Origin of the sequence: Nocardioides xinjiangensis (genome assembly GCF_017916455.1) — a bacterium.
Classification (GTDB): domain Bacteria; phylum Actinomycetota; class Actinomycetes; order Propionibacteriales; family Nocardioidaceae; genus Nocardioides; species Nocardioides xinjiangensis.
The window spans coordinates 1-56031 of sequence record NZ_JAFMSY010000005.1 but is presented as its reverse complement, the minus strand read 5'-3'; the positions used below and the strand labels follow the sequence as shown (position 1 = coordinate 56031).

54 protein-coding genes (1 of these 54 only partly in view) are annotated in these 56031 nt (G+C 72.0%); 26 read left to right on the top strand and 28 right to left on the bottom strand.

All coding sequences use genetic code 11. From position 1 onward, the window contains the following. From pcrA to J3P38_RS16565, 6 genes are all read right to left on the bottom strand, one after another. Positions 1–757, bottom strand: partial view of a DNA helicase PcrA gene (pcrA, locus tag J3P38_RS16590; RefSeq protein ID WP_210504421.1) — the 5' end (the start) only. Its footprint begins 1652 nt before the window's first position; only the first 757 of its 2409 coding nucleotides appear in the window; the start codon lies at positions 755–757; the stop codon falls past the left edge of the window. 37 nt (positions 758–794) lie between these two features. Then, the gene (locus J3P38_RS16585) at positions 795–1148 is read right to left on the bottom strand and encodes a hypothetical protein (protein ID WP_210504420.1); all 354 of its coding nucleotides are present in this window, start codon (positions 1146–1148) and stop codon (positions 795–797) included. A gap of 20 nt (positions 1149–1168) precedes the next feature. Next, complete coding sequence (locus J3P38_RS16580; RefSeq protein ID WP_210440074.1) at positions 1169–1618, bottom strand: universal stress protein; 450 nt, start codon at positions 1616–1618, stop codon at positions 1169–1171. Next, the gene (locus tag J3P38_RS16575) at positions 1618–3048 is read right to left on the bottom strand and encodes an APC family permease (protein ID WP_210504419.1); all 1431 of its coding nucleotides are present in this window, start codon (positions 3046–3048) and stop codon (positions 1618–1620) included. The genes J3P38_RS16580 and J3P38_RS16575 overlap by 1 nt, the downstream gene beginning before the upstream one ends. Before the next feature lie 67 nt (positions 3049–3115). Then, positions 3116–3781, bottom strand: coding sequence for a LuxR C-terminal-related transcriptional regulator (locus tag J3P38_RS16570; RefSeq protein WP_210440070.1), 666 nt, complete (start codon positions 3779–3781; stop codon positions 3116–3118). Continuing rightward, positions 3778–5157, bottom strand: a complete 1380-nt coding sequence (locus J3P38_RS16565; RefSeq protein WP_210504418.1) for an ATP-binding protein — start codon at positions 5155–5157, stop codon at positions 3778–3780. The genes J3P38_RS16570 and J3P38_RS16565 overlap by 4 nt, the downstream gene beginning before the upstream one ends. Before the next feature lie 143 nt (positions 5158–5300). Between J3P38_RS16565 and J3P38_RS16560 the strand changes: the two genes are divergently transcribed. After that, complete coding sequence (locus tag J3P38_RS16560; protein WP_210504417.1) at positions 5301–6560, top strand: PspC domain-containing protein; 1260 nt, start codon at positions 5301–5303, stop codon at positions 6558–6560. A gap of 11 nt (positions 6561–6571) precedes the next feature. After that, complete coding sequence (locus J3P38_RS16555; RefSeq protein ID WP_210440064.1) at positions 6572–6838, top strand: hypothetical protein; 267 nt, start codon at positions 6572–6574, stop codon at positions 6836–6838. Here J3P38_RS16555 and J3P38_RS16550 read toward each other — a convergent pair. Both J3P38_RS16550 and J3P38_RS16545 read right to left on the bottom strand, forming a co-directional pair. Beyond that, positions 6835–8523, bottom strand: coding sequence for an aminotransferase class V-fold PLP-dependent enzyme (locus J3P38_RS16550; RefSeq protein WP_307807968.1), 1689 nt, complete (start codon positions 8521–8523; stop codon positions 6835–6837). The two genes, J3P38_RS16555 and J3P38_RS16550, sit on opposite strands and share 4 nt — an antisense overlap. Beyond that, positions 8520–9611, bottom strand: a complete 1092-nt coding sequence (locus tag J3P38_RS16545) for a glycerophosphodiester phosphodiesterase family protein (protein WP_210504416.1) — start codon at positions 9609–9611, stop codon at positions 8520–8522. The genes J3P38_RS16550 and J3P38_RS16545 overlap by 4 nt, the downstream gene beginning before the upstream one ends. A gap of 66 nt (positions 9612–9677) precedes the next feature. Between J3P38_RS16545 and J3P38_RS16540 the strand changes: the two genes are divergently transcribed. From J3P38_RS16540 to J3P38_RS16520, 6 genes are all read left to right on the top strand, one after another. Continuing rightward, positions 9678–10229, top strand: coding sequence for a YbaK/EbsC family protein (locus J3P38_RS16540; protein ID WP_307807967.1), 552 nt, complete (start codon positions 9678–9680; stop codon positions 10227–10229). A gap of 91 nt (positions 10230–10320) precedes the next feature. Beyond that, positions 10321–10875: a hypothetical protein gene (locus J3P38_RS16535; protein ID WP_210440058.1), complete on the top strand. Its 555-nt coding sequence runs from the start codon at positions 10321–10323 to the stop codon at positions 10873–10875. A gap of 56 nt (positions 10876–10931) precedes the next feature. Further along, positions 10932–11807, top strand: coding sequence for an ABC transporter transmembrane domain-containing protein (locus J3P38_RS17955; RefSeq protein ID WP_307807966.1), 876 nt, complete (start codon positions 10932–10934; stop codon positions 11805–11807). Positions 11808–11894: 87 nt separating this feature from the next. Beyond that, positions 11895–12656 carry an ABC transporter ATP-binding protein gene (locus J3P38_RS17950; RefSeq protein ID WP_307807965.1) on the top strand — a complete coding sequence of 254 codons (762 nt, stop codon included), beginning with the start codon at positions 11895–11897 and terminating at the stop codon, positions 12654–12656. Then, positions 12653–14395: an ABC transporter ATP-binding protein gene (locus J3P38_RS16525; RefSeq protein ID WP_210440054.1), complete on the top strand. Its 1743-nt coding sequence runs from the start codon at positions 12653–12655 to the stop codon at positions 14393–14395. Before J3P38_RS17950 ends, J3P38_RS16525 begins: the two co-directional genes overlap by 4 nt. Before the next feature lie 73 nt (positions 14396–14468). Further along, positions 14469–15506 carry an LLM class F420-dependent oxidoreductase gene (locus J3P38_RS16520; RefSeq protein WP_210504414.1) on the top strand — a complete coding sequence of 346 codons (1038 nt, stop codon included), beginning with the start codon at positions 14469–14471 and terminating at the stop codon, positions 15504–15506. 29 nt (positions 15507–15535) lie between these two features. Here the strand turns inward: J3P38_RS16520 and J3P38_RS16515 are convergent, their stop codons facing one another. Then, positions 15536–16057, bottom strand: coding sequence for a hypothetical protein (locus J3P38_RS16515; protein WP_210504413.1), 522 nt, complete (start codon positions 16055–16057; stop codon positions 15536–15538). A 73-nt stretch (positions 16058–16130) separates the two neighbouring features. On the opposite strand from J3P38_RS16515, the gene J3P38_RS16510 reads away from it, so the two are divergent. After that, entirely contained in the window at positions 16131–17279 is a 1149-nt protein-coding gene (locus J3P38_RS16510; protein ID WP_210504412.1) for an acyl-CoA dehydrogenase family protein, read from the top strand. A gap of 20 nt (positions 17280–17299) precedes the next feature. Continuing rightward, complete coding sequence (locus J3P38_RS16505) at positions 17300–17515, top strand: amphi-Trp domain-containing protein (protein WP_210504411.1); 216 nt, start codon at positions 17300–17302, stop codon at positions 17513–17515. Positions 17516–17541: 26 nt separating this feature from the next. Here J3P38_RS16505 and J3P38_RS16500 read toward each other — a convergent pair whose 3' ends face one another. After that, positions 17542–18438 carry an alpha/beta fold hydrolase gene (locus J3P38_RS16500; RefSeq protein ID WP_210504410.1) on the bottom strand — a complete coding sequence of 299 codons (897 nt, stop codon included), beginning with the start codon at positions 18436–18438 and terminating at the stop codon, positions 17542–17544. A 55-nt stretch (positions 18439–18493) separates the two neighbouring features. Between J3P38_RS16500 and J3P38_RS16495 the strand changes: the two genes are divergently transcribed. From J3P38_RS16495 to J3P38_RS16475, 5 genes are all read left to right on the top strand, one after another. Beyond that, entirely contained in the window at positions 18494–19288 is a 795-nt protein-coding gene (locus J3P38_RS16495) for a DinB family protein (protein WP_210504409.1), read from the top strand. Between the two features lie 16 nt (positions 19289–19304). Further along, positions 19305–19559 carry a hypothetical protein gene (locus J3P38_RS16490; RefSeq protein WP_210440040.1) on the top strand — a complete coding sequence of 85 codons (255 nt, stop codon included), beginning with the start codon at positions 19305–19307 and terminating at the stop codon, positions 19557–19559. A gap of 41 nt (positions 19560–19600) precedes the next feature. Then, positions 19601–19966 carry a hypothetical protein gene (locus J3P38_RS16485; protein WP_210504408.1) on the top strand — a complete coding sequence of 122 codons (366 nt, stop codon included), beginning with the start codon at positions 19601–19603 and terminating at the stop codon, positions 19964–19966. An 88-nt stretch (positions 19967–20054) separates the two neighbouring features. Then, positions 20055–21671, top strand: a complete 1617-nt coding sequence (locus J3P38_RS18480) for a RecQ family ATP-dependent DNA helicase (protein WP_210504407.1) — start codon at positions 20055–20057, stop codon at positions 21669–21671. Between the two features lie 157 nt (positions 21672–21828). Then, positions 21829–22617, top strand: coding sequence for a trypsin-like serine protease (locus tag J3P38_RS16475; RefSeq protein ID WP_210504406.1), 789 nt, complete (start codon positions 21829–21831; stop codon positions 22615–22617). A 70-nt stretch (positions 22618–22687) separates the two neighbouring features. Here the strand turns inward: J3P38_RS16475 and J3P38_RS16470 are convergent, their stop codons facing one another. Further along, positions 22688–24025 carry an ATP-binding protein gene (locus tag J3P38_RS16470; protein ID WP_374222622.1) on the bottom strand — a complete coding sequence of 446 codons (1338 nt, stop codon included), beginning with the start codon at positions 24023–24025 and terminating at the stop codon, positions 22688–22690. Between the two features lie 125 nt (positions 24026–24150). Between J3P38_RS16470 and J3P38_RS16465 the strand changes: the two genes are divergently transcribed. Beyond that, positions 24151–24855 carry a hypothetical protein gene (locus tag J3P38_RS16465; protein WP_246856400.1) on the top strand — a complete coding sequence of 235 codons (705 nt, stop codon included), beginning with the start codon at positions 24151–24153 and terminating at the stop codon, positions 24853–24855. 223 nt (positions 24856–25078) lie between these two features. Here J3P38_RS16465 and J3P38_RS16460 read toward each other — a convergent pair whose 3' ends face one another. The 3 genes from J3P38_RS16460 to J3P38_RS16450 all read right to left on the bottom strand — a co-directional run bounded on the left by J3P38_RS16460 (position 25079) and on the right by J3P38_RS16450 (position 28952). After that, positions 25079–26542: a LamG-like jellyroll fold domain-containing protein gene (locus J3P38_RS16460; protein ID WP_210504404.1), complete on the bottom strand. Its 1464-nt coding sequence runs from the start codon at positions 26540–26542 to the stop codon at positions 25079–25081. 162 nt (positions 26543–26704) lie between these two features. Next, complete coding sequence (locus J3P38_RS16455; protein WP_210440032.1) at positions 26705–27316, bottom strand: hypothetical protein; 612 nt, start codon at positions 27314–27316, stop codon at positions 26705–26707. A gap of 1036 nt (positions 27317–28352) precedes the next feature. After that, on the bottom strand, positions 28353–28952 hold the full coding sequence (locus J3P38_RS16450; RefSeq protein ID WP_210504403.1) for a TetR/AcrR family transcriptional regulator: 600 nt from the start codon (positions 28950–28952) through the stop codon (positions 28353–28355). Positions 28953–29023: 71 nt separating this feature from the next. On the opposite strand from J3P38_RS16450, the gene J3P38_RS16445 reads away from it, so the two are divergent. Continuing rightward, on the top strand, positions 29024–29959 hold the full coding sequence (locus J3P38_RS16445) for a homocysteine S-methyltransferase family protein (protein ID WP_210504402.1): 936 nt from the start codon (positions 29024–29026) through the stop codon (positions 29957–29959). Between the two features lie 190 nt (positions 29960–30149). On the opposite strand, the gene J3P38_RS16440 is transcribed toward J3P38_RS16445, so the two are convergent. Continuing rightward, a complete protein-coding gene (locus J3P38_RS16440) occupies positions 30150–31244 on the bottom strand; it encodes a hypothetical protein (protein ID WP_210504401.1) in 1095 nt (364 codons plus the stop codon). Positions 31245–31604: 360 nt separating this feature from the next. On the opposite strand from J3P38_RS16440, the gene J3P38_RS16435 reads away from it, so the two are divergent. Both J3P38_RS16435 and J3P38_RS16430 read left to right on the top strand, forming a co-directional pair. Next, on the top strand, positions 31605–32936 hold the full coding sequence (locus J3P38_RS16435; protein WP_210504400.1) for a YjiH family protein: 1332 nt from the start codon (positions 31605–31607) through the stop codon (positions 32934–32936). 159 nt (positions 32937–33095) lie between these two features. Then, positions 33096–35042: a calcium-binding protein gene (locus J3P38_RS16430; RefSeq protein WP_210504399.1), complete on the top strand. Its 1947-nt coding sequence runs from the start codon at positions 33096–33098 to the stop codon at positions 35040–35042. A gap of 86 nt (positions 35043–35128) precedes the next feature. Here J3P38_RS16430 and J3P38_RS16425 read toward each other — a convergent pair whose 3' ends face one another. After that, entirely contained in the window at positions 35129–39214 is a 4086-nt protein-coding gene (locus tag J3P38_RS16425; protein WP_210504398.1) for a family 78 glycoside hydrolase catalytic domain, read from the bottom strand. Between the two features lie 135 nt (positions 39215–39349). On the opposite strand from J3P38_RS16425, the gene J3P38_RS16420 reads away from it, so the two are divergent. Beyond that, a complete protein-coding gene (locus tag J3P38_RS16420; protein WP_210504397.1) occupies positions 39350–40570 on the top strand; it encodes an MFS transporter in 1221 nt (406 codons plus the stop codon). Positions 40571–40590: 20 nt separating this feature from the next. On the opposite strand, the gene J3P38_RS16415 is transcribed toward J3P38_RS16420, so the two are convergent. Continuing rightward, the gene (locus J3P38_RS16415; protein WP_210440022.1) at positions 40591–40884 is read right to left on the bottom strand and encodes a hypothetical protein; all 294 of its coding nucleotides are present in this window, start codon (positions 40882–40884) and stop codon (positions 40591–40593) included. 121 nt (positions 40885–41005) lie between these two features. Here J3P38_RS16415 and J3P38_RS16410 point away from each other — a divergent pair, with 121 nt between their 5' ends. Further along, on the top strand, positions 41006–41257 hold the full coding sequence (locus tag J3P38_RS16410) for a hypothetical protein (protein WP_210440021.1): 252 nt from the start codon (positions 41006–41008) through the stop codon (positions 41255–41257). 23 nt (positions 41258–41280) lie between these two features. Further along, positions 41281–41790, top strand: coding sequence for a metallophosphoesterase family protein (locus tag J3P38_RS16405; protein ID WP_210440020.1), 510 nt, complete (start codon positions 41281–41283; stop codon positions 41788–41790). Here the strand turns inward: J3P38_RS16405 and J3P38_RS16400 are convergent. Together J3P38_RS16400 and J3P38_RS16395 are read right to left on the bottom strand one after the other, a co-directional pair. Continuing rightward, positions 41759–42286 (bottom strand): DUF2243 domain-containing protein, encoded by a 528-nt coding sequence (locus tag J3P38_RS16400; RefSeq protein ID WP_210440019.1) that lies wholly within the window; start codon positions 42284–42286, stop codon positions 41759–41761. The genes J3P38_RS16405 and J3P38_RS16400 overlap by 32 nt on opposite strands. 73 nt (positions 42287–42359) lie before the next feature. Continuing rightward, complete coding sequence (locus J3P38_RS16395) at positions 42360–42539, bottom strand: hypothetical protein (RefSeq protein ID WP_210440018.1); 180 nt, start codon at positions 42537–42539, stop codon at positions 42360–42362. A gap of 81 nt (positions 42540–42620) precedes the next feature. On the opposite strand from J3P38_RS16395, the gene J3P38_RS16390 reads away from it, so the two are divergent. Beyond that, positions 42621–44771 (top strand): MMPL family transporter, encoded by a 2151-nt coding sequence (locus J3P38_RS16390; RefSeq protein WP_210440017.1) that lies wholly within the window; start codon positions 42621–42623, stop codon positions 44769–44771. Here the strand turns inward: J3P38_RS16390 and map are convergent. Genes map through J3P38_RS16365 form a run of 5 tightly spaced genes read right to left on the bottom strand, consistent with a single transcriptional unit; the run spans position 44768 to position 49423 of the window. Continuing rightward, positions 44768–45538 (bottom strand): type I methionyl aminopeptidase, encoded by a 771-nt coding sequence (gene map, locus J3P38_RS16385; RefSeq protein WP_210440016.1) that lies wholly within the window; start codon positions 45536–45538, stop codon positions 44768–44770. The two genes, J3P38_RS16390 and map, sit on opposite strands and share 4 nt — an antisense overlap. A gap of 10 nt (positions 45539–45548) precedes the next feature. Then, entirely contained in the window at positions 45549–46241 is a 693-nt protein-coding gene (locus tag J3P38_RS16380) for a type 1 periplasmic-binding domain-containing protein (protein WP_210504396.1), read from the bottom strand. A gap of 17 nt (positions 46242–46258) precedes the next feature. Beyond that, entirely contained in the window at positions 46259–47506 is a 1248-nt protein-coding gene (locus J3P38_RS16375; RefSeq protein WP_210440014.1) for a sugar ABC transporter permease, read from the bottom strand. Continuing rightward, positions 47499–48320: an ATP-binding cassette domain-containing protein gene (locus J3P38_RS16370; protein WP_210504395.1), complete on the bottom strand. Its 822-nt coding sequence runs from the start codon at positions 48318–48320 to the stop codon at positions 47499–47501. Before J3P38_RS16370 ends, J3P38_RS16375 begins: the two co-directional genes overlap by 8 nt. Continuing rightward, positions 48320–49423: a substrate-binding domain-containing protein gene (locus J3P38_RS16365; RefSeq protein WP_210440012.1), complete on the bottom strand. Its 1104-nt coding sequence runs from the start codon at positions 49421–49423 to the stop codon at positions 48320–48322. The genes J3P38_RS16370 and J3P38_RS16365 overlap by 1 nt, the downstream gene beginning before the upstream one ends. Positions 49424–49592: 169 nt before the next feature. On the opposite strand from J3P38_RS16365, the gene J3P38_RS16360 reads away from it, so the two are divergent. Together J3P38_RS16360 and J3P38_RS16355 are read left to right on the top strand one after the other, a co-directional pair. Next, a complete protein-coding gene (locus tag J3P38_RS16360; protein WP_210440011.1) occupies positions 49593–50744 on the top strand; it encodes an ROK family transcriptional regulator in 1152 nt (383 codons plus the stop codon). Positions 50745–50938: 194 nt separating this feature from the next. Further along, positions 50939–51223 carry a GlsB/YeaQ/YmgE family stress response membrane protein gene (locus J3P38_RS16355; protein WP_210504394.1) on the top strand — a complete coding sequence of 95 codons (285 nt, stop codon included), beginning with the start codon at positions 50939–50941 and terminating at the stop codon, positions 51221–51223. Positions 51224–51291: 68 nt separating this feature from the next. On the opposite strand, the gene J3P38_RS16350 is transcribed toward J3P38_RS16355, so the two are convergent. The 4 genes from J3P38_RS16350 to J3P38_RS16335 all read right to left on the bottom strand — a co-directional run bounded on the left by J3P38_RS16350 (position 51292) and on the right by J3P38_RS16335 (position 55468). Continuing rightward, positions 51292–51612, bottom strand: coding sequence for a hypothetical protein (locus J3P38_RS16350; protein ID WP_210504393.1), 321 nt, complete (start codon positions 51610–51612; stop codon positions 51292–51294). Positions 51613–51638: 26 nt separating this feature from the next. Then, positions 51639–53351 carry a sodium:solute symporter family protein gene (locus J3P38_RS16345; protein WP_307807964.1) on the bottom strand — a complete coding sequence of 571 codons (1713 nt, stop codon included), beginning with the start codon at positions 53349–53351 and terminating at the stop codon, positions 51639–51641. Positions 53352–53397: 46 nt separating this feature from the next. After that, positions 53398–54330 (bottom strand): alpha/beta fold hydrolase, encoded by a 933-nt coding sequence (locus tag J3P38_RS16340; RefSeq protein ID WP_210504392.1) that lies wholly within the window; start codon positions 54328–54330, stop codon positions 53398–53400. A 106-nt stretch (positions 54331–54436) separates the two neighbouring features. Next, positions 54437–55468 carry an App1 family protein gene (locus J3P38_RS16335; protein ID WP_210504391.1) on the bottom strand — a complete coding sequence of 344 codons (1032 nt, stop codon included), beginning with the start codon at positions 55466–55468 and terminating at the stop codon, positions 54437–54439. 327 nt (positions 55469–55795) lie between these two features. Here J3P38_RS16335 and J3P38_RS16330 point away from each other — a divergent pair. Next, positions 55796–56031: hypothetical protein (locus tag J3P38_RS16330; protein ID WP_210504390.1), on the top strand; the 236-nt coding region annotated here is incomplete at its 3' end.

Genomic DNA, 56031 nt, shown 5'->3' with positions numbered 1-56031 from the left:
CGCACAGCTGCTGGATGAGGCTGTACTGCGCATGGTTGGTGTCCTGGTACTCGTCGACGAGCACGTGGCGGAACCGGCGGCGGTAGTTCTCCCGCACGTCGGGGAACGCCTGCAGCAGGTGCACGGTCGTCATGATGAGGTCGTCGAAGTCGAGGGCGTTGGCCTCGCGCAGCCGCCGCTGGTAGTGCGCGAACGCCTTCGCGTAGGCCTCCTCGAAGGAGTTGCGCGCCTCCTTGGCGGCGTCCTCGGCGTCACGCAGCTCGTTCTTCTGGTCCGAGACCCAGTGGAGCACCGCGTTGGGCTGGTAGCGCTTGGGGTCGAGCTCGAGGTCGCGCAGCACCAGGGTCATCAGCCGCTTGGAGTCGGCGGCGTCGTAGATCGAGAAGTTGGACTTGAAGCCCACCCGGTCGATCTCCTTGCGGAGGATGCGCACGCAGGCGGAGTGGAACGTCGAGACCCACATGATCCGGGCGCGCTTGCCGACGAGCTCCTCGACGCGGTCCTTCATCTCGGCCGCCGCCTTGTTGGTGAAGGTGATGGCGAGGATCGACCCCGGGTGCGCCCGGCGCTCGTTGATCAGCCAGGCGATGCGGCGGGTGAGCACCCGCGTCTTGCCGGAGCCGGCGCCGGCCACGACGAGCAGCGGCGCACCGGCGTGGGTGACGGCCGCCCGCTGGGGCTCGTTGAGCCCCTCGAGGAGGGGGTGGTCGATCAGGGCGGGCGAGGCAGCTCGACCGGGTGCTTCTGCAGGACTCATGACCTGCCCAGCCTATGCGGCAGGTGGGACAACCCGGTCAGGCGTGCACGGGCGACCAGAAGACCGCCACGGCGATGTTGGCCACCGTCAGCGCCAGCAGCCCGAGGTAGAGGCCCTTCGGGATGCTCGGCTTGCGCACGTTGGCCATCACCAGCACCAGGATGACCAGGCCGATCGCGAACTTCACGCCGATCTTGGCGTGGTCGGGCGAGCCGAGGCTCTCGAGCACGCCGACGAGGAACAGGCCGGCCAGGAACGCCGTGCCGGACCCGTCGCGCATCAGCGCGTTGACCGACTTCGTCTCCGCGCGCAGCTGCACGAGGAGGCCGCCGAGCAGCGCGGCGAAGCCGAGGATGTGGACGAAGAGCAGCACCAGCCGCAGGGTCTCCATGCGGACACCCTAGGACCGGCTCAGCGCTTCCTCGGCTTCCGGGGGGCGGGGCGTACGACGAGCACCGGGCAGGGCGCGTAGTGCTGCACGCGCTGGGCGGTGCTGCCCACGAGCACGGCGTCGCTCAGTCCGCGCCCGCCGGAGGCGACCACCACGAGCCCGGCCTCGTACTGCCGGGCCGCCTTGATGATCTCGTTGGCCGCCGACCCGCTGCGGATGCGCTTGTTGACCTTGGGTCCCCACCCGTCGAAGACGGCGGCGATCCGGTCGACCGCGCTCTGCGCCGCGTCGCGGAAGGATCCCTCGAACCCGTCCTCCGACAGGTCGTCGGCGAAGGCGACCGAGGCCAGCGGCCGGATCACCGCGACGATGGAGACCTCGGTGATCTTGGCCGGGTCCGCGAAGGACTTCAGGTGCTTGGCCGCCGCGAGCGACTGCCTGGATCCGTCGGTGGCGACGATGACATGCATCAGAGGTCTCCCTTGGGCGTCCGTGAGACGGTGCCGGGCCGAGGCTTCGACCCTCCGCCGAAGAGCTGCTCGACCAGGTAGAGCACGACACCCACGGCGACGAGGCCGGCGCACCAGATCAGCGAGGACGGGTCGTCGTAGACGGCGTAGTAGAGGATCGCGAGGTTGCCGACCAGGCCGAGCAGGAGGAGCGGGGTGTTGGCCCGGAAGGCGCGCTCGTCCTCGTCGTGCCCGCGCAGCTTGAGGCAGGTGACGATCACGAGGGCGTAGATGGCGAGCAGGAACACCACGGTCACGGTCGCCAGCCTGTTGACCAGGTCGAGGCCGCCTCCGGCGGCCGACACTGCGTAGCCCGTGACGAGCAGTCCACCCACGACCAGGCCGCTGAACAGCAGTCCCACCCACGGGCTGCGACGGGTCGTGTGCACCTTGGCGAAGACGCCGGGCACGACGTCCTCGCGGGCCATGCCGTAGAGGATCCGCGGCTGGGTGACCAGGGTGACCAGCGTGGTGTTGGTGATCGCGATGAGGGCGATGATGGTGAACAGCTTCGTCATGAAGTCGGTCGAGATCGGCAGGATGCCCGACTCGACGACCTGCAGCAGCGCCGGTCCGTTGCCCTCGTCGGCCAGCTGGTCGGTGGGCACCGACAGCGCCGCGGCCATCGAGACCAGGACGTAGACCAGGCCGGCCACCACCATGCCGCCGACCAGCGAGCGCGGGAACGCCTTGTGCGGGTCGATGGTCTCCTCCGCGACGTTGGCGGTGTTCTCGAAGCCCGTCATCGCGAAGAAGGACAGCGCCACACCGGCGAGGACCGCCAGCGCGGGGTTGCCCGAGACGCTGATGTCGGTGAGCGTCCCGAAGTCGGCACCGCCCTCGGCGACGTGCCAGATGCCGATGAGCATGATGATCAGCAGGCCGCTGACCTCGACGAAGGTCATCACCATGTTCATCACCACCGACTCGGTGATGCCGATGTAGTTGACGACGACGAGCAGGGCCACGAAGACGAGGGACACCAGCAGCGCCGGCGGCGCGGACCAGAGCTCGGTGAAGTACGACGCGAAGCCGGTGGCCAGCGAGCCCGTGGCCGCGAAGCTCGCGGAGAGGAAGGACACGGTGACCAGGAAGGTCAGCGCCTTGTTGCCGAACGCCTTCTGGACGTAGAGCGAGGAGCCGGCCGCGCGGGGGTACTTCGTCACGAGCTCGGCGTACGCCGCGCCGGTGATCGCCGCGACGGTGACGCCGGCGGCGAAGGCGATCCAGAAGGCACCGCCGACCGCGGCGGCGACGAGTCCGATCAGGACGTAGATGCCCGAGCCGAGCACGTCACCGAGGGTGTAGAAGAACAGCTGCGCCCCGGTGATGGACCGCTTGAGCTCGCTGTCGTCCTCGTCCGGACGCGGCATGGTGGCGGAGTCGGCCATCCCCCGACCGAACCGCCTCGGCCCGGGGTTGTCAATCGTCGTCCCACCCCATCGGGCACGTGCCGGCTCAGAGGAGCCGGCGGTCGGACGCCCACTTCGTCAGCTCGTGCCGGCTCGAGAGCTGCAGCTTGCGCAGCACCGAGGACATGTGGGTCTCCACCGTCTTCACCGAGATGAAGAGCTCCTTGGCGACCTCCTTGTAGGCGTAGCCGCGGGCGATGAGCCGCATGACCTCGCGCTCGCGCTCGGTGAGGCGGTCGAGGTCCTCGTCGACCGCGGCCACGTCGATGGATCCGGCGAAGGCGTCGAGCACGAACCCGGCCAGCCGCGGCGAGAACACCGCATCGCCGCCCGCCACCCGGGTGATCGCGTCGACGAGCTCGGGGCCGGTGATCGTCTTGGTGACGTAGCCGCGTGCGCCGCCGCGGATGGTGCCGATGACGTCCTCGGCGGCATCGGAGACCGACAGCGCGAGGTAGAGCGTCTCGGGCGAGGGCTGGCGCCGCATGACCTCCACGCCGCCCCCGCCGGGGAGGTGCACGTCGAGGAGCACGACCTGCGGGCGGAGCTCGTGCACGACGGCCACCGCGGCGTCGGCGTCGGCCGCCTCGCCGACGACCTCGACGACCCCGGCGCCGCTCGCGGCCAGCTCGGCGCGCACTCCGGCACGGAACATCGCGTGGTCGTCCACCAGGACGACGCTCACGGGTCCGGCGGCGGTGGTCTGGGTCATCGGCTCTCCTGCTGCTCGCGGTCGTCCTGGTGGTGGTCCGGGCGCTCCGGGTGCTGGTCCTGGTGGCGGCCCTGCGCCCGGCCGGCGCGCGGCATGTGCAGCCGGACCTCCGTGCCGTCGCCGGGCGCCGAGCGTACGTCCGCGCTGCCGCCGTGACGCGCCATGCGGTCCACGATGCTGCTGCGCACGCCCTGGCGGTCGGCGGCCACCCCGTCGACGTCGAAGCCGGTCCCGCGGTCGCGGACGAACACGTCGACGGCGGCGGGGGTGGTCTCGGCGTAGACGTCGGCGCGCTGGGTGCCGGCGTGCTTGGCGACGTTCAGGACGGCCTCACGAGCGGCGAGCACGACCGGTCGCAGCGCCTCGTCGAGGTCGCAGTCGCCGACGGTCACCACGTCGACCACCACGGGGTGCTGCGACTCCACCTCGGCGGCCATCTCCTTGAGGGCACCGGCGAGCGTCGTGGCGTCGGCGGACTCGCCCTCGAAGAGCCACTGCCGCAGGTCGCGCTCCTGCGAGCGGGCCAGGCGGGCGACGGTCGTGGAGTCGTGGGAGTTCTTCTGGATGAGGGCGAGGGTCTGCAGCACCGAGTCGTGCAGGTGCGCGGCCATGTCGGCCCGCTCCTGCGTGCGCACCCGCTCGGCGCGCTCCGCCGACAGGTCGTCGACCAGGCGCAGCGCCCACGGCCCGACCACGATCGCGAGTCCGACCAGGCCGAGCAGCCCGGAGACCAGGACCGGCACGGCGAAGCTGGCCTGCCCCGCGGCGACGGCGAAGACGATCAGGGCGGTGAGGACGAGGCCGAGGCCGGCGGCGATGCGCACGTACGCCGCCCAGCCGCCGTTGCCGAAGATCGCGCGGAACGGGTCGATGCGGCCCGTCGAGTCCATCCAGCGCTCGCGCTGCGCCTCGTCGGCCTGGCGCCAGAGCAGGGCGACGCCGGCGATGCCGAGGACGACCGGCCAGAAGAAGGCGCCCCGCCCGACGATGCCCTCCACGCCGAGGACGACGCCGAAGAACAGGGCGCCGAGCGCGATCGCCGGGCCCGCGTCGCGCAGCCGCGACCGACGACCGGGCCGCTTGCCGGTGCGGGTGGCGCTCTCCAGGCCGGGTGCGCCGACGTCGAAGCGCTGGCCGGCGGGGAGGAACGCCCACAGCCCGGCGTACAGCATCAGCCCGAAGCCGCCGAGGAAGGCGGTGGCGACGAAGAACCCGCGCACCCACAGCACCGGCAGCGCGAGGTGCTCGGCCAGCCCGGCGGCCACGCCGCCGACGATGGCGGTGTTGGTGTCGCGGTACGCACGACGCGACCCGTCGGCGCGCCGCGTGGCGGACGGGGCCGGGGTCGAGGGGTGGGCGGAGCCGGGATGCGTCATCGTGGCTCCATCGTCGCAGGCACGCAGGTGCCGGACCATGAGGACTGACCCCGAGCCGACCCTGAGCCGGGACCCCGCCCGGCGCCCGCGGATCAGGGCTGTCCCCGATGGTGCGACCGAGCGGGGCGGCGCAGAGTTGAGCCATGGACAACGCAAGCCCCACCACCGGCACCGGAGCCGAGCAGCCCCCGACCGGTGACCGCCCACCGACCGGCCCGCCGTCGCGACCACGGGTCACCCGCGAGGAGATGAAGGACCTCGGCCGGCTGCGCCGCAGCGTCACCGACCGGCACGTCGCCGGTGTCGCCGCCGGCATCGCCCGCCACCTCGACATCGACGCCATCATCGTCCGCGTCGCGCTCGTCGTGGCGGTGTTCTTCGGCGGTGCCGGCCTGCTGCTCTACATCGGCGCGTGGATCCTCGTGCCCGAGGAGGGCACGCAGGACGAGCCGCTCGGCCTGGACGAGCGCAGCCGCACGCTGGCGCTGGCCGGCGTCGGCGTGCTCGCGGTGGTCTGCGCGCTGGGCGACTGGGCGGGGGCGTTCTGGTTCCCGTGGCCGCTGGCGATCATCGCGGCGCTGGTCGTGTGGTTCCTGCACAACAAGCAGAAGGGCGCCCCCGCCCGGGGTGCGGCGCGGGAGGGCTACGGCACCGGCTACGGCACGGGCCACGGCTACGGCTGGGACGACGAGCGCGACGACGGCTGGGACGACGCGGCGCCCGCCCACCACGGCGTGACGACGGCCTACGGGCCCGTCGGCGAGCCCGGGCAGTGGTCGTCCTACGCACCGGCACCGCGGCCCCGCAAGCGCGGACCCAGGCTGTTCCTCTTCACCCTCGCGCTCGTCGCGCTCGCGGAGGGCGTGCTCGGAGTGGTCGACCTCGCCGGGATCGCCGTGGCCGACAGCGCGTACCCCGCCCTCGCCCTCGGCATCGTCGCCGCGATGCTGCTGGTGGGCTCGTTCTGGGGCCGCGCGGGTGGGCTCATCGCGCTCGGCCTCGTCGCGGCGGCGGCGACCGCCGTCGCCACGGTCGGCTCCCAGGTCGACGACGAGGACCGCTCCTACGCACCGACCGGCGCCTCCGACGTCCGGGAGGCCTACGAGTTCGGCGGCGGCCGCTTCACCCTCGACCTCAGCGACGTCGAGGACCTCGACGCCCTCGACGGTCGTGACCTCACCATCGACGGCTTCGGCGGCGAGGTCGAGGTCGTCCTGCCCGACGGCGTCGACGTCGACGTCCGGGCGCAGGTCGCGGCCGGCGACGTCCGCGTCCTCGACCGTAGCCAGGACGGCTTCGACATCACCGTGGAGTCCTTCCGGGACGGCGGCGACGACGTCCCCGACCTGTCCGTCACCATCGACCTGTTCGCCGGCGAGGTCCTCGTCCGCGAAGCCGCCTGAGGAGCACCGCGATGTCCGAGCACGACATGTACGACGAGCCGATGACCGGTCCGCTCGACGCCCCGTCCCGGCCGTCCGGCTGGCACCCCGTCAACGTGGGCCAGCTCGTGATGGGCGTCGCCTTCGCCGGCCTGGTGCTGGTGTGGGCGCTGGTCCAGGGCGACGTGGTGGAGACCTCCCAGCTGCGCTGGCTCCTGCCGGTCCCCTGGCTCGCCGCCGGTGCTGCCGGCCTCGCCGCGTCGGTGTGGCCGTCGCGCCGGGGGTCCGACCGGCCCTAGGCCAGCGAGCAGGCCGGCAGGGCGAACCACCGGAGGTCGTCGAGCTCGGCGCCGAGGTGGGCGGTGTCCGACCAGTCCGGAGGGGATGCGGCGGCCATGATCGCGCGGCCCTCGTCGAGGTGCTCCCGGAGCACCGAGACGGGGGCCGTCTGCGTGTGCGCGGGCCAGGTCATGGCGCCGTCGTCGGCGTACGTCACGTCGGCCAGTCGCATCGGCGGCTCGACCGGGCCGGTGCGGTGGCGCCACAGACCGGTGAGCGGGTCGAACCGGTAGTCGCCGAGCAGCCGCCAGCCCTCGCGGGCCACGAGGCGGACGGCCTCCACGACGTAGGCGAAGACCTCCTCGTCGACGAAGTAGTTGAAGTTCACCCGCACCCAGCCGGGCTTGATGCCCTCGCACCCCGTGGCGATCTGCGCCTCGAAGGCGTGGCTGCGGTCGAGGTCGATGTCGAGCAGGCGGTGGCCGTAGGGACCCGCGCACGAGCACCCGCCGCGGGTCTGGATGCCGAACAGGTCGTTGAGGAGGGCCACGACGAAGTTGTGGTGGAGGTAGGTCCCGTCGGGCGCCCTGACGACGAAGGACACGATCGAGAGCCGCTGCGCGGCGAGGTTGCCGAGGATCTGGATCGACGGCTCGGCCTGCCAGGCCCCGACCGCGCGCCGCAGCATCTCCTCCTCGTGGGCCTGGATGGTCTCGACCCCGACGGCCTGCTTGAGCTGGAAGACGAGGCCGGCGCGGATGGACTCCACGATCGCGGGGGTGCCGCCCTCCTCGCGGTGGGCCTTGTCGTCGAGGTAGCGGTGCTCGGTCGGGTTGACGTACATGACCGTGCCGCCGCCGGGCACGACCGGAACCCGGTTGGTCATCAGCTCGCGGCGCACCACGAGCACGCCGGGGGTCCCCGGGCCGCCGATGAACTTGTGCGGCGAGATGAAGATCGCGTCCTTGTACGAGCGGCCGGGGCCCGACATCTCGATGTCGACGTAGGGCGCGCAGGCCGCGAAGTCCCAGAAGCTGAGGGCGCCGTGCTCGTGCAGCAGGTCGGCGACGCCCTCGGTGTCGGTGACGATGCCGGTGACGTTGGAGGCGGCGGAGAAGGAGCCGATCTTCAGCGGCCGGTCGGCGTGGCGCTCGAGCTCCTCGCGCAGGTGGTCGAGGGAGACCCGGCCGTCGGCGTCCTCGTGGATCGTCACGACGTCGGCGATCGTCTCGCGCCAGCTGACCTCGTTGGAGTGGTGCTCGAAGGGTCCGATGAACACCACCGGCCGCTCGTCGGCCGGGATCGCGGCGCTCAACTCGTACCGGTCGTCAAGCTCGGCGGGGATCCGCAGGCCGAGGATGCCGATGAGCTTGTCGATCGCGGCGGTGCTGCCGGAGCCGCAGAACACCACGACCGTCTCGTCGTCGCCGCCGACCGCGTCGCGGATGATGCGCCGCGCGTCCTCGCGCAGCCGGGTGGTCTGGAGGCCGGTGCCGCTGGCCTCGGTGTGGGTGTTGGCGTAGGCCGGCAGCACCTCGTGGCGGATGAAGTCCTCGATGAAGGTCAGGCTGCGGCCCGACGCGGTGTAGTCGGCGTAGGTCACCCGGCGCGGGCCGTAGGGGCCCTGCATGACCTGGTCGTCGCCGATGACGGACGCGCGGATGCGCTCGAGGAGGGCGGTCGAGGCGGCACCGGCTGTCGTCACGAGGTGAGCGTACGCCGGTGCAAGGCTGTGCCTGTCACCGTGCGCAGCGCCGCCAGCGCCGCTTCCGGGTGGTCGGTGATCACCCCGTCGACGCCGGCCGCGAGGAGGGCCTCGACCTCGGCGAGCATGTCGCCGAGCGCGTCGGGCGCGTCGCCCCGGCGCAGGTTGGTGGGCAGGAAGCGGTTCTCCCCGCGGACGGTCCACACGTGCACGGTCAGTCCCCGCCGGTGCGCGTCGCCGACCACGGTCGAGGGGGCGCCGATCGCCCCCGCGCCGTCGCGCGGCAGCACGAGCGACTTGTGCGGGCCGATGCCGTCGGCGTACTCGTCGACCCAGGCCAGTCCGTCGGGCGTGAGCAGGTCGCCGTAGGTGCGCGTGTCCCCCGCGGCGAGCAGGTCGGCCGGGTGCCGGTGCGCGGACTCGAGCAGCTGCACGACCGGCAGCCGGGTGCGTGCGGCCAGCCGCCGCAGGATCGTGGTCTCGAACGACATCAGGGTGACCCGCGCCCACGGGTGGTCGAGGCCGTGACGGGCCAGGTCGCGCATGAGGGGGACGTCGAGCGGCAGGCCGATCCGGTCGTGGTGCAGCGCGTGCTTGAGCTCGAGCAGCACGCCCACCGCACGTCCGCGCCGCGCGGACTCGGCGCCGACCATCGCCAGCACCTCGGTGAGCGTCGGCACCCCCTCCGCGCCGTCGTACAGCGTGTTGCCGGGCCGGGTGCCCGGCATCCGCTCGCGGGTGGCGAGGGTCTTCAGCTCGGCGAGGGTGAGGTCCTGGACGAACCAGCCGCGCTGGGCGACGCCGTCGACGGTGAGGGTCCGGCGCAGGTGGGCGAGGTCGGGGCGGTCGGCGACGTCGGTCGTCGTGCTGAGCTCGAGGTCGTGCCGGGCGACCAGCACCCCGTCCCGGGTGGAGACCAGGTCGAGCTCGATGTCGTCGACGCCCATCCGGATGGCCGTGCGGTAGGCCTCGAGCGTGTGCTCGGGACGGTGGCCGCTGGCGCCGCGGTGCGCGACCACGGCGGGGGTGAGGACCAACGACGAGGTCCTGGCCGTCCGGCCCGGGGGCGCCTCGCGGGTCACCGTCATGCAGCCACCGTGACCGGCGCACGGGACCGCCGGGTGGCGTCCGGGTGAATGGCGCATGATGACCGCGTGACGCTCCCACCGCTGCCGTCGTTCCCCGCCCTCGCCTCGCTGCCCGCCGTCGAGCACCCGGACCTCGTGGCCCCTCCGGTCGCCGCCGCTCTGGCCGGGTGGGCCGGCGCCGGCGAGGTGGCGGTCGTCGGGATCGACCCCGACCTCGCCGACACGGCGGCGATGAGCGAGGCGTACGACATCCCCATGACCGCCAGCGGCAACTGCGTGGTCGTCGCGGGCTCGCGGGCCGGCGACGAGCGGATCGCGGCCTGCGTGGTGCGCGCCGACACCCGCGCCGACGTCAACACCCTCGTCCGCAGGATGCTCGACGTGCGCAAGGCCTCGTTCCTGCCGGTGGAGCGGGCGGTCGCGGAGACCGGGATGGAGTACGGCGGCATCACCCCGGTCGGGCTGCCCGCCGGGTGGCGGGTCCTGGTGCACGACGCGCTGCTCGACGAGCCCGTCGTCGTGCTGGGCAGCGGCGTGCGCCGCTCGAAGCTGCTGCTGCCCGGGCGCCTCCTCGCCGGCCTGCCCGGCGCCGAGGTGGTGCCCGACCTCGGGCGCTGAAGCCCCTTCTCCAAAGGGGCGGCCGGGCATGGATCGGATCGCCACGGGTACGGACCTGACTCGCATCCACACCACCCCCGACGGAGGACCCATGTCCACGAACACCCTGTCCCGCTCGCTCCACGACGTCGGCCTGGCCGCCTGGTTCGGCGGCACGCTGGCCAACGCGACTGCACTCAATCCCGCGGCGGCCGAGGCCGACTCCGCCCAGGGCACGGGCGCGGTCGCCAACGTCGGCTGGGACCGGTGGACCCCGGTCAACGCCGCGGCCATCGCCGCCCACCTGGTCGGCAGCATCGGGATGCTCGCCAGCGACGCCGGCCGCGTGTCGGCCCAGAAGGGCGCCGGACGCACCGTCGTGCTGAAGACCGGGCTCACCGTCGCGGCCCTGGGGGTCACCGCCTACAGCCGCGCCCTCGGCAAGCGGGTGTCGCAGCAGACCGCCGTGCCCGCGGAGTCCGGCACCGAGCCCTCGGCCCACACGCCCAGCGACGTCGCCGCCGCCCAGCGGCAGCTGAAGCTGCTGCAGTGGGCCGTGCCCGCGCTGACCGGCGCCTTGGTGGTCCTCAGCGCCCAGGCGGGCGAGGAGCAGCGCCCGGCCACCCTGCTCGAGGGTGTGACGGCGAAGTTCCCCGGTCTCGCCTGACCGAGCGGTCGGAAAAGGATTCGTCCGCGGGAGCGGCCCGAACCTAGGATCGGTCGGTGCGACGCCTGCCCCTCGAGGACCCCGGGACCGCCGACCACCGCTCCCCCGGACGCTTCCTCTGGTGGGTCGCCCGCGGGCAGTGGCCGACCCTCGCCGGCGGGATGGCGTTCGGCATCCTCTGGATGAGCGCCCAGGCCGTCATCCCGGCGGTGCTCGGGCGCGCCATCGACCGCGGGGTGGCGGCCCGGGACGCCGAGCAGCTGCTGGTCTGGGCCGGCGTGCTGCTGGTCGTCGGGCTGGTGCAGGCGGCGGCGGGCATCATGCGCCACCGCTTCGCGGTCACGAACTGGCTGGTGGCGGCCTACCGGACGGTGCAGCTCGTCACCCGGCAGACGGTGCGCCTCGGGGCGACCCTGCCGCGCAAGGTGTCGACGGGCGAGGTCGTCGCCATCGGCACGAGCGACCTGTCGCACATCGGCCAGGTGATGGACATCCTCGCCCGCTTCGCCGGCGCGGTCGTGTCGTTCCTGCTCGTGTCGGTGATCCTGCTGCAGACCTCGGTCACGCTCGGCCTCGTCGTGCTGCTCGGGGTGCCGCTGCTGCTCGTGCTCATCGGTCCGCTGCTCAGCCCGCTGCAGTCCCGCAGCGCCCACCAGCGCCAGCTGATGGGCGACCTGTCGAACACCGCCAGCGACATCGTCGGCGGCCTGCGGGTGCTGCGCGGCATCGGCGGCGAGCAGGTGTTCCTGTCCCGCTACCGCCGCGAGTCGCAGGACACCCGGCAGGCGGGCGTCCAGGTGGCCCGCGTGCAGTCCGTGCTGAGCGCGCTGCAGGTGCTGCTGCCCGGGGTGTTCGTCGTGCTGGTGGTCTGGCTCGGCGCCCGCGCCGCCGTCGCCGGCGAGATCACGGCCGGCGAGCTCGTCGCCTTCTAGGGGTACTCCGCGTTCCTCCTCATCCCGCTGCGGACGGCGACGGAGTTCGCCAACAAGTACATCCGCGGTCGCGTCGCGGCGCGGCGGGTGTGCCGGGTCCTGGCCCTGGAGCCCGACCTCGACGAGCCCGTGGACCCGGCGCCGGCGCCGCCCGTCGGATCGGAGCTCGCCGACGCCCGCTCGGGGCTGCGGGTCGCCCCCGGCCGGCTCACGGCGATCGTCACCGAGCACCCCGACGAGTCGGCGTCGCTCGCCGACCGGCTCGGCCTGTGCGCGCCGGTGCCCGACGACGAGGTGACCCTCGGCGGCGTACCGCTGACGGCGCTGCCCCGCGCCGACGTGCGGCGCCGGGTCGTGGTCTCCGACTCCGGCGCCCAGCTGTTCTCCGGTCCGCTGCGCGAGGTGCTCGACGTCGCCGGTCGCGGCGGTGTCGAGCAGGCCGTGGCCGCCGCGTCGGCGCAGGACGTGCTCGCCGAGCTCCCCGCCGGGCTCGACACCGTGGTCACCGAGAAGGGCCGGTCCTTCTCCGGCGGGCAGCGGCAGCGTCTCGTGCTGGCCCGCGCCCTGGCCGCGGACCCGGAGGTGCTCGTGCTGGTCGAGCCCACCTCGGCGGTCGACGCGCACACCGAGGCGCGCATCGCGTCCCGGCTGCGTGAGCACCGGGCCGGACGGACGACGGTGGTCACCACCGTGAGCCCCCTGCTGCTCGACACGGCCGACGAGGTGGCCTTCCTCGTCGACGGCCGCGTCGTCGCCAGCGGCACCCATGCGTGGCTGCTGGAGTCGGAGCCCGGCTACCGGGCCGTCGTCACCCGGGAGACCGCCGACCTGGCGGAGGAGGCCTCGTGACCACCCGTCTCCCCGTCGCCGGGCCGCGCGACGTGCGGTCGTACGCCGTCCGCATCGCCCGCCGGCACCCGCGCCTGCTGTGGGGCGCCCTGGCCCTCCACGTGCTCGCGGCGGTCGCCGCCCTGGCCGCACCCCGCCTCCTCGGCGACCTGGTCGGCGCCGTCGAGGACGGCACCACCCGCGGCCACGTCGACCGCATCGCGCTGCTGCTCGCCGGCTTCCTCGTCGTCCAGACGGTCCTCACCCGCTTCGCGCGCTACTACAGCCAGGTGCTCGGGGAGCAGGTGCTGGCCGAGCTGCGGGAGGACTTCGTCGCCAGCGCGCTCTCGCTCCCGGTCGGGACCGTCGAGTCGGCCGGCTCCGGCGACCTGCTCACCCGCACCAACCGCGACGTCGACCAGCTGGGCTGGTCGGTCCGGATGGCGCTGCCGGAGTGGACGATCGCGGTGGTCACGGCGGTGCTGACCCTCGCCGCCGCGCTGAGCGTCGGCTGGTGGGTGGCGCTGCCGTGCCTGCTCGCCGCGCCGCCGCTCGTGCTCGGGCTGCGCTGGTACCTCGCCCGCGCGCGCGACGGCTACGAGCGCGAGTCGGCGACGTACTCGGAGATCACCGCCTCGCTCACCGAGACGGTCGAGGGCGCGCGCACCGTCGAGGCGCTCGGCCTCGGGGAGCGCCGCATCGCCCGCGGCGACGCCGACTGCGCCAGGTCGTTCGAGGCCGAGAGGTACACCCTCCGCCTGCGCACGGTGTTCTTCCCGAGCATGGAGATCAGCTACCTGCTGCCGGTGGTCGGCACGCTGCTCCTCGGCGGCTGGCTGCACACGCGCGGCGAGGTGTCGCTCGCCGACGTCACCGCCGCCACGCTCTACGTCCAGATGCTCATCGACCCGCTCGACCGGATCGTCTCCATCCTCGACGAGCTGCAGATGGGCGCTGCCTCCCTGGCGCGGCTGCTCGGCGTCTCGCTCGTGCCCGACGACCGCACCGCGGGCGAGGCACGGCCGCACGACGAGCAGATCGAGGCCGAGGACGTCCGCTTCTCCTACGTCGAGGGCCGCGACGTCCTGCACGGCATCGACCTCGACGTGGGCGTCGGCGAGCGCGTCGCGATGGTCGGCCCCTCCGGCGCGGGCAAGTCGACCCTCGGCCGCCTCCTGGCCGGCATCCACCCGCCCCGCACCGGGCGGGTCACGGTCGGCGGCGTCGACCTCGTCGACCTGCCCCTCGACGACCTGCGCGGCCACGTCGCGCTGGTGACGCAGGAGCACCACGTCTTCGTCGGCAGCGTGCGCGACAACGTCGTGCTCGCGCGCCCCGGCGCCTCCGACGACGCGGTGCGCGAGGCGCTGGACGCCGTCGACGCGCTGGAGTGGGTGGACGCGCTGCCCCAGGGCCTCGACACCGTCGTGGGGTCGGGCGGGCTGGCGCTCGCGGCGGCCCAGGCGCAGCAGGTCGCGCTGGCCCGGCTGGTGCTGGCCGACCCGCACACGCTCGTCCTCGACGAGGCCACCTCCCTCATCGACCCGCGCGCGGCCCGGCACCTCGAGCGCTCGCTGGCGGCGGTGCTGGAGGGGCGCACCGTCATCGCGATCGCGCACCGGCTCTTCTCCGCGCACGACGCCGACCGCGTCGCGGTCGTGGAGGACGGGGTGATCTCCGAGCTCGGTCCGCACGACGAGCTGGTCGCCGCCGGTGGTCCCTACGCTGCGCTCTGGGAGTCCTGGCACGGCAAGGGCTGATCCGCCCGCGAGCGCTTCCCGCACCGGACGCCCCTCCTTGCAATCGTGACAGTGTCACTGTCACGATTGCGGCATGCGTCTCGCCTCCCTGCTGATGTACGACGGCAACCCGCGCGCCGCGGCGGACCAGGTGGTCGCCCTCGAGAAGGCGGGCCTCGACAGTGTGTGGGTCGCCGAGGCGTACGGCTTCGACTCCCCCACCCTGATGGGCTACCTCGCGGCGCGGACCGAGACGGTGCAGATCGGCTCGGGCATCCTCAACATCTACTCCCGCACGCCCGGCGCGCTGCTGCAGACCGCGGCCGGCCTCGACAACGTGAGCGGCGGGCGCGCGATCCTCGGCCTCGGTGTCAGCGGCCCGCAGGTGATCGAGGGCTTCCACGGCGTGCCCTACCGCAGGCCGCTGGCCCGCACCGCCGAGGTCGTCGACATCGTCCGCCGCGGCCTCCGGCGCGAGCCGCTCACCGCCGACGGCGAGTTCCACCTGCCGCTGACCAAGGACGACGGCGCGGTGACGGGGCTGGGGAAGCCGCTCAAGCTGCTCACCCGGCCCGAGCGCGACACCATCCCGATCTGGATCGCCGCGCTGGGTCCGAAGAACGTCGAGCAGACCGCCGCCATCGCCGACGGCTGGATCCCCCACCTCTTCCACCCCGAGAAGGCCCACACCGTGTGGGGCGAGGCCCTCGCCGCCGGCAACGCCGAGCGACAGGAGGGCCTGGGCCCGCTGCAGGTGATGGCCGGCGGGCTGGTCGCGATCGGCGAGGGACCCGACACCGCGGCGCTGCTCGACCTCGCCCGGCCGTACTTCACCCTCTACGTCGGCGGGATGGGCGCCAAGGGCAGGAACTTCTACAACGACGTCGCCCGCGCCTACGGCTACGAGGAGGAGGCCGAGGCGATCCAGGACCTCTACCTCTCCGGCAAGAAGAAGGAGGCCGAGGCGCTGGTCCCGACCGAGTGGCTGGAGGCGGCGAACCTCGTCGGCCCCGCGTCGTACGTCAAGGAGCGCATCGCCGCCTTCCGGGAGGCCGGCGTCACCGACCTCCACGTCACCCCGGTCTCCGACCCGGTCGCGACGGTGGAGCAGCTCAAGGAGTGGGTGTCGTGACCCCGTGCCCGCCGGGCACGGTCACGACGTCACCAGGGCTCGTCGAGCAGCCCGGCCGCGCCCCGCTGCTGCTCCCCGAGATGGGCCTCGAGCACCAGCATCGCGCCGGTGAGCGCGGGAGTCGTCCACTGCAGCCAGCGCAGCTTGCCGCGGGCGTCGTCGGCCGCCCGGGGGTCGCGCGGGTGGCCGTCCTCGCCGGCGGCCTGGCCGAGCCGCTCGCCGTAGACGTAGGCGGCCGCCGTCGACGCGACCGCGGCGCTGGTGACGACCGCCTTGGCGACCGTCGCGGCGGTCGTCGGCCGGTGGGCGACGACGCGGTTGCGGTTGTCGGCCGTGATCGCCAGTCCGCTCAGCAGGTGCAGCGCGATGGCCGCGCCCTGCACCGGGCCCCAGCGCTCCCAGCCCGTCCCCGAGACCTCGACGCGCTCGCGCTCGGTGTCGGGCTCGCGGGCGGCCGGGTTGAGCCCGACGGCCCCGAACAGGGCCCCGCCGAACCAGGCGGCGTTGGTGACCGTGTGGGTCGCCCGCACGGCGGTGCTCACGAGGCTCATGCTGCCAACGTAGGCGCGCCCCGGCGGCGTCGCCTCACCCCACCGGGGAGGTCCCCGGCCGATCGGAGGAACCGTGCCTGACCGTCCCAGCATCCTCGAGCAGGAGCACGAGGACTTCCGCGCCGTCGCGCGCGCGTTCTTCGACAAGGAGGTCGTGCCGCACCACGAGGCGTGGGAGCTCGACGGGGTCGTCGACCGCGAGGTCTGGCGCCGGGCCGGCGAGCGCGGGCTGCTGTGCTTCGACGTCGACGAGGCCTACGGCGGGCCGGGGATCAAGGACTTCCGCTACAACATGGTGCTGGCCGAGGAGGCCGCCCGCGCCGGTGCCACCGGCCCGGGCTTCGCCGTGCACACCGACATCATCGTCCCCTACATCTCCTCCCTCGGCACCGACGAGCAGAAGCGGCGCTGGCTGCCCGGCTGCGTGTCCGGCGACCTCGTCACCGCCATCGCGATGACCGAGCCGGGCGCGGGCTCGGACCTCCAGGGCATCCGCACCACGGCCGTGGACGCCGGTGACCACTACGTCCTCAACGGCTCGAAGACCTTCATCTCCAACGGGATCCTGTCCGACCTGGTGGTCGTGGTCTGCCGCACGGACCCCGAGGCCGGGCACCAGGGCATCTCGCTGCTGGTCGTCGAGCGGGGCATGGAGGGCTTCGAGCGCGGCCGGAACCTCGCCAAGATGGGGCTGCACGCCCAGGACACCGCCGAGCTGTCGTTCACCGACGTACGCGTGCCGAAGGAGAACCTCCTCGGCCCCGAGGGCTCGGGCTTCGTGTCGCTGATGGAGAACCTGCCCCAGGAGCGCATCTCGATCGGCTGCATCGCGGTCGCGGCCGTCGAGCACGTCCTCGACCTGTGCCTGACGTACGTCAAGGAGCGCGAGGCGTTCGGCCGCCCCATCGGCAGCTTCCAGCACAACCGCTTCGTCCTGGCCGAGATGGCCACCGAGGCGCACGTCGCCCGAGTCTTCATCAACGACTGCGTGCTGCGGCTCAACGCCGGCGAGGTCGACACCGCGCTGGCGTCGATGGCGAAGTGGTGGACCACCGAGCTGCAGAAGCGGGTCGTCGACGCCGGCGTGCAGCTCCACGGCGGCTACGGCTACATGAGCGAGTACCCCATCTCCAAGGCGTACACGGACTCGCGGATCCAGACCATCTACGGCGGGACGACCGAGATCCAGAAGGAGATCATCGGCCGGATGCTCGGGTTGTAGCCGCTGGCTAGGTTCAGGCCATGGAGCTCTTCGAGATGGACGAGACCCGGACCATGACCCGCGAGGAGGCCGCCACCCGACTGCGCGCGCTCGCCGACTCGCTCGCCAAGCACAACTCCATCGAGTTCGTGCGCGACGGCGGTCGGATCACCGTCGCCGTGCCCGACGAGGTCGCCCTCAAGGTCGAGGTCGAGCTGGGCGAGTCCAACGAGGTCGAGATCGAGCTGACCTGGTGACCTGGTGACCGCCGGTCGCTGACCGGTCAGCCGGCGAGCACCTCGCGCAGGCGCGCGGCGAACTCCTCGGGCTTGCCCGTCTGGCCGAACTCCCCGCCGAGGAAGCCGTTGTGGCCCCCGGGGAACACGACGGGCTCCTGGCCCAGGGCCCGCGCGACGGCGTACGCCGACCGCCCCGCGACCTCGCCGTCGGCCGGCCCACCCGACTCCTCGCCGACGCCGACGACCACCCGGGTGCTCGCAGCGCGCACCGCGTCGAGGTCGGGCACGCGCGTGACGCCCTCGCCGCGCATGTTGGCCATGAGCGGGTCGTCGCGGGAGCCGTCGTCCTCGGTGGGCAGCCCGAACATCGCGGGGTCCGGAGCGGGCTCGTCGCCGCGCACCTCGCCGCGGTGCATCACCAGCCCGATGAAGCGGGCCATCGCCGGTCCGCGGCCGGACGCGTCGTAGGTGGCGACCATGTCGGCGCACACCCGTGCGATGGCCTCGGCGTCGGGGAGCAGCGCCGTCATCGGCGGCTCGTGCGCGACGAGGATGCGGACGTCGCCAGGGTGCGTCGCCACCAGGTGCAGGAAGTTGACCGCGGCGCCCGAGGAGGCGAACACGTCGACCGGCCCGACGCCCAGCGCCTCGACGAGCGCGTGCAGGTCGTCGGCGTGCTGCTCCGGCGTCACCGCCGCGGTGTCGTCGTCGCGGGTGCTGCGGCCGGTGTTGCGCGGGTCGGTCAGCACCAGGACCCGGTCCGGCGCCGCCCGCCTCAGCGCGGCGGCGAGGCTGCCGAACCCGGTGCTGTCCATCGGCGATCCCGCCAGGACCAGCGGCGGGGAGGCAGCGGTGGCGTCGGCGAGGTCGCCGATGACGTCGAAGGAGAGGACGGCGCCGGGGACGGCGACCGTGCCGGGCGTGCGGGGTGCGTCGGTCATGGACACATGATCGAACCGGTCGCGGATCGTCCGCAACGACTCCTAACCTGCCGGGATGAGCGACTTCATCGAGCAGGACCTCGGCGGCTCCACCTTCCAGCGGGTCGACCTGTCGGGCAGCACCTTCCGCGAGGTGCGCCTCGCCGGCGCCGATCTCCGCGACGTCGACCTCAGCGAGGTCCGCGTGCGTGCCGCCTGGCTGAAGGGCGTCCGCATGACGGGCGTCGAAGTTCCCGACATGGAGATCCACGGAGAGGTCGGCCGGCTGGTGGTCAACGGGGTCGACGTGGCTCCCCTCGTCGAGGCGGAGCTCGACCGCCGGATGCCCGAGCGGGCGCTGATGCGCCCCACCGACCTCGCCGGCTTCCGCACGGCGTTCTCGACGCTCGACCGGCTGTGGGCGGGCACCGTCGGGTCGGCGCGGGCCCTGCCCGCCGACCGGCTGCACGAGCAGGTCGACGGGGAGTGGTCCTTCATCGAGACGCTGCGGCACCTCGGCTTCGCGCACGCCTGCTGGGTCGGCGGCGTGGTGCTGGGCGACCCGTCGCCGTGGCACCCGCTCGACCTGCCGTGGGACGAGGCGCCGGCGGTGGCGGGCGTGCCGTGGGACCGCGACGTACGCCCCCCGCTCGACGACGTGCTCGACCTGCGGGCCCGGCGGCGCGCCACAGTGCAGGCGGTGCTCGACGGCCTGACCGACGAGGGGCTCGAGCGGCGCGTCACCTCGGCCACGCCGTTCCTCGGCGACGCGGACGACCTCACCGTGGCGGCGTGCCTGAAGGTGGTCCTCAACGAGGAGTGGGAGCACCGGCTCTACGCCGAGCGCGACCTCGCGGCGCTGGCGGGTTGACGCCACAATCGGCGACATGCCGGTCTACCTCGCCTGGACAGCCGCCCCGCCGGACACGCTCGAGGGTCCGTGGACGGAGGCCCGCGAGGTCGCACCCGGCCTCCTGCTGGTCGACAGCACCGAGTCGCTGTCGGCGGTCTTCCACGCCCTCAAGTGGTCGCTGCCCGACGATGCCGCGCTCCTCGTGAGCCCGGTGCCGTCGACCCCGAAGTCACGCGGCATGGCACCGGGCACGACGACGTGGCTGCGCGACCGCACGGAGCGACCGTGACCCACTTCCCCCCAGCCCCGGCGGGGCCGCACACTGACCGCATGACCGACAGCCTGGGCGCGCGGCTCGCCGGCGCCATCGCGGCCAAGGACGAGGCCGCGCTGCGCGCCCTGCTCGCCGACGACGTGGACTTCAAGGGGCTCACCCCCGGCCGGCTCTGGGAGGGCACCGGCCCCGACGACGTCGTGGAGACGGTCCTCGGCTCGTGGTTCGAGGAGTCGGACACGATCGAGCGGGTGGTCGAGGTCGCCGAGCGGTCCGACGTCGCTGACACCTCGCACGTCAGCTACCGCTTCGACCTCGTCAACCCGGACGGCTCGTACGTCGCCGAGCAGCAGGCCTACTACCGCGGCGGCGAGACGATCGAGCACCTGCGGATCATGTGCTCGGGCTTCCGTCCCCGGTGACCCACCTCTCCCGCATGCCGCTTCGCGGGGCCGGGTACCTCCACCGGTCGCACAGGTCGTGCGCGACGGACATCGAGAGGGGCCCCGGGTGGCCATCGCAGCCGAGCAGGTGCGCGAGACAGCAGCACGACACTTCGGGCACCGGGAGCTGCTGCCCGGCCAGGAGGACGCCGTCCTGGCCCTCCTCGACGAGCGCGACGTGCTGCTCGTGGCCCCGACCGGCTCGGGCAAGTCGCTGGTCTACCAGGTCGCCGGGCTGCTGCTGGGCGGGTGCACCGTCGTCGTCTCCCCACTCCTCGCGCTCCAGCAGGACCAGGTCGACTCGCTCGAGGAGGCCGGGCTCACCGCCGCGCGGCTGAGCTCGGCGGAGTCCGAGAGCGCCCGTGCCGCGGTGCTCGAGGCGGCCCGGTCGGGTGAGGTCCGCTTCCTGCTGCTCGCGCCCGAGCAGCTCGCCAACCCCGAGGTGCTGGCCGAGATCGCCTCGATCGAGCCGCGCCTCGTGGCCGTCGACGAGGCGCACTGCGTGTCCTCGTGGGGCCACGACTTCCGGCCCGACTACCTCCGCCTCGGCGACCTCGTCGCCCAGCTCGGCAAGCCGCGGGTGGTCGCGATGACCGCGACGGCCGCGCTCCCCACCCAGCAGGACATCGTCGAGCGGCTGGGGCTGCGCGACCCGCGCATCGTCCTGACGGGCTTCGAGCGCGACAACATCGCGCTCGCGGTCGAGCGCTTCGCCGACGCCGACGAGCAGCGCGACCGGGTGCTCGACCTGGTCGGTGAGCTGGCCGGCGATCCCGGCAGCGGGGTGGTCTACTGCCGCACCCGCGCCGGCGCGGAGTCCTTCGCCGAGGCGCTCGTCGAGCGCGGGTACCGCGCGGCGGCGTACCACGCCGGCCTCCCCCAGCGCCGGCGCAACCAGGTGCACGAGGAGTTCATGACGGGCGAGGTGCCGCTGGTGGCGGCCACGTCCGCCTTCGGCATGGGCATCGACAAGCCCGACATCCGCTTCGTGGTGCACGCCGACGTCCCGGAGTCCCCCGACACGTACTGGCAGGAGGTGGGGCGGGCCGGCCGCGACCGCGCGACCGCGAAGGCGGTGCTCGCCTACCGCGCCGAGGACCTCTCGCTCGGGCACTTCTTCGCCACCCCCGTGCCCAAGCCCCGCGACGTGCGCGCGGTCGTGGAGGCGATGAGGGCGGCGGACAGCGACGACCCGCGCGAGGTGAGCGAGCACCTCGACTTCGGCTTCCGCAAGGCGGGTCGCATCATCAACCTCGTCAACCTCGCCAGGGCCGCGGGCGACGTCCGGGACGACGCCGACCTCGACGCGGTCGTCGACGCCGTGGTCGAGCGGGCGAAGGCGCACCGCCGGCTCGAGGAGTCGCGGGTCGAGATGATGCGCGCGTACGCCGAGACCGACCGGTGCCGCAGCGCCTTCATGCTGGGCTACTTCGGCGCCGAGGTCCGCGACCGCTGCGGGGTGTGCGACAACTGCCTCTCCGGCGACGCGCCGGACGAGTCGCAGGACGCCGACGCGCCGTACGCCGTGCAGAACACGGTCGAGCACCCGGAGTTCGGAACCGGCACCGTGACCGACGTCGAGGACGACCGGATCACCGTGCTGTTCGAGGACGTCGGCTACCGGACGCTCTCGCTCGACCTGGTCGAGGACCGGGGGCTGCTGGAGGTCCGGCGGCCGGGGTAGGGAGCGGCGGGCGGCGACCGCGCGGCACCCCTGCTGGCGCTCCGGCACCGGGCTGGCCGACCACGTCGGACCCGGAACTGCCCTGTTCCCACCTAGCGCGCGGACCAGCGCCGAGGACGATGGTCTCGCACTCATCAGCCAACCGGGAGGCACCCGCATGATTCGACGCACACTTCTCGCCGCTGCCCTCGTCCTCGGACTCAGCACCACGGCAGCCCCCGCGCACGCCATCAACTACGGCCAGGTCGACAACGGCGCGCACCCGTACGTCGCGCTCATCGCCCTGTTCGAGGAGGACGGGACGTATGCGGGACGGTGCAGCGGCACGCTCATCGACGAAGACGTGGTGCTCTCCGCAGCCCACTGCACCGACGGGGTGGCTTACGCCCACATCTTCTTCGACGAGGATCTGCGCACGGTGGACGTCAGCACGTCGACCGACTTCGACGCGGTCGGTGCTCCGCACGCCATGCCGGGTTGGACCGGCTCGCTGACGACCCCGGACACGCGCGACCTCTCGGTCTTCACCCTCGATCGTGCCATCACCGACATCGAGCCGGCCCAGCTGGCACCGGTGGGCTACCTCGACGACCTGTCGACGCGGCGCGGTCAGCGCGACACCTACTTCACGACCGTCGGGTATGGCCTGCAGCAGCGCAAGCCCTACCTGATCGGCGACAAGATCCGCATGTACGCCGAGAGCGACCTGATCAGCCTGAACAACGCTCTGGTGGGCGACTACGGGCTGCAGACGACGAACAACCCCGGCAACGACCGCGGCGGCAACTGCTCGGGCGACTCGGGCGGTCCCATCCTCTACCGGAGCACCGACATCGTCGTGGCGGTCAACAGCTTCGGGCTGAACAACACCTGCAAGGGCAATGACTTCTCGTACCGCGTGGACACCCCGGAGGCCTACGCCTTCATCAGCGGCTTCCTCGACTGAAGCCCCGAGCCGCCGAACAGGCGGCGAGGCGCCCGTTCCGCGAGGGACGGGCGCCTCGTGCGCGGCGTCCTCAGTGGTGCACGCGGAACTGGGCCACGAAGTGATGTGCGTCGTTCGCGCGTTGCGTTTCGACGCGCAGCTCCACCGTGACCTCGCTGCCGTCCGCCCGGACAGCGGGCACGACGACCCACTGGTTCAGCAGGACGTCGCGTCCGTTCGTGGCGTGCAACGTCGTCCCGGCGATGTGGGCCTGGTGGAACCGTGGAGGGATGACGACGACGATTCGGCGCCCCAGCAGGGAGGAGGCGTCCTGGTAGCGAAGGAGCTCCACCAGCCCCGACGAGACGGCCATGATCACCCCGGCGTCGTTCGCGACCAGCGCAGGGACGTCCAGTCGCTCCACCTCGCGTGCGATCTCAGCTGACGGGGAGCTGCTCGTGGAGGGGCTGCGCAAGTCGGTGCGGACGGCCCACGGGACGGGCCGACCACCGTCGCTCTGCGACAGCACCTGCCCGCACAGCCACTGGCGCATCTCCACGATCTCGGGCTGAGTGGGCGGACCGAGCAGATGCCCGGCCTCGGCCGCTCGCACAGCGCGGGTGAGCACGTGGTCGAGCACCTCGAAGTGCGCTACTGCGGCAGCCGGGACCACGAGCTCGAGGTGTTCGGCGGTCGTGTCCGGTTCGACGGAGCTCGCTATCAGGGCGGCCGGGTCGATCGGCAGCTGCGGCTTCAAGATCTGTTCCTCGAGGATTCTCAGCGCGTCGCTGGCGCGAGCGTGTTCCTCGACCGCCTGTGGCTCGTCCTCGAGCGCGTACAGGAGGTACTCGCGCAACAGCGCGGACGCGTGCTCCTGCCAGGCCCAGTGCATGAGCAGGGGAACGTTCAACAACGTGGTGATCACGGTGTCACCGGTCGGGCTGGCCGCGACGGCCTCTCGAGGCGCCGGACCGGTGGGCTCCCCGATCTCGAACCAGACGACCTTCCCGGCGTCGACCCGCGATGCGCCCCACCTGTCCGTTTGATCCTCGACGATCGCCAGACCCCGTCCGGTGCCCGCCATCTGGGACCAGGACCGGCGGATCGGAAGGTGCGGACTGGCGTCACCCACCTCCACGCGGACGGCCTTCGCCTCTGCGGTGATGAGGAGGCGCACGTGCGTCCCAGCGTGCACCACGGCGTTCGTGACGAGCTCCGAGGTCACCAGCTCAGCCGCCTCGGCGAGATCCGCAGCCCCCGACTTCGTCACTGCGTCCCGCACCGCGCGCCGCGCCTCACGCGCCGCCGTCGAGGCAGGCGGCAGTGTCAGCGCTCGCACGGTCGACCCAGACACAGACCCACCCCCTGCTCGTCCGGCTCGGCCCGAGCACCAGCAGAACGCGAGTGCCAGGTGGCGCCCGCTACACATGTAACGACCTCAGGGGCGCATCGTGACGCCAAACATCGAATGCCGCACTGAGCGGCCCCCGAGGCAGCCCCCAGACCTACCCCGAATCACGCACGCCGCCTCGCGCCCTGCCCGAGAATGGTGCGGTGCCACCTCTCAGCGCGATCACCACGACCAGGCTCCTCAGGGCCAGCAGCGCGTCTGCCGCCCTCGCGGGCGGCATCTTCATCGCCGTCCAGATCGGTCACCCGGATCCCGGCACCTTCACCACCGAGACCGACGAATGGGTGGCGCGCAGCTTGGCCAAGACGGCAATGGCAGCCCTCGCGCTCGCGGGCATCACCGGCATGTACCTGCACCAGCACCGCCGACTGGGTGTGCTGGGACTCCTCGGATGCCTCACGTTTGCCACGGGCTACCTCGCCATCCTGGCAGTCGAGATGATCGCCGCAGTCGTGCTGCCCATCCTCGTCGACACCCATCCGGGACTGGTCGACGACGCCGTCGCAGCTGCGACCGGCGCGACGATCGACCGCGACATCGGCGCCCTGCAAACCCTGTTCAACGTCGCCGGCGCCGGCTACCTGCTCGGCGGAGTGCTCCTCGGCGTAGCGCTGTTCCGCGCCGCAGTCCTCGCCCGATGGGCCGCGGCCCTGCTGGCGATCGGCACCTCCGGCACGGCTCTCCTGGCAGTCCTTCCGGCCGCCTTCGACCGACCGATGGCCGTCCCCACCGGCGTCGCACTGATCGGGCTGGGTGTCTCGTTGTGGCGGCACACGGGCCGAACAGAGGCAGGCATCGACGTCCCCGCATCCGAGGGCACTTCGGCGCCGGCCGCCCGTCTCGCGTGACATCTGGTCGGCCGCGCCGCTGGGTGCGGCCGGCGCAGCCCTGTCGCCGCCGGCCACGACGATGATCTGACATCTCGGGCCGGTGCGCGGGTTGCTGTGGTCAATCCGCTTCGAGCTGCGTCTTTCCGCCGCCGGCTTCACATGACTGTTCGGTCCTGTGGTCGCCTATGACACGAGAGTCGGCGGCTGCAACGCTCGGTTCTCATCGCCGCTCGGAGGGTGGTCATCTGGCGGCGTAGTGGGCGGCGACCCTGGCCGCGGGCATCGTCGTGAGGTAGATCGAGAGGTTGTCGATGGTCCCGTTGAAGGCGGGGCTGGTGCCTGCTCCGGCGCCAACACGCCAGTAGCCGTTGTAGGCCTCCGCCTTCGAGGTCTGACCGGAGACGGCGGCGACGCCGTCGACGTAGAGCACGGTGTCGCCGAAGGAGCTGGGGTTGGCGACGGCGACGACCAGCTGGTGCCAGTTCCCGTCGTTGTAGGCGCGAGGGGTCGTGATGGTTCGGACGGGGTTGGTACTCCAGTTGCCGTAGGTCAGCTGTCCGGAGGGGGTCATCCGCGCGATGCGGTCTGCCAGCGGCGAGGTTGTCGCGGTGGTTGATTCAAATCCGACGAGATAGCCGCCCGTGGTGGAGGTGGTGCGGAACCACAGCTCGATGGAATGGGCGGTCGGTGCGGCGACCGGTCTGGCCGAGGTGACCGCCAGGCCCCCGGCTGCGCGCATCGAGGTGCCGGGGTTGCGGCTGGTCAGCGCGCCGGTCTGCCCCAGGGTTGCGCCGGCGCGGTAGGTGCCGAGGGTCTGGTTGCCGGAGCGGTCCTGGGCGGTGCCGGTGCCAACTGCCTCGTCGAGGAGCCAGAAGGTCGCAGGGTTGTCGGCGAGCACGGCGGCGACGTACGGCTGGACGAAGCTGGCGACGGTCCACCGCATGCCGGGGCTCCTGGTCTGGGCGGTGAAGCCGGCGTTGGCGGTGCCGAGACCGGTGCCGCTCAGCGCGATGACGATCCCGAGCAGGGCGGGAGCGTGGCGGCGCGCGACTCGGTGCGGGACTCGCCGAGCAGCCGGGACCTCCTGGGCGCCGTTGTCGTCGTCGGCGTCGTCTGACGTGTGCTCCGAGCGGCGCTGGCGCATCGGTCGCGAGGTGAACCGCAGCAGGTTCCACTTCGGCGGCTCCCCGTCAAGGTTGCGGGTGGCGGCCCAGAAGGCGGCGACGGTCAGCAACAGCCAGAGGCCGAGCCTGACCCACTGCCCATTCTGGAGCCAGGTCACCGGCAGGCCGACGAAGGGGACGAGCAGGATGCCGCGGGCCTCGAAGTCGTCGGTGGTGACTGGGGTGGCGTCGGTGACTTCGTTCGCGTCGCCTGCGCTGGTGTAGGACCCGTCGTCGCGCAGCTCGACGATGCGGTGCGTGAGCAGGTGCTCCCGGCTGGTCGACGGGTCGTCGAAGACGTAGACGCGGCCGACGGCAACCTTCTCGCCGATCGCGAAGGGGCGAGCGACCACGACGTCGCCGACGTCGATCGAGGGCCCCATCGAGCCGGACTTGATGACGAAGGAGCCCCAACCGAACAGCAGCGGCGCGAGCGCGATGACCGAGAGGGTCAGCAGGCCCGTGCGGTAGGCGCGCGAGACGAGCACGGCTGTCAGCCGTGCCCAGCCGGCGGCCGCGGCCGCGGTGCGCTGGGAGGGCATGGCGCCTCCAGGACTGTAAGGCTGTTCGACGGGCGCTGCGACGGCGGATCGACGGTAGTGGCCGGTGTCGCTGGGACCGGCCGGGGCGACGTGGCGTGTCAGCCCCGGCCGGTCATGGCATGACGAGGTGCGGGTGAACCGGTGGCGTGGCGCACCCGAGGGTCAGCCGTTGGTGCGCATCTCCCACTGCATGTCGATGCCGGTGGTGGCGCCCTGGAGCTGGTCGATCTCCGACTGCGTCATGCCGGTGGTGTCGAACTTGTAGGTCAGGCGGTAGGTCCGGTCGCGCACGCCCGGATCGACGGTCCAGCCGCCGAAGCCGGCCTCGAAGGTGTTGACCTGGGCGATCTGGCTCAGCGAGACGTCGGTCACGTGCGCCGGACCGCCGGCGACGAAGCCAGAGCAGTCGGCGAATGAGCCACCGGTGCCTGAGTCGATGGTCACCTTGATGCGGTTCTCCAGGCCCTGCGGACTGGTGACCGGGTTGACGGCGTAGCCCTTCACGGTGCTGGGCACCGACGCGTTGGCAGTCACCTTGATGCACTTGGTGTCGGTCGCGCCTGGGAGCATGTCCTTGACCTGGAAGCGGGCCGAGCCGTTGTCGTCATCGGTAAGGCTGACCGACCCGGTCGACCACTGGTTGCCTGAGTTGCGGGTCTGTCCGGTGAAGGCGGCATACGAGGACGTGTAGATGAGCGCCGCGGCACCGATGAGCGCGACGGGAGTGGTGGCGGCCGCGAGGACCTTGGTGGTGCGGCGGGTGGGCTTGTTCATGGTGCGGGCGTGCCTTCCTGTGGCCCCGGTCGAGGCCTGGTGGGTGGTGGGTGCCCGCAGGGTTGCGCGTAGCTGCTCACCAGGCGCTCGTGGCACAAGGCACCGCGCGCGAACCCGATCGAGGGCAGGCGCCGGCACCTACGTGTCATGTCCACCCGGGAAACGGGCGGACGAGCGAACCAGGGGCAGCCAAGAGTCCCGAGAGGGCGCCATCTGGCTGCCGTCAGCGTAGTAGCGCTGCACAGGGTCCTTTACCTTACCGACGAGGGACTACCCGAAGGGACTACACCGGCTAGTCCCCTCGGCCGGGAGTCCAGCTGCCTGTCCCGAGCTCGTGCGCCTGTCGTACTCGTCCGGGCAACGGCTCTTTCCCCACCAGTCGGGCAGCACACCGGTTACGGCGAAGCCAGCCGCCGATCCAGTCGAACACATCCTCGCGACTCACGCACCGTCTCCGGGGAGCGGTCGGACCTGACACTCGACGTCGACGATGGGTCAGTCCGCCGCTCGTCGGCACGCACGGACTGCCGAGATCCGGTAGTCGCGGGCCGGTGTCACGCGGAGGCCACGACCTGCGCGATGGCTAGCTCCTCATTCCTCACGCCGGCTCGAGCGTGGTTCTCCAGATTGCTGCGGACGTCCTCCGCGAATACTTCTGCGGCGGCGCGATCCGCGAAGACGATGAAGGTGTGCGACCGGGTCGGAGCGCTGTCAGCCCAATATCCATGGACGAAGCCTGGGGCCGCACGAACACCCTCGACGATGCGATCGAGCATCTCCCGCCGCAGAGCGGCCAGCCCAGGATCTGTCTGCCACGAAGCCACTACCGCGTACATCGCTCCGGCCCTCCCTCGCGGTCCCGCAACGGAGTATCGACGGGACGTAGCGTCCCGGCTAGGGCGCGAAGGCCGCGCTCATGCCGCGACGAGGGCGCCCGCAGGGCCGCGTCTTTGCTGTCAGGGACTCCTGATGAGCGATCCCGGCGGGGAAGTGATCGCCGGGGCGACGACGCAACCGGCGCATCGCGCCTGGCCGGTCAGTCGAGCAGGGCCTCGACCATCTGGCGGAGCACCCGCAGCTGCTGGCGCATCGGCTCTGGCGAACGCGCGGCGCGGCACATGAGGTAGGCGCCCTCGAAGGTGGCGAACAGGTGGTCGGCGAGCTCGTCGGGAGCAATCGGGAGTCCGCGAACCGCGAGCGCCGGACGCAGCAGCGCGGCAAATCCATTCCGCCAGGCAACCACGGCCCGGTCCACCTCGGCCAAGGTCGCGTCGTCGAGCAGATCACGCTCCGTGAGCACGGCGATGTAGAGACAGGCCGACTCCTCAGAGACCAGGTCCGCGGCCCACTGCTCGTAGAACCGTAGGAAGGCCACCGGCCGCTCCAGCTCGCCGTCGATCGTGGCGACCGCTGCAAGGCCCTGGTCGAGCAGCCGGAGGTCCGCGTCGACGTACCGCGACACGAGCTCGCGCGCCAGACTCTGCTTGGAGTCGAAGTGGTGGAAGAACGCGCCCTTCGAGCTGCCAGAGGCCGCGATGATCTGGTCCACGCGCGTCGCCGCGAAACCGTTCTGCTCGATCAGCTGCTCGGCTGCGTCCAGCAGTCGAGCCCGGGTCGCTGTTCCATCTCGCGGCATGAAGCCATTGTTCCAGACCATCTGGTCTGGTAGAACCAGACCAGATGGTCTGAAACGACGGAGGCAGCACCATGACTGATCTGCTCGCTGACAGAAGCTGGGTGACCGACGGAGGGTTGGAGACCGACCTCCTGTTCAACAAGGGAATCGACCTTCCTGACTTCGCGGCGTTCCCCCTCGTGTCGGACGCCGGCGGCGTCGAGGTGCTGTCGGCTTACTACGCCGACTACGCCTCCGTCGCACGAGCGGCGGGTGCCGGCCTGATGCTGGAGACGCCGACGTGGCGCGCCAACCCCGACTGGGCGGCCGGGCTGGGCTACGACGCCACACGGCTCGAGACCGTGAACCACCGCGCGGTGGACCTCCTACGATCCATCGCAGCCGACCTGGATGTCCCTGCGACGCTCATCAGCGGCGTGGTGGGCCCCCGCGGTGACGGCTACCTCGCTGCAGGCGCCGACGCCGACGAAGCAGCCGAGTACCACAGCCCCCAGGTGCACACCTTCGCGGCAGCTGGCGTCGACGTCGTGCACGCGATGACGATGTCCGAGCCTGCGGAGGCGCTCGGCGTGGTGCGTGCCGCCCGAGCGGCCGGGATGGCAGTGGCGATCTCCTTCACCGTCGAGACCGACGGCCGACTGCCGGACGGGACCACGTTGCGTGATGCCGTGCTGGCCGTCGACGCCGCCGAGGCGCCGGACTGGTACGGCGTGAACTGCGCCCACCCGCTGCACGTGTCGCCGGCGCTCGCGCTGCCAGGGCCTCACCAGCACGACGACGGTTCCTGGGCGGCCCGCATCGCGTCGTTCCGACCGAACGCCTCGACGCTCAGCCACGCCGAGCTCGATGAGATGAGCGAGCTCGACACCGGCGACCTCGCGCTGCTCACCCGGTCCACGAACGAGCTGCGCGGACACCTGCCCGCCCTTCGTATCGTCGGCGGATGCTGCGGCACGGACGCCAGCCACGTCGCAGCGCTGTGGGGCACCCCGCACAACGCGCATTGAGCCGAGGCGTGTCGCCCGAGCGTCTCGTTCTCAGGGCCACGATCGAACGATGCGTCATTCCGCCGCCCGTGCCCGCGAGGCCGTCTCCACGCGCGCCGTGCGACAGTCCGCGCTCGGTCGAGCGGGATCCCCGAGCGAAGCCCGCGCAAGCGCGGAGGGCCGGCGCACCGAAGTGCGCCGGCCCCCGAGCTCAGCGCCGCGTGACCCGCTCGAACGGCGCAGGCGTCTCGCCGGTCCACCGGTAGAGGTAGACGTCCCCGTCCTGCAGGACGGCTCCGTCCCGCTCGACGCGCTTGCCCTCGGCCACGTAGTAGTAACCGTCGCCCAGTGCCACGATCCCGTAGTCACCGTGGAACTCGTAGCCGAAGGTGCCTGACGCCGGGTGGTGGAGGCCCTCCTGTTCCAGCTCGAGGAGCTGGCCGGTCTCCGGGGTCGCCTGCCCCCGGATCAGACCGGTCCGCGGGGCGGTCTCGCCGTCGAGCCGGAAGAAGGAGTACTTGGGGTACGCCGGCTTGCGGCCGTCGTAGACGGCCATCAGCCAGTCGCGCGTGTACGGGTCGTACTCGAGGTTCTGGACCCCGAAGTGGGTGTTGCCGGTGAAGACGAAGTACTTGCCGTCGTGCCCGGCCGGGCCGCTGCGGTGGGGGGCGTCCTGGTCGAGCGGCTGCTCGTACTTCCTCCACCGGGTGACGTCGTAGGACAGCAGCACCTGGTGGTCGTTGTCGGTGCGGGAGGTGTTGGTGTAGATGCCGTAGGCGACGACGAGCCGGTTCTTGCCACCAGTCTTCCCGAACGCCGGACCGAACGCGACGCCGTCGATGCCGCTGCTGCCGTAGCGGTGGTCCGGGGTGCTGGCCGTGTCGCCGTCGAAGACGCCGTTGCCGTCCATGTCGGCGGTGAAGTCGGCGACGACCTCGTCGAGGTGCACCGCCGTCATCACGCCGTCTCCCTCGGCGTCCATGCCGACCCGGTCGATGGCGTCGACGTCGAAGATCGCGATGTAGAACGCCTCCTCCGCCTTGTACTCCAAGGAGCCGTAGACGCGGCCGTCCTTGGGGTTGACGTCCAGGTCGCCGAGGTGGCCGGTGAGCCCGGTGACGGTGCCGACCACGTTCCCGTCGAGGTCGGTCTTGACCAGCATCTGGGTGAACGACCAGTACATGTAGCCACGCTCGGCGTCGATCGCGACGCCCTGGACGTGGCTGGTCGGCCAGGCACCGCCGTGGATGTGGAGCGGGAGGTCAGCGGGGTCCGGCTCCGCCGGACCCGCGTACGCCGTGGGCATTGCAAGGCACAAGGCCGCAGCACCTGCGGCCAAGCCCGAGATGATCCTTCGCATGGTCGAGCACTCCTCTGTCGGGTCGGGGGCGCTCGTACCCTCGGGACCGCGGGTGACCAGGGCTCGCCGTCCGGGCGACCCAGGGTGGACGTGCAGGTGAACAGGGAGCCGTCCTCATCCGCCGCGGGCGGACGTCGCGGCCGGGAAGCACCGGCATCGGGTCGCGGTCGGCCGCCGTCATCTGCCCGCTCACGGATCGCCTGTTCCGTCTCGCATCCGAGACGCCGTCCTCGCGCGACGTCCTTCACGCCATCACGGCCCCGTGCCAGTCTGATCGGGAATCGCTCTCGACATCGGAGGCCCTCAATGACCGAGCAGAGCATCGCCCAGGCTGGCGCCCGCGACACCTCGAGCCCGTCGCACATGTGGAAGTTCTTCGTCTACAGCGCGATCGGGGCGTTCATGTTCTTCGCCCCCGTGACCCTCGACGGTCGCGACTCGATTCCGCTCGACCACCTGGTCACCGCGATCCGCGACACGGCTCCGTCGCTGATGCCCTACTACGCGCTGGCGCTGATCGTCGGCGGGGCGGCGGTGCCGTTCGTCACCGGCACCTGGCGCCGCTCGACCATCGACGTCGTCTTCACGGTCGCGAAGCTGGTCGGGATGGTGATCGGCTTCCTGCTCGTGCTCGAGACCGGGCCGGCGTGGCTGGCGCGACCCGACATCGGGCCGTTCCTGTTCGAGAGCCTGGTCATCCCGGTCGGCCTGCTGGTGCCGATCGGTGCAGTGTTCCTCGCCCTGCTGGTGGGGTACGGCCTTCTCGAGTACGTCGGAGTCATCCTGCAGCCCGTCATGCGACCCCTGTGGCGAACGCCGGGTCGATCGGCGATCGATGCGGTGGCGTCGTTCGTCGGCAGCTACTCGCTGGGTCTGCTGATCACCAACCGTGTCTACCGCGAAGGCAAGTACTCCGCGCGCGAAGCCGCGGTGATCGCCACCGGGTTCTCGACGGTCTCCGCGACGTTCATGATCGTGGTGGCGACGACCCTGGACCTCATGGGGTCGTGGCTGACGTACTTCTGGACGACGCTGCTGGTCACCTTCCTGGTCACTGCCGTCACTGTGAGGATCCGTCCCCTGTCACGCATGCCGGACACCTACTTCGAGGGCGTCGAGGCCCGCCCGGAGGTCGACGGTCGCGGTCGGAGGCTGAGCCTGGCCTGGCAGGAGGCGAAGCACACGGTCGCAGCCGCCCCGCCGCTGCACGTCAACGTCTGGCGGAACGTGCGCGACGGGCTGCTGATGGCGATGGCGATCCTGCCGTCCATCCTCTCGATCGGGCTGCTCGGCCTCGTTCTCGCCACCTGGACGCCGGTCTTCGACTGGTTGGGCTACCTCTTCTACCCCGTCACGTGGGCACTGCAGATCCCCGAGCCCCTGCTGGTCGCGAAGGCAGCAGCTGTCGGGATCGCCGAGATGTTCCTGCCGGCCCTGCTGGTGACCGAGGCGGTGCCCGCCGTGAAGTTCATCGTCGCCGTCGTCTGCGTGTCCCAGGTCATCTTCTTCTCCGCCATGGTCCCGTGCGTCGTCGCCACCGACATCCCGATCTCGGTGCCTCAGATGGTCGTGATCTGGTTCGAGCGGGTGGTGCTCACCCTGGTCCTCGTCACCCCCATCGCGTTCCTGCTCTTCTAGACGCGCGGTCGCCCTGCCTGCGCCGAGGCCCCTCGAGCGGGCTGGGCATTCCCCCGGTCAGCCGGGTCCGAAGGGCAACCAAGCGGTACGCAAGCGATGCGCAAGCGCCTCGCCGCAGGCTGTGGCCACACCTACAGCTGACCACTTGGAGCGAGCCCGATGTCCGACACCCACTCCGTCCCGCGCCGGCTGCGCGGCCTGCCGGCCCTGGCCGCAGCAGCCCTGATGACGACCACCCTTCTCGGTGCCGCTGCCCCGGCCGAGGCCGCGGCAGCACGATGCCAGGGCGTCCGCGCCACCATCGTCGGCACCGACAGGTCCGAGGTCATCAAGGGCACCTCGAAGCGTGACGTCATCGTCGCCAAGGGCGGGCACGACCGCATCGACGCGGGCCCCGGGAACGACCTCGTCTGCGGCGACGCCGGCAACGACCGCGTCTTCGGGTCCAACGGAACCGACGTCCTCCGCGGAGGCGCCGGCGACGACAGCATCTCGTCGGGTTCCGGTGACGGCGGCCTGCTCTACGGCGGGCCCGGCAAGGACCGGATCGCCGCCATGGCGGGCGGCATCGGCCTCTACGGCGAGGGCGGTGGCGACACCCTGATCGCGCACGGGGAAGGAACGCTCCTCGAGGGCGGCGCCGGCGACGACACCATCACCGGCTCCGACTTCCCCGACGTCATCGACGGCGGCAACGGCGACGACACCATCGACGCCGGGCCCGGCGACGACAAGGACGTCGACGGCGGTCCCGGCAAGGACCGCGTCTTCGGGTCCAACGGGACCGACGTCCTGCGCGGAGGGACCGGAAACGACAGCATCTCCTCGGGCTCCGGTGACGGCGGCCTGCTCCACGGCGGGCCCGGCAACGACCGGATCGCCGCGATGGCCGGCGGCATCGGCCTCTACGGCGAGGACGGGGACGACACCCTCATCGCCCACAAGGAAGCCACCCTCCTCGAGGGCGGCGCCGGCGGCGACACCATTACCGGCTCCGACTTCCCCGACGTCATCGACGGCGGCGACGGCAACGATTCGATCGACGCCGGGCCCGGCGACGACAAGGACGTCGACGGCGGTCCGGGCAACGACCGTGTCTTCGGATCCAACGGCACCGACGTCCTGCACGGCGGCTCGGGCAACGACGTTGTCACCTCCGGGTCCGGTGATGGCGGCCTGCTCCACGGCGGGCCCGGCAACGACCGGATCGCCGCGATGGCCGGCGGCATCGGCCTCTACGGCGAGGACGGGGACGACGAGCTCATCGCCCACAAGGAGGCCACCCTCCTCGAGGGCGGTATCGGCAACGACGACATCATCGGCTCGGGCTTCCCCGACACCGTCGAGGGCGGCGACGGCAACGACACGATCAGCACCGCGGGCGGCAACGACACCGACGTCGATGCCGGCCCCGGCGACGACCTCGTCGACACCGGGGACGGTGCCGACACCGCCACGGGCGGGGACGGCAACGACACCCTCCGGATGGGCGAGGGCACCGACACCTGCGACGGCGGCACGGGCACCGACACCTGCGACGGCGGTGCCCCCGGCACCGCCGCCAACACCCCCACCGACCCCGACACCTGCGTCGCCGAGGTGAAGGTCTCGTGCCGCGCCGAGGGGTTCCCGGACCGCTGGCAGGTGAAGATCTCCGGTCACGAGGTGCGCGAGGGCGAGTACTCCGGCGACACCTACGACTGGTCCATCACCATGACCGTGGTGCGCCACGGCGACCCTGCTCACACCGCGATGTGGCGCTACGAGTCCGCGACGGGCAGCTACACCGGCTCGGGCCACTTCGGCGACTGCTCGTTCACCGAGAGCGGCACGCTCGACCGCAACTGGTCGGCCGACTTCCTGTTGGCGCCGCACATGGATGAGTACGCCCTCGACGTCGTCGGCGGCGGCGACGGCACGCAGTCCGTCACCTGCAGGAACCGGTCGTACACCTCGACGACGACGTTCGAGGCCTGGGGGGCGACCGGCTGGGGGCCCGAGGGATGGCCGTGGGACGAGACGCAGTCCGAGATCGTCGGCGAGTGGGTCGACGAGGACCCCGGCTTCCGCCGGCACATCACGTGGGTGATCTCCCCGTTGAGCTGAGCTGCCGCACCTCCCACGAGACAGCCCGCACTGCGCTCACGGCGATGCCGTGAGCGCAGTGCGGGTTCGCTGAGATGTTCTCGTTCTCAGCGGAGCTCGAACAGCGCGGTCAGCTCGGAGGAGTCGGCCGTGATGACGACCAGCTTGAGGCAGCCGGTGCTGTTCCTCGGCGTCCTCCAGTTGTAGCGGAACACGCCCTCGGTGGCGTCGTACCAGAGCTCGGTGGCCCCGGTGACGGTCGACTCGAGCTCGTCCTGCGCCGCGGTGGTGCAGGACGAAGCCACCGTCCGCAGACCGGTCACGGCGTCGGGGGACGTGAGCTCGGTGTCGGCGGCGAAGACCTCGAACTTCAGCGGCACGGTCGAGCCCGCCTTCACCACGTTGACGACACCACCCATGTCGACGGGCTTGCCGAAACCGGTCAGGCGCCACGGTGCGACGGTGTACGTCCGCCGCTGCGTGGTGGTGTTGCCGGCCAGGTCCCGGGCGGTCGCCACGAGCGTGTGGGTGCCGACCTCGTCGCTCCACCCGGTGACCTCGCACCCGGCTTCGCCGGAGAGCACGTCGCCGGCCTGGCAGGTGGGGGCGTCCGGCACGGACCCGAAGGTGTACGCCGCACCGTCGGCGATGTCGCCGGTCCAGGTGAGGCCGGGCGCGGTGACGTCGCGACGCACCTGGACCGACGAGGTGCCGGAGACGTTGCCGGCCTCGTCGGTGGCGCGGAACAGGAACGTCGTCTCGCCCTCGGGCGCGTCGACCGGTCCGGTGTACGGGGACCAGACGCCCTCCTCGACGCCGTACTCGATGGTGACGTCGCCGGGGCGGTCGTCGGTGGCGGACGCACCGACGGCCACGGGGCCGGTGAACCAGCCGTTGTCGCCGGTGGCCGTGGCCGGGTCGGTCTGCACGGTGACGACGGGCGCGGTCAGGTCGGGCGGCGTGTAGCCGTCCGGGCAGACGCCGGTGAGGTGCTCGTCGAGGCCGGGGCCCTCGCCTGCGGCGAGGCTCAGCACGTGGCAGCCGGCCGGCACGTCGTCGACGCGGAGGTAGCCGCGCTCGTAGGTCGCACCGGTGGCGCGGCCGTCGACGTACACGACCGGGTCGCTCGACTCCGTCGCGCCGGGCACGAAGACGCGCGCGACGGTGTTGCCGGGGATGTGCACCCCGACGTCGGTGCGGTCACCGACGGTGTGGTGTGCGGCGCCGATCGAGCCCTTCAGCGTGGGGAGCCGGACGCCGGCCCACTCGACGGCCGCGGGCTGCGGGCGGACGTCGAACGTGGCGTAGCCGGGCGTGGTCGGGTGGATGCCGAACATGCCCTGCGGGACGTTGTAGGCCGGCGAGGCGGCCCACGGGTGCGAGTAGGTCGTGTTGGACTTCAACGAGAGGTCCCACGCCTCCATGGTGGCGCCGGCCCCCTTGTTGATCATGTTCATCCAGCTCCGCAGGCCGGTGCTGGTGAGCATCCCGTGGGCCACGTCGGCACGGTCGCCGTTGTAGAGCGACTCGAGCACGAAGGCGGCGCAGTAGACGCTGCAGACCATGCCGCGGCTGGCGATGTACTCCGCGGTCTGCGCCGCCTGGTCCTCGTCGGCGAGCCCGAACGCGGTCGCGAAGACGCTGGCCTGGATGGCGTGGTGGTTGATCGGGGTGCCGTCGGCGTTGAGCCCGTCGCGGTAGGCGCCGGTGCTCGGGTCGAAGAGCCGTGCGGTGGCGGCCGCCTTGATGGCGTCGGCCTTGGCGTCGAACGTCGCGGCATCGGCGGTCCTGCCGAGTGCGCGGGCGATGTCGGCCATGTCGCGGTAGCTCTGGTGGCTGATGGCGTTGATGACGGTGTTGTAGGGACGGAAGACGTACCCGTCGCGTTCACCGGCCGGCCAGTCGACGATGTCGCAGTCGGTGCAGCTGTTGGCGCCGTTGGAGCCGGAGTTCTTGCGCACCAGCCCGGTGGAGGCCTCGAACCACTCGTCGGGCAGCTTGGGCACGAGCCGGTCGTAGTTGCGCGCGAGCGCCTCGACGTCGCCGGTCTGCTGGTAGCTGTCGTGGAACGCCAGGATCGTGTACATCGGCCACTCGGTGGGCCACGTGCGGCCGGTGAGGAGGTAGTCGAGGGAGTAGTTGCCCAGCGTCGGGTCGTCGGAGACGAAGAAGTTGGCCATCATCTGGAGGTACGAGTCCGCCTCGTAGGCGTCCCGCTCCCGCGTCCAGGAGTCGACGTACAGGTTGTGGTTGGTCGCGTCGACGGTGTGGCGCGACAGCTGCCACACCTGGTTGAGGTTGTGGTCGGAGGAGTCGAACTGCGCGCCCTCGGGGTCGTACGGGTAGACCTGCGCGAGCGCCGGGAAGTCGTCCTTCCCGAGCCCGGTCGGCGCGCCGAGCACCTCGGCGTAGCGGAAGACCCGCATGCCCCACGTCTCGAGGTGCTGCGCACCCGCCTTGAGCGTCCAGCGGTCCTGGTAGCTGTTGCCGGTGGCCATGGCGAAGCGGACCGTCTGCGGCGACGACAGCGCCTCACCGAACCGCACGTCGAGCACCTGCCCCGCGGTGCCGTCGACGTCGAGGCTCAGGCCGCCGATCCACGTGCGGCCGTAGTCGATGAAGTAGTTGCCCGGGGACTTCTCCACGACGACCTCGGGGTACTTCAGCTGGTGCTCGACCTTGGCGGTCGGGGTGGGCTGGAGGTCGGCGAAGGTGGCCTTGACCGCTGCCGGCTGCCAGGCCGCGTCGTTGAAGTCGGGCTGGTCGAAGCCGGTCGGGAACGCCGCCGACTGGACGTTCTCCTTAGGGGCGGTGAAGTACGACGTCCCGATGCTCCCGGCGGCCGGGTAGACCGTGCTGCCGTTCAGCGCGCGCCAGCCGGCGCCGGTGCCGAACGTTTGCCGCGACCCGTCGACGTACTCCACGACGAGCTGCGCCTGGAACCGCTTGTCCGTCGTCGTGTAGGCGATCGCGCCGAGCGCGTTGGACTCGCCGCTGCGCACGAGCGAGGTGACGTCGAAGCCGTCGTAGCGGGTCTCCCCCGCGATCGGCTGCGTGGGGCCGAGGCCGACGAAGGTGCCGTTCAGCCAGGCCTTGTAGACGAACTGGCGGGTCGGCGCGGTCGAGGCGCCCGTGGCGTAGAGCGTCGCCCAGGCGACCTCCTTGTCAGCGAGGTCGACCTCGCCGCGCAGGAAGGCCCAGTCGGTCGACGCCACGCCGAAGACGCAGTTCTGGCTGCTGCCGACGGCCAGCCGCCCGCCCGAGACGGTGCCGCACGCGAAGTCGGTCGACGGCGCCTCGAAGGAGTTCTGGTAGAGCACCGTGCCCGAGGCGGAGGTGACCCGGAGGTCGTCCCACGTGTTCGTCTCGCTGCCGCCGGTGCGGAAGCCGATGCGTCCCGAGGAGAACGCGGAGGTGACCGTGGTGACGTCGACCTGGACGCCGTCGAGGTAGGTCGTGATGGTGTTGCCCGAGGCGACGATCCGGAAGGCGTAGGTCGTGTTGTTCGCCAGGGTCCTGCCCAGAGGCACGGACTTGAGCTGGGTGAACGTGCTGCCGACCCTCGTGTGCGGGGCGAGGGTGTTGACGCCGTTGCCGCGGAACTGCCACATCAGGTAGTTGCTGGCGTCCTTGGCGCGGAACACGATGGTGGCGTTCTGGGCGGTGATGCGGAAGTTGCCCTCGAGCGTGTAGTCGGCCCACGCGGTGGTGGACTCGTCCCCCACCCAGATCGGCCGCGAGTCCCCCCACGTGCCGCCCGCCGCCGTCCCGAACCGGGAGACCGAGGACCACTCGGACGGGGTGTCACCGTTCCACGTGCGCACCCGCCACACGTAGGACTCGGCAGGCGCCAGGGCCGGCCCGGCGTACGAGACGTTGGTACTCCTCGCCGAGGCGACCCGTCCCGAGTCCCACACGTCGCTGCCACCGAGGCGGTCGGCGCTCTCCGCGACCTGGACCTGGTAGGCCGCCTGCCGGGCGTGACCGACCTGCCAGCCGAGGAGCGGAGCAGTCAGGTTTCCCACGTCGCGCGGCGACGGGAGCTGGCCGACCGTCAGGTCGGTCGGCGCGCCGGCGACCACTGCCGCCGCGGACGCCGCCGTCGTGACCGCTGCCGGCAGCGCCACAGCGCCTGCCAGTGCACCGGTCGCCGTGAGGACGACGGCCAGGGACGATGAGACCAACCTGCGCACGGGCGCGCTCCTTTGTGAAACGTTTCATACGGTGACCGACCAACGGTAGGCGTGTGATGACCGCCACGTCAACAGGTCGTCTCGTGGTGCTCGGAGCCGGCCGGGCGAGCGCGCCCCGGCCGTACGATCTCCGCCGTGAGCACGCGGGAGCCGATCTGGCGGCAGCCGGGCATGGCGCCCCTGGTCATGATGACGTGCGCGGGGTTCTCCGGGTACGCCCTGCTGCTGACGGTCGCGCCCCTGTGGGCGGTCGAGGGCGGGGCGACCACCGCCGGCTCCGGGCTCGTGAACGGCGTGCTCCTGCTGTTCACGGTGCTGACCCAGCTGCTCGTCCCGCGGGCGCTGCGCGCCTTCGGCTGGGGGCCGGTGCTCGCCGTGGGACTGGCGCTGCTCGGCGTCCCCGGTGTCGCGATGTCGCTGAGCGACGAGCTGTGGGTGGTGCTCGCGCTGTCGGCGGTGCGGGGCATCGGGTTCGGCGTGCTCACCGTCACCGGGAGCGCCGCCGTCGCCGCGCTCGTGGGCGCCGAGCGCCGCGGCGAGGCGATCGGCGCCTACGGCCTCGCGGTGGCGGTGCCGAACGTCGTCCTCCTCCCCGCCGGGCCGTGGATCGCCGAGAGCGCCGGCTACTGGGTGGTGTTCACCGTGAGCGCCCTCCCCTTGGCCGGCATCCCGGCGGCGCTGCGTCTCGCGTCGGCGCTCCGCGTCAGCGCACCCGACCTGCACCCGGGCACGAGCTCGTCACCCGACCCGGGCGACCCCGAGTCGGCGGCCTACCGCCGGCTGCTGCGGCCGATGCTGCTGTTGCTGGCGGTCACCCTCGCCGGCGGGGCGGTGATCACGTTCACGCCCCAGATGGTCGACAGCCCCTCGGTCGCAGCGGGCGGCCTGCTGCTGATGGGCGTGACCGCTGCACTGGGTCGCTGGCGGATCGGGCGGCTCGCGGACCGCCACGGCGCCCAGCGCTTCCTCGTGCCGCTGGTCCCCCTCACCGGGGCCGGGATGGCGCTGGTGGCCTGGTCGGTCGCCGGCTCCGACAGCGTCCGCGTCGGCGCGTTCCTCCTCGCCATGCTGCTCATCGGCCTGTGCTACGGAGGGCTGCAGAACCTGACGCTGCTCATCTCGTTCACGGCCGTCTCGCGCCGGCACCACAACCTCGCGAGCGCGGTGTGGAACGTCGGCTTCGACGCGGGGACGGCGATCGGCTCGGTGGCCATCGGGGTGATCGCCGAGCTCACGTCGTTCACCACCGCCTTCCTGGTCGCCGGCGCGATCGCCGTGGCGACGCTGCCGCTCGCGCTGCGCCGGCCGGCCGTCGCCGAGGCGCAGGCCCCGAGGACCCCGCGGGCCGCCGGGTAGGCGCCCGGCGAGTCCCCCGGCTACAGCGGCGTGTCCTGCGGGATCGCCCGCAACACGCTGACGGTGCCGGCCTCCCGGCCCACCACGACCTTCACGCCGTCGAGCCGGGCGAGGGAGGCGCGTACGTCGTCCTCCTCGAGCCCGGTGTCGACCGCGATGTCGACGTCACGCACCGGCACGGTCGTGTCCGGCCACTCGGGCGAGGGCAGCTGGAACGGGTCGAAGTCGGTCTGCGCCGCCGCCCAGAGCTGGAGGGCGGCCTCGCCGACCATGTCGTCGATCGTGGACTCGTCGAGGGTCTCGTCGGGGGCCATGCGACGACCGTACGCGCCGCCGCGAAGGCCCGCGGGGAGGGGCCGGCCGAGCCGCCCCCAATTCGGGGCAACTCGGGCGCCGACGTCCCCGGCGCCCTCGCGCGCCGGGCAACCTCTGGTCATGGAGGGCACGTCACCCGGCAGGCAGGCGGCCGTACGCGAGCTCCTCGCGGCGGCCGAGGTGTTCGCCGAGCTGGCGTGGGCGCAGGAGGTCCGTCGCGACCAGTCCCGGCCGGGCACGGGTCCGCACCACCGGCACGCGCACTCCGCCACGCTGTGGCACTCGGCCGAGCGGACGCTGCGCACCCGGGCCGCGGAGCTCCAGCTGGGCGAGCGCGGGATCAGCGACCTGGAGGTCGGCGCCACCCGCTGAGGAGGGACCGGTTGACTGGCCCCATGGCGACCCGACTCCTCCTGCTGGCCGACACCCACGTCCCGAAGCGCGCCAAGGACCTGCCGGTCGAGGTGTGGCGGGCCGTCGCGGACGCCGACCTGGTGCTGCACGCGGGCGACTGGGTCGACGTACGCCTCCTCGACGAGCTGGAGGCACGCTCGCACCGGCTCGTCGCCTGCTACGGCAACAACGACCACGGAGCCCTGCGCGAGCGGCTGCCCGAGGTGGCCCACGTGGAGGTGGACGGCCTCCGCCTCGGCGTGGTCCACGAGACCGGCCAGGCGAAGGGCCGTGAGGAGCGGATGAGCCGGGAGCACCCGGACCTCGACGTCCTGGTCTTCGGCCACAGCCACATCCCGTGGGACACCACGACCGCCACCGGCCTGCGGCTGCTCAACCCGGGCTCCCCCACCGACCGCCGGCGCCAGCCGCACTGCACCTACATGACGGCGGTCGCCGCCGACGGCGAGCTCGGCGGAGTCACGCTCCACCGGCTCCCGCCACGGGCCTAGGCTCCCAGGCGCGGACGGCGAGCTCCTGCGACCCCGACCGCGCGACCCACCAGCCCACCACGACCTGCAGCGCGCCGAGCGCCAGGAACGCGAGGTCCCACGCGAGCGGGCCGCCGAGGTCGTCGCGCACGTGGTGCACGCCGAGGAGCTGGTGGTCGACGAGTCCCTCGACGAGGTTGAACCCGCCCCACCCGGCGAGCACGCAGCCGAGGTGGAAGCGCCAGCTCGGGGGCAGCCGGCCCTGGCGCCACTGCGCGAGGGTGACGATCGAGGCGCCGGCCACGGCGAACCACGAGAACAGGTGGAAGAAGCCGTCGGCGAGGGTGTTGACCTCCAGCCCGGCGACGGTCGTCATCGGGTGGTCGCCCGTGGCGCTGACCATGTGGTGCCACTGCAGGATCTGGTGCAGCACGATCCCGTCGACGAAGCCACCGAGGCCGATGCCGTACAGCAGCCCGGCGGCGGGTGACGGGGGCTCCCCCACGGACGACGTCATGGGCGCCCCGTACCCCACACGCCGCGTCGTACGCCGTGACCGGACCGCTCCCGCCTCAGGCCTCCGGGCCGCCCTAGCGCCGCGACGGGCAGTCGTCGTTGGTGCACACCCGGACGTCGACGGGCTCGTCGCCGGCGCCGACCACGCCGTCCTCGGGGCCGGCCGGCTCGCGGGCGCCGCCGGACGAGCCGGCGTTGGGGACCAGCCGGACCTCGGAGCCGCAGACGGCGCAGGCCTCGTAGTCGGAGTACACGCGACGACCCTAGCCACCCGGTCTAGTCCTCGGGGGAATCACCGATGCGAGGACCCGAGCGGTCCTGCTGGACTGGATCCCATGCACCGACAGATCGCCAGCTCCCTGACCGGCCGCGTCACCAAGTGGCTCGTCCTCGTCGCCGCCGTCGTGCTGACCGGCGTCATGGGAGGCTTCTCGACCCAGCTCACCGAGGTCCAGGACAACGAGGCCTCGTCGTGGCTCCCGGAGTCGGCGGAGTCCACCAAGGTGCTCGAGGAGCTGTCGGAGACCGTCGACCCCAACGACATCCCGACGCTCGTCGTCTACCACCGCGACGGCGGTCTGACCGAGGACGACCTCGCCGCCATGGAGTCCGACGGCGAGGAGATCGCCGGCCTCGACGGCGTCACCGACGAGGGCGTGCTGACGCCTGCGGCCGCGGAGGCCGCCGGAGCGCAGGGCGCCCCCGTGCCGACGCTCGTCTCCGAGGACGGCGAGGTCGCCTACCTCTACTTCGTGCTGAACTTCGGCGCCGACGGCTGGAACGCGATCCCCGACGCCGCCGACGAGATCCGCGAGATCGCCGTCCTCGACGGCGGCGAGGTCCACCTCGCAGGCTTCGGCGGCCAGGCCGCCGACTCCGCGGAGGCGTTCGAGGGCATCGACACCGACCTGATCCTCATCACCCTCGGCGTGGTGGTCGTGATCCTGCTCTTCACCTACCGCAGCCCGGTGCTGTGGCTGCTGCCGATCATCTGCGCGGTCGTCGCCAACACGATCGCCACCGGCCTGGTCTACCTGCTGGCCAAGCACGCCGGGCTGACTGTCAACGGCCAGAGCCAGGCGATCCTCAGCATCCTCGTGATCGGCGCGGGCACCGACTACGCCCTGCTGCTCGTCGCCCGCTACCGCGAGGAGCTGCGCCGGCACGAGGACCGGCACGAGGCGATGGCCTTCGCGCTGCACCGCGCCGCTCCGGCGGTGCTCGCCAGCGCGGCGACGGTGGCGGTCGGCATGCTGTGCCTGTCGTTCGCCGACCTCAACTCCACCGCCGGGCTCGGCCCGGTCAACGCCATCGGCGTCGCGGTGACCATGATCGTGATGCTGACGCTGCTGCCGGCCCTGCTCGTGATCGTCGGCCGCTGGGTGTTCTGGCCCAAGCGTCCCGCCTTCGGCAGCGCGGAGCCGACCGCCGACGGGCTGTGGGCCCGCGTGGGCCGCGCGATCAGCCACCGTCCGCGCCGGGTCTGGGTCGTGACCACGGGGCTGCTTCTCCTCGCCTGCCTGGGCCTGTTCCGCCTCGACGCCTCCGGCCTGTCGACCGAGGAGACCTACACCAAGGAGTTCGACTCCATCAAGGGACAGAAGCTGCTCGCCGAGCACGGCCTGTCCGACAACTCCAACACCATCCAGGTGACCACCGCCGCCGACCGGGCCGACGACGTCACCGCCGCCCTCGAGGGCATCGAGGGGCTCGGCGCGCCGGGCCAGGTGCAGCCACTGTCCGGCGGTCGTGCCTGGTTCGAGGCGACGATCGACGCCGACATCTCCTCCAGCACGGCCGCCGACATCGTCGAGGCCTCCCGCGACGCCGTCCACGCGGTCGACGGCGCCGACGCGCTGGTCGGGGGCGGCTCGGCGTTCTACCTCGACACCAAGATCGCCTCCGAGCGCGACAGCTGGGTGATCATGCCGCTCGTGCTCGGCGTGGTGCTGCTGATCCTCATCGGCCTGCTTCGCGCGCTTCTCGCCCCGCTGATCCTGATGGCCACGGTGGTGTTGTCCTTCGGTGCGGCGCTGGGCATCTCGGCCCTGCTGTTCGAGTACGTCTTCGGGTTCGCGGGGTCCGACCCCGGGTTCCCCCTGTTCGCCTTCGTGTTCCTGGTCGCCCTCGGCATCGACTACAACATCTTCCTGATGACGCGGGTCCGCGAGGAGACCGCGACGCACGGCACCCGGAAGGGCTCACTCATCGCGCTGGCGTCCACCGGCGGCGTGATCACCTCGGCCGGCATCGTCCTGGCGGCGACGTTCCTAGTGCTCGGCTCGCTGCCGCTGGTCTTCCTGGCCGAGCTCGGGGTGGCGGTCGCGCTCGGCGTCATGCTCGACACGATGATCGTGCGGTCCGTGCTGGTCACGGCGCTGAACCTCGACCTGGGCGGCCGGATCTGGTGGCCGAGCAGGCTCGACCCGCACGACGCGCCGCTGAGCGCGGCCGAGGCCGAGCGGCCGCTGGAGACGGTGCACTAGGAGGGCAGCGTGAGCACCTCGGCGCCGTCCTCGGTGATCGCGATGGTGTGCTCGCTGTGCGCCGTCCGGCAGCCGGTGTCGCTGCGGAGGGTCCAGCCGTCGTCGTCGGTCACCAGCACGTCGGTGTCTGACATGATCCACGGCTCCAGCGCGAGCATCAGGCCCGGTCGGAGCTGGTAGCCCCGGCCGGGTCGGCCGTCGTTGGACACGTGGGGGTCCTGGTGCATGGTCGTGCCGATGCCGTGACCGCCGAACTGCATGTTGATCGGGTAGCCCGCCTCGCTCAGCACGGTGCCGATGGCGTGGGACAGGTCGCCGATGCGCGCGCCGGGCCGGGCTGCCGCGATGCCCGCCGCGAGGGCACGCTCGGTGGTCTCGATGAGCCGCACGCTCTCGGCCGGTCGGCTCTCGCCGACGATGAAGCTGATCGCGGAGTCGGCGGCGACGCCGTCGAGCCGCACCGCGAGGTCGAGGGTGAGCAGGTCACCGTCCTCGAGGCGCTGGTCGCGGGGCCTGCCGTGGAGCACGGCGTCGTTCACCGCGGTGCACACGTAATGGCCGAAGGGTCCGCGACCGAAGGACGGCGCGTAGTCGACGTAGCAGGACTCCGCGCCGGCGTCGCGGATCATCTCGGCGGTCCAGCGGTCGAGCTCGAGCAGGTTGGTGCCGACCCGGCTGCGCTCCTTCAGCGTCTGCAGGATGGTGCCGACGAGCGCCCCGGTGCGGCGGGCGCGGTCGACCTGGGCGGGAGTGAGGATCTCGATCATCGCTCCGCCATCATCGCAGCCCCAGCCGCGCGCACCGCTTCTCGGTGGCACCGCTGCACAGGTCGTCGATCGTGAGCACCCCCTGGCCCACCAGCACCGAGGTGAGCGAGTCGATGGTGACCTCCTGGTCCCGGAAGAGCCAGGACTCCACGCCGTCGACGTCCTCCGCGCCGGCGAGGGGGTCGCCGGCGAGGAACGACACGGCGACGTCGGCGGCCTGCTCGCTCATGGCGCGCGTCGGCACGTAGGTCATCGACTCCTCCTCCCCCCGGAGGACGTCGCGTGCGGCGTCGAGGTCGGTGCCGGCCTGGGTGGGCAGCCGGCCACCCTGCAGCCCGACGAACCGGTCGGAGGCGGGCACGAGCTCGCCGAGGGAGACGACCGGCAGGTCGCTGCCGGTGAGGGTGCCGAGGTCGTCTGCGTCGACCGGCACCACCACGACCACGTCGGCGGAGTCCGCCTCGGCCTGCCGGGCCTGGCTCTTCTGGGTGTCGGCGTCGCCCTGGGCGTCGTACACCCGCACCCGGCACTCGTCGCACGTCGCCTCGACGCGGTCGGTGAAGCCCTCCACGTCGACCGCGCGCGAGGACGAGTCCGAGCCGTCGGCGACGAGGAGCGCGACGGTCGGCTCGTCGCCGCCGCACCCAGAGACCAGGGGTGCGACGGCGACGAGCACGAGGGTGAGGAGACGGGCGCGGAGCATCCCGAGGAGGTTACGACCTAGCCCCGCCCGCTGGAGGAGCGGGCCCGCCTCGACACGGAGTCGATCGCGACCGCCAGCAGGAGCACGCCGCCGGTCACCATGAAGCGCACCGAGGAGTCGACCCCGACCAGGTTGAGACCGGTCTGGATCGCCTGCAGCACGATGATGCCGAGCATGGCGGCGTACGCCGAGCCCCGACCGCCGAACAGCGACGTGCCGCCGATCACGGCGGCCGCGATGGCCGTGAGGTTGGTGTCGGTCGTGCCGCTCGCCTGCGAGACGCTCGTCTGGAGACCGGCCTGCAGCAGGCCGCCGAGCGCCGCGAAGAGCGACGTGAGGGCGAACACCGAGAAGTAGACCCGGTTGACCTTGATGCCGGAGCGCCGGGCCGCCTCCTCGTTGCCGCCCACGGCGAAGACGTGCCGTCCCCAGCGGGTGCGGCGCAGCGCCACGTCCATCAGCACGACCAGCACGGCGAACAGCACCCAGAGGTAGCTCCAGCCGCGGTCGATGTTGACGTAGTAGGACAGGAACCCGAGCCCGACGAGCAGGGCCGCCGCCTTGAGCGCGATCAGCACCGTCGGCGGCGAGCTCAGCCCGGCGGCCGAGCGCCGGCGCACCTGCAGCAGCTGGGTGCCGGCGTAGACCGCCGCCACCAGCACGACCAGCACGTAGGACATGGTCGGGCTGACGAACTCGAACCGGGTGAACTGCACCAGGAAGGAGTCCGAGGGCAGGTTGATGGTGCCCTGCGTGCCCAGCACGTAGAGCAGCGCACCCTGGAAGCCCAGCAGTCCCGCCAGCGAGAACACGAACGACGGCACGCCGACCCTGGTGTAGAGCACGGCGTAGAACGCCCCGATCAGCAGGCCCACGGCGAGCGCCGCCAGGATCGCCAGGACCATCGAGTAGCCCTGGTTGACGACGAGCACCGCCATGATCGCCGCGGTGAATCCGCTGACCGAGCCGACCGACAGGTCGATCTCGCCGAGCAGCAGCACCAGCACGATGCCGAGCGCGATGATGCCGATGGGCGCCGCGAACTGGGTGATCGACACGATGCTGCGCGAGCTGAGGAACCGCGGCTCCGCGGAGTAGAACCCCACGCAGATGACCAGCAGGCCGATGATGACCGGCAGGCTGCCGAGGTCGCCGGCACGCAGGCGGCCGAGGAACTGGCGGACGTAGCCGCCCACGCCCTGGGCGCGGATCAGGCGCTCGTCGGCGAGGTCGGCGGCGATGCTGTGGTTGGCCGTGTCAGTCATGGCTTCCTCCGTCCCGACGGGCGGCACGCGAGGCCACCACGTTGTCCGACGCACCGGTGATGGCGGCCACCAGCTGCTCGGTGGTCACGTCCTCGACGCGGAACTCCGCGGCGTTGCGGCCCAGCCGCATCACCACGATGCGGTCGGCGACGGCCTGCACGTCGGCCATGTTGTGGCTGATCAGGATGACGCCGAGGCCGGTCTCACGCAGCCGCTCGATGAGGTTGAGCACCTCCGCGGTCTGGGCGACGCCCAGCGCGGCGGTCGGCTCGTCGAGCATGACGACCTTCGGCTTGCCGACCAGGCTGCGCGCGATGGCGACGGTCTGGCGCTGCCCGCCCGACAGCGAGGCGATCGGGATCCGCACCGACGGGATCTTGGCGGAGAGGGTCCGCAGCAGGCGCCACGACTCCTTCTCCATCTCGACCTCGTTGATGAACGGACCGGTCGACTCCTCGCGGCCGAGGAAGAGGTTCGCGACGACGTCGAGGTTGTCGCAGAGGGCCAGGTCCTGGAAGACCGTGGCGATGCCGAGGGCCTGGGCCTCGGAGGGACCACCCACTGTCACCTTGCGGCCGGCGAACGTGATGTCGCCGGCGTCGGGCTGGTACACGCCCGAGATGACCTTGACGAGGGTGGACTTGCCGGCGCCGTTGTCGCCCACGAGGGCGACGACCTCGCCCGCTCGGACGTGCATGTGCACGTCCGAGAGGGCCTGGACGGCTCCGAACCGCTTGGAGATGCCGGTCAGGGACAGCACCGCGTCCCCGACCGGCACCGTCGACTCGGGAGTCGAGGTGGAGGTGTCCGACATCAGGAGATGCCAGCCGCCTCGCACGCCTCGGCGTACTCGCCGGTGCAGATGTCGTCGGCGCTGTAGAAGCCGTCGGCGATCACCGTGTCGGCGACGTTGTCCTGCGTGACGACGATCGGGTCGAAGATGTAGGAGGTGACGCCCTCGTACTCGCTCTGCTCGACGCCGGACTCACTCGTGGTGGGCACCTCGTCGCCGTTCGCGAGGGCGACGGCCACCTCGGCGGCGGTCTCGGCCTCGATCGGGATGGGCTTGTAGATCGTCATCGCCTGCTCGCCGGCGAGGATCCGCTGGATCGCGGCGACCTCGGCGTCCTGGCCGGTGATCGGGGGCAGCTCGTCGGCGGCGACGCCGGCACCGGTCAGCGCGGCGACGACGCCGCCGGCCTGGCCGTCGTTGGCGGCGTAGACGCCCTGGATCTCCGAGGGGTCGTACTTGCTCAGCTGGTCGGTGGTCCAGTTCTGGGCGTTCTCGGGGCTCCAGTCGGGGTTGTCGTACTCCTCGAGGATCTTCACCCCGGACGAGTCCAGGACGCTGTGCGCGCCGGCCTTGAACTGCGCGGCGTTGGGGTCGCTGGGGGCGCCGTTGAGCATCAGGATGTTGCCCTTGTCGCCCATCGCCTCGACGAGCGCCTCGGCCTGCATCTTGCCGACGGTCTCGTTGTCGAAGGACATGTAGTAGTCGGCCTCGGCGATGAAGCGGTCGTAGGCGACCACCTTCGCGCCGGAGTCCTGGGCGGACTGGACCATGCCGCCCGCGCCGGCACCGTTGACCGGGTCGAGGACGACGACGCTCGCGCCCTCGGAGATCGCGGTGTCGACCTGCTGGGTCTGCTTGGACTCGTCCTGGTCGGCGTTGTAGTAGACGACCTCGCAGTCGTCGCACAGCTCGGCGACCTTGTCCTCGAACAGCGGGCGGTCGAAGGCCTCGTAGCGGGTGGTCTTCGACTCCGGCAGCAGCAGGGCGATGACCTTGCTGTCCCCGCCGCCGTCGGCGCTGTCACCGCCGCCGCTCTGGGCCTCGTTGGCGCCACACGCGGTCAAGCTCAGCGCACCGATCAAGATCGCGGCGCCGATTCCGGCGACGCGGTGGGTTCGTGACATGGGTTCTCCTGGTGGTGATGGCTCGCGACGAGCCCGTGGGTTCGTGACGAGTGTGGTGACCATCACCACTTGTCGTCAAGAGTCGAACGCAAAACTGTCCAAACCGTGACGGAAGCGGATCTTGTGTGTGTGTCTTGACGATTAAGGCTGCGTCCCCCACGCTTGCGCCATGTCCGTCACCGGCTCCCCCGGGACGACCGCGTCGCTGCGGTCGGCCAACCAGCAGCGCGTCGTCGACGTCCTGCGCTCGGGTGACCGGGTGACCCAGGCCGACCTCGCGCGACAGACCGGGCTCGCCCCGGCGACGGTCTCCAGCATCGTGCGCGAGCTGTCGGCCGCGGGGCTGGTGTCGACCGAGCCCGGCGCCGGCCGGCGGGGCACGACCGTCGTCCTGGCGCCGTCCGCCGGGGTCGTGGCGGGCGTGGACTTCGGCCACAGCCACGTCTCGGTGGCCCTGGGCGACCTCACCGGCAGCCTGCTCGCCGAGCGGCGTACGCCGTTGGACTCGGGCCACCCCAGCCACGCGGGCCTCGACGCCGCCGCGCGCCTGCTCGACGAGGTGCTGGCCGACGCCTCCGTGGACGCGACCACGCTGCGCTGCCTCGGCATGGGCCTGCCCGCGCCGATGACCGACGGCGTGGTGCGCAGCTCGGCGATCCTGCCGGGCTGGGTGGGGGTGAACGCCCTCGACGCGGCGCGCGACCGGTTCGGCCTCGAGGTGCACGCCGAGAACGACGCCAACCTCGGCGCGCTCGCCGAGCACCGCCAGGGCGTGGCGCGGGGGCACGCCAACTCCGTCTTCGTGAAGGTGTCCTCCGGCGTCGGCGCCGGCATCGTGCTGGAGGACCGGCTCTTCCACGGCAGCGGCGGCACCGCCGGCGAGATCGGCCACCTGACCCTCGACGAGTCGGGGCCGGTGTGCCGGTGCGGCAGCCGCGGCTGCCTCGAGGCCTACACGTCCACCGGCGCGCTCCAGGCGATGATGACCACCCAGCTCCCGGGGGCGGGCGTCGACGAGATCGTGGCCGCGGCGCGCGAGGGCAACGTCTCCGCGGTGCGCGCGCTCGAGGACGCCGGGCTGCACCTCGGCTGGGCGCTGGCGAGCGTGGTCAACCTGCTCAACCCCGGGCTGGTCGTGGTCGGCGGCGACATGGCCCGCGCCGGCGAGCTGCTGCTCGAGTCGGCCCGCATCGGCCTGCGCCGCCACGCGCTCGACGCCGTGGCGGCCACGCCCGTGCAGGCGTCGGAGCTCGGCGAGCGGGCCTCCCTCGTCGGGGCCGTCCTGCTGGCCGCGGAGCGCACCGAGCTGACCGCCGTCTGACCACCGAGACCGGGTGTCCTCGCGACGGACCGCCGCACCGCGTCGGTCCGCCGGCCGACCCCGCGGAGGTGGGACGCCCCTGCTTCCGGGTGGCGCGACGAATACCGCGGCCGCGGACGGGGAACGGATGGGAGGCCGGCGGTCGACGCCGGCACTCCAGTCACGAGCTTGTGGCAAAGGAAAGGGTGATCCACGTGATCGTAGATCTCATCGTGCTCATCATCGTCGGAGCAATCATCGGCCTGCTCGGGAAGTTCGTGGCTCCGGGCGACAAGGACAACATCCCCATCTGGCTCACGATCCTGTGCGGCATCGGCGGCGTGCTGCTGGGCTACTGGATCTACTCGCTGTTCGGCGGCGACGGCTCGCGCGGCGTCGACTGGGTCCGATGGATCGTCGCGGTCCTGACCGCGGCCGTCCTCGTCGTGATCGCCTCGACCGTCACGGGGCGCAACACCGGGAGCCGTTCGCGCATCTGAGGCGACCGCACCACGCACCACGCACGAGGCCCCGCGTCCCACGGACGCGGGGCCTCGTCGCGTCCGGGTCAGTGAGCGGAGGGACGCCGGCGCCGAGGCGCCGGGCGGGTCGGGTCGTCGTCCGGGGCGTCGACGTTGGCGGGCACGACGATGGGGCGCAGCTTCGCCCACAGCAGGAAGCACGCACCCACCGCGAGCAGCCCGAGGCCCGTCCAGAGGTTCGCGTTGACCCCGCCGGTCTTGTCCGGCTCGTGCTCCCCGAGGAGACCGGCCAGCGCCAGGATCACGCCGTACAGGCCCATCAGGACGCCGATGATGTTGCGGATGTCGAAGAGGCCGGCCTTGTGGGGCTTGCCGGTCGTCTCGTCGGACTCGGTCGTGTGGGACATGGTGGCCCCTCTCCCTTGGTGGTAGGTCAGAAGGCGAAGTTGAGGACGATGACGATCGCGAGGGCGATGCCGGCGAGCGGCGCCGTGCGCTGGTACCACGGCATCGACGCCTCGTTGGGATCGGTGCGGTCCTCGCGCGGGGTCTCCGAGTAGACCAGGCCCCGCAGCTCGGACGCCGGCTTCGGCTTCGTCACCAGGGACACCACGATGCTGAGCACGATGTCGACCACGAAGGCGACCGACGCTGCGAGGAACGCCACCCCCTGGCCGGACAGCTCGAAGAGCCCGGCCGCCGCCAGGCGGTCGACCGCGATCGCCGACAGCGTGCCGGCCACCAGTCCCACCCAGCCGGCTGTGGGGGTCATCCGCTTCCAGAACATGCCGAGGATGAACGTCGCGAACAGCGGCGCGTTGAAGAACCCGAACAGCGTCTGGAGGTAGTTCATGACGTTGTCGTAGCCGAGGGCGATCTGCGCGGTGAAGATGGCGATGACGGTGGCGCCGACGGTGGCCAGGCGCCCGATCCGCAGGTAGTAGTCGTCGGAGTGGTCCTTGCGGATGTAGCGCTGCCACAGGTCGTAGGAGAAAACGGTGTTGAAGGCGGAGATGTTGGCCGCCATGCCGGCCATGAACGCGGCGAGGAGGCCGGCGATTGCGAGGCCCAGCAGACCGTTGGGCAGGACGTCGCGCATGAGGAGCAGCAGGGCGTCGTTGTAGGCCACGCCCTCGCCCGAGGCGCCGCCCTCGGGACTGCCGCCGTTCTTGAGGTCGATCATCTCCTGCACCAGGACGGCGGAGATCATGCCGGGCACGATCACGATGAACGGCACGAACATCTTGGGGAAGGCGCCGATGATCGGCGTCTTCCGGGCCGCGGAGATCGAGTCGGACGCCATCGCCCGCTGCACCTCGACGAAGTTGGTGGTCCAGTAGCCGAAGGACAGCACGAAGCCGAGACCGAAGACGATCCCGATCACCGACAGGAGCGGCGAGTCGAAGCCGGAGAGCGCCTCGCCCGGCCAGGCGTTCAGCTGCTGCGTCGCTGGTGGCGCGTCCGAGGCGGACGCCGCGCCGTCCGAGGCGGCGTTGATCTTGTCGGTGAGGCCGTCCCAGCCGCCGACGCGGTGCAGGCCGATGAGGGTCAGCGGCAGCAGCGACGCCACGATCACGAAGAACTGCAGGACCTCGTTGTAGATCGCCGCGCTCAGTCCGCCGAGGGTGATGTAGGACAGCACGACCGCGCCCGCCACGATCAGCGCGACCCAGATCGGCCAGCCCAGCAGGGCGCGGACGATCCCAGCCAGCAGCGCGAGGTTGACGCCGGCGATGAGCAGCTGGGCCACGGCGAAGCTGATCGCGTTGACGAGGTGCGCCCCGGTGCCGAACCGGCGGAACATGAACTCCGGCACCGACCGCACCTTGGAGCCGTAGTAGAACGGCATCATCACGACGCCGAGGAACAGCATCGCCGGGACCGCGCCGACCCAGAAGTAGTGGAAGGTCGGCATGCCGAGCTGGGCGCCGTTGGCCGACATGCCCATGATCTCGACGGCGCCGAGGTTGGCGGAGATGAAGGCCAGCCCCGTGACCCAGGCCGGGAGGGAGCGGCCGGAGAGGAAGAAGTCGATCGAGTCCGACACCGATCGCCTTGCCATCACGCCGATGCCGAGGACGAAGGCGAAGTAGATCGCGACCAGCAGGTAGTCGAGCCAGTTCGCGTCGATCAAGGTGTCGGACACGGGTTACCTCCCAGAGTTGGTGAGCCGGGGCGGGCCACCCGTCAACCTAGACCTGACCGGCTGTCTCCGCGACCACCCCTCCGTGGGTCGGCGCGGCCGTCACCGGGGCCGGCGCGCGCATGAGGCTCGCCACGCGGACGGGGGCCTCGAGGTGCGGGGAGTGGCCGACGTCGTCGAGGAGGTGGGTGCGCCAGGTGGGCTGCAGGCGGACGAGGTCGTCCAGTCCCGACGGCTTCAGGACCCGGTCGAGGGCGCCCTGCACCACGGTCGCGGGGGTGCGGAGCCCCTCCAGGGCCTCGCGGTAGCGCCGACCGCCCGCCACGAGGAGGCCGACGGAGCGGGCCGCGCGGACGAAGGTGGCCAGCGGGTCCTCCCCCTCGTCGTACGCCGCCTGCAGGTCCGCGGCCAGCGCGACCACCAGGTCGTCGAGGTCTTCCAGCGAGGCGCACGTCAAGCGCAGCCCCTCGCGGACGTGCTCCTCGAGGGTCCGCCGGCTGGCCTGGCGGCGCAGCGCGGCCAGCCCGACCTTGGGCCAGAGGCACAGCGCGACGTGCGGGAGGAGGGACATGCTCACCTCCGGCAGGCCGACGCGCGGGACCGGCGGGGCGAGCAGCAGCAGCCGCTCCACCAGGTCCGGCGCCATCTCGGCGGCGAGCGCCGACACCGCGGCACCCATGGAGTGGCCCGCCAGGACCACCGGGCCCACCCCGAGCTGGTCGACGACGGACGCGACGAGGCGCGCCGAGTCGGGCACGGCGAGCGATCGCCCCGCCGACGGCGACCGGCCGTGCCCGGGCAGGTCGATCGCCAGCACGCGGTGGGAGCCGTCCGACGCGGATGCGAGCGGCCGCCAGCTCTCGGCGGACCCGGCCAGGCCGTGGACGCACAGGACCACGGGGGCGTCGGACGGCCCCCCGAGGTCGGCGACCCGCACGGGGCCGTCGACGTCGACGACCAGGGATCGGTCGGGGTGGCGCACGGCGGCCTCCTCTGGGTTGCGTGCCGACCGGCCGTGCTCTCAACCGGACCTGCTCGTACCCAAATTGACGCAGTTCAGTACTGCGACGGGGCGCCGGGCCGCGTCCTCAGCCGCCGGCGGTGGCGATGAGGCCGATCGACTCCGCGTGACGGCGTACGGCGTCGCTGTCGGCGGCCAGGACGAACGGCACGTCGTGGTCCCAGGCGTCGGAGACCGCCTCGACGCGTCCGTCACCGGGGTCCAGCCGGGTCTCTCGGATGTACACCGCGAGCACCCGACCCGGGTGCTCGCGCACGATGTCGGCGTAGATCTCGGGGTCGCGCTCCCCCGAGTCGCCGACGAGCACGAACGGCAGGTCCGGGTGCAGCTGCATGACCTCCCGGATCCGGTCGTGCTTCTCCTCCCGGCCCTCGGTGGTGCCCAGCAGGTCGCGCAGGAGGACCGGCCCGAGCGGGAAGCCGCGGTGCAGCAGGAATGCGTCGAGGAACGCGTGCAGGTTCCACGGGCTGGAGGACACGTAGAAGACCGGGTTGGTGTCGCCGCGCGCCAGGTCGCGGTAGAGCTCGACGACGCCCGGGAACGGCGTGCGCGTGAGCGCGGACCCGGTGAAGGTGTGCAGCAGCATCCGGCCGATCCGCTGCACCCCGGTCTCCAGGATCGTGTCGTCCACGTCGGAGATCACGCCGAACGCGGCCTCCTGCGACGGGACGCGGACCTGGGATTCGGTCGTGTGCGGCTCCGTGAGCCCGCGGTGGACCCCGTCGAGCTCGACCGTCGCCGTCGCCCACGGTCCGGCCAGCAGCCCGGGCTCGAGCCGCACGCGGAAGTAGCCCTCGCCGTCGGACACCGCCGCCGCCTCCGCGTCGCCCACCCTGACCCGCAGCGGCACGCCCGGCAGCTCGTCGGTGAGGAAGGCGCGGACCGAGCGCCCGACCGCGGCACGCACGCCCTCCCCCTCCACGGCGCTGGACAGCGGAGGGTCGTCCACCACCCGACCGCGTACGACGACGCCGGCGCTCGTCCCGTGCCCGCCGTAGGACTCGATGCGGAAGTGGGCCGGAGTGCGGGACGCCCCGCGCCGCGCCCTGGCGCTGTCCCAGGCGTTCTCCGCCGCCACGATCCACCGACGGGCTCCCATGCGGTCACCCTAGAGGCAGGTTCGGTCGTGGTTGTGCTGGTGGTCGTGGGTGTGGGGCGGTCGGCGTGGGTGAGCACGCGCGAGGGTGGGTGCGCCGCGTGGGCCTCCCGGTCGTCGCAGCCCGCCGCCGGTCGTCCGTGGGGGTGCGCTGAGGGCGACCGCCCTCGCGGGACGGGGTGCGCGCACGAGGCGGGCGCGCACCCCGGGCCGCGGCGTGCGTGTCGTAGACGAGGTGGTCTCCCCGCCAAGGCTTCCGGTCGGGCAGCACTATCCACAGCGTCGTTCAACCCATGGCCGCTGTCGGTGGCGGCGCCTAGAATCGAACACATGATCGGGCCAGTGGCTGACGCGGACGCAGGTGCCGTGGAGGACCTCACCGCTTTCGAGCTGCTGTTCGCGGCGCGTGAGGCGCGTGTGGCGGAGAACGCCGCTGCGGCTCGGCAGCTCGACCTCGCGGCCCGGTGGGCCGACCTGCACCCGCCGGAGTCGATCCACTCCGCCGCGACGTTCACCGTGCCGTCGTGCGAGCACGAGGAGCCCATCGCCGGCGACGGCTGCCCGCT

What these genes read in the sequence shown, in the direction of transcription:
- J3P38_RS16585 (WP_210504420.1), bottom strand. Translation starts at nt 1,148, where the DNA reads ATGGAGACCCTGCGGCTGGTGCTGCTCTTCGTCCACATCCTCGGCTTC.
- J3P38_RS16580 (WP_210440074.1), bottom strand. Translation starts at nt 1,618, where the DNA reads ATGCATGTCATCGTCGCCACCGACGGATCCAGGCAGTCGCTCGCGGCG.
- J3P38_RS16575 (WP_210504419.1), bottom strand. Translation starts at nt 3,048, where the DNA reads ATGGCCGACTCCGCCACCATGCCGCGTCCGGACGAGGACGACAGCGAG.
- J3P38_RS16570 (WP_210440070.1), bottom strand. Translation starts at nt 3,781, where the DNA reads ATGACCCAGACCACCGCCGCCGGACCCGTGAGCGTCGTCCTGGTGGAC.
- J3P38_RS16565 (WP_210504418.1), bottom strand. Translation starts at nt 5,157, where the DNA reads ATGACGCATCCCGGCTCCGCCCACCCCTCGACCCCGGCCCCGTCCGCC.
- J3P38_RS16560 (WP_210504417.1), top strand. Translation starts at nt 5,301, where the DNA reads ATGGACAACGCAAGCCCCACCACCGGCACCGGAGCCGAGCAGCCCCCG.
- J3P38_RS16555 (WP_210440064.1), top strand. Translation starts at nt 6,572, where the DNA reads ATGTCCGAGCACGACATGTACGACGAGCCGATGACCGGTCCGCTCGAC.
- J3P38_RS16545 (WP_210504416.1), bottom strand. Translation starts at nt 9,611, where the DNA reads ATGACGGTGACCCGCGAGGCGCCCCCGGGCCGGACGGCCAGGACCTCG.
- J3P38_RS16535 (WP_210440058.1), top strand. Translation starts at nt 10,321, where the DNA reads ATGTCCACGAACACCCTGTCCCGCTCGCTCCACGACGTCGGCCTGGCC.
- J3P38_RS16520 (WP_210504414.1), top strand. Translation starts at nt 14,469, where the DNA reads ATGCGTCTCGCCTCCCTGCTGATGTACGACGGCAACCCGCGCGCCGCG.
- J3P38_RS16515 (WP_210504413.1), bottom strand. Translation starts at nt 16,057, where the DNA reads ATGAGCCTCGTGAGCACCGCCGTGCGGGCGACCCACACGGTCACCAAC.
- J3P38_RS16505 (WP_210504411.1), top strand. Translation starts at nt 17,300, where the DNA reads ATGGAGCTCTTCGAGATGGACGAGACCCGGACCATGACCCGCGAGGAG.
- J3P38_RS16500 (WP_210504410.1), bottom strand. Translation starts at nt 18,438, where the DNA reads ATGACCGACGCACCCCGCACGCCCGGCACGGTCGCCGTCCCCGGCGCC.
- J3P38_RS16495 (WP_210504409.1), top strand. Translation starts at nt 18,494, where the DNA reads ATGAGCGACTTCATCGAGCAGGACCTCGGCGGCTCCACCTTCCAGCGG.
- J3P38_RS16490 (WP_210440040.1), top strand. Translation starts at nt 19,305, where the DNA reads ATGCCGGTCTACCTCGCCTGGACAGCCGCCCCGCCGGACACGCTCGAG.
- J3P38_RS16485 (WP_210504408.1), top strand. Translation starts at nt 19,601, where the DNA reads ATGACCGACAGCCTGGGCGCGCGGCTCGCCGGCGCCATCGCGGCCAAG.
- J3P38_RS16475 (WP_210504406.1), top strand. Translation starts at nt 21,829, where the DNA reads ATGATTCGACGCACACTTCTCGCCGCTGCCCTCGTCCTCGGACTCAGC.
- J3P38_RS16470 (WP_374222622.1), bottom strand. Translation starts at nt 24,025, where the DNA reads ATGTGTAGCGGGCGCCACCTGGCACTCGCGTTCTGCTGGTGCTCGGGC.
- J3P38_RS16460 (WP_210504404.1), bottom strand. Translation starts at nt 26,542, where the DNA reads ATGCCCTCCCAGCGCACCGCGGCCGCGGCCGCCGGCTGGGCACGGCTG.
- J3P38_RS16455 (WP_210440032.1), bottom strand. Translation starts at nt 27,316, where the DNA reads ATGAACAAGCCCACCCGCCGCACCACCAAGGTCCTCGCGGCCGCCACC.
- J3P38_RS16450 (WP_210504403.1), bottom strand. Translation starts at nt 28,952, where the DNA reads ATGCCGCGAGATGGAACAGCGACCCGGGCTCGACTGCTGGACGCAGCC.
- J3P38_RS16445 (WP_210504402.1), top strand. Translation starts at nt 29,024, where the DNA reads ATGACTGATCTGCTCGCTGACAGAAGCTGGGTGACCGACGGAGGGTTG.
- J3P38_RS16440 (WP_210504401.1), bottom strand. Translation starts at nt 31,244, where the DNA reads ATGCCCACGGCGTACGCGGGTCCGGCGGAGCCGGACCCCGCTGACCTC.
- J3P38_RS16435 (WP_210504400.1), top strand. Translation starts at nt 31,605, where the DNA reads ATGACCGAGCAGAGCATCGCCCAGGCTGGCGCCCGCGACACCTCGAGC.
- J3P38_RS16430 (WP_210504399.1), top strand. Translation starts at nt 33,096, where the DNA reads ATGTCCGACACCCACTCCGTCCCGCGCCGGCTGCGCGGCCTGCCGGCC.
- J3P38_RS16415 (WP_210440022.1), bottom strand. Translation starts at nt 40,884, where the DNA reads ATGGCCCCCGACGAGACCCTCGACGAGTCCACGATCGACGACATGGTC.
- J3P38_RS16410 (WP_210440021.1), top strand. Translation starts at nt 41,006, where the DNA reads ATGGAGGGCACGTCACCCGGCAGGCAGGCGGCCGTACGCGAGCTCCTC.
- J3P38_RS16405 (WP_210440020.1), top strand. Translation starts at nt 41,281, where the DNA reads ATGGCGACCCGACTCCTCCTGCTGGCCGACACCCACGTCCCGAAGCGC.
- J3P38_RS16400 (WP_210440019.1), bottom strand. Translation starts at nt 42,286, where the DNA reads ATGACGTCGTCCGTGGGGGAGCCCCCGTCACCCGCCGCCGGGCTGCTG.
- J3P38_RS16390 (WP_210440017.1), top strand. Translation starts at nt 42,621, where the DNA reads ATGCACCGACAGATCGCCAGCTCCCTGACCGGCCGCGTCACCAAGTGG.
- map (WP_210440016.1), bottom strand. Translation starts at nt 45,538, where the DNA reads ATGATCGAGATCCTCACTCCCGCCCAGGTCGACCGCGCCCGCCGCACC.
- J3P38_RS16380 (WP_210504396.1), bottom strand. Translation starts at nt 46,241, where the DNA reads ATGCTCCGCGCCCGTCTCCTCACCCTCGTGCTCGTCGCCGTCGCACCC.
- J3P38_RS16375 (WP_210440014.1), bottom strand. Translation starts at nt 47,506, where the DNA reads ATGACTGACACGGCCAACCACAGCATCGCCGCCGACCTCGCCGACGAG.
- J3P38_RS16370 (WP_210504395.1), bottom strand. Translation starts at nt 48,320, where the DNA reads ATGTCGGACACCTCCACCTCGACTCCCGAGTCGACGGTGCCGGTCGGG.
- J3P38_RS16365 (WP_210440012.1), bottom strand. Translation starts at nt 49,423, where the DNA reads ATGTCACGAACCCACCGCGTCGCCGGAATCGGCGCCGCGATCTTGATC.
- J3P38_RS16360 (WP_210440011.1), top strand. Translation starts at nt 49,593, where the DNA reads ATGTCCGTCACCGGCTCCCCCGGGACGACCGCGTCGCTGCGGTCGGCC.
- J3P38_RS16350 (WP_210504393.1), bottom strand. Translation starts at nt 51,612, where the DNA reads ATGTCCCACACGACCGAGTCCGACGAGACGACCGGCAAGCCCCACAAG.
- J3P38_RS16335 (WP_210504391.1), bottom strand. Translation starts at nt 55,468, where the DNA reads ATGGGAGCCCGTCGGTGGATCGTGGCGGCGGAGAACGCCTGGGACAGC.